49 protein-coding genes (2 of these 49 only partly in view) are annotated in these 57,671 nt (G+C 72.0%); 23 read left to right on the plus strand and 26 right to left on the minus strand.

What is annotated here, in order from left to right:
- The 7 genes from ACFV9W_RS10725 to ACFV9W_RS10755 all read right to left on the minus strand — a co-directional run.
- On the minus strand, positions 1 to 1,181 hold the 5' portion of the coding sequence (locus tag ACFV9W_RS10725) for a Gfo/Idh/MocA family protein (protein ID WP_385757793.1). It extends 43 nt beyond the left edge of the window; the window shows 1,181 of its 1,224 coding nt (coding positions 1-1,181); the start codon lies at positions 1,179 to 1,181; its stop codon lies beyond the left edge, outside the window.
- On the minus strand, positions 1,178 to 2,257 hold the full coding sequence (locus ACFV9W_RS10730) for a glycosidase (protein WP_385757796.1): 1,080 nt from the start codon (positions 2,255 to 2,257) through the stop codon (positions 1,178 to 1,180). Before ACFV9W_RS10730 ends, ACFV9W_RS10725 begins: the two co-directional genes overlap by 4 nt.
- Positions 2,258 to 2,265: 8 nt before the next feature.
- Positions 2,266 to 3,096: a carbohydrate ABC transporter permease gene (locus tag ACFV9W_RS10735; RefSeq protein ID WP_385757799.1), complete on the minus strand. Its 831-nt coding sequence runs from the start codon at positions 3,094 to 3,096 to the stop codon at positions 2,266 to 2,268.
- A 1-nt stretch (position 3,097) separates the two neighbouring features.
- Positions 3,098 to 3,982, minus strand: a complete 885-nt coding sequence (locus ACFV9W_RS10740) for a carbohydrate ABC transporter permease (protein WP_385757802.1) — start codon at positions 3,980 to 3,982, stop codon at positions 3,098 to 3,100.
- Complete coding sequence (locus ACFV9W_RS10745) at positions 3,979 to 5,271, minus strand: extracellular solute-binding protein (protein ID WP_385757805.1); 1,293 nt, start codon at positions 5,269 to 5,271, stop codon at positions 3,979 to 3,981. The genes ACFV9W_RS10740 and ACFV9W_RS10745 overlap by 4 nt, the downstream gene beginning before the upstream one ends.
- Before the next feature lie 93 nt (positions 5,272 to 5,364).
- Positions 5,365 to 6,387 carry a LacI family DNA-binding transcriptional regulator gene (locus ACFV9W_RS10750; RefSeq protein ID WP_385757808.1) on the minus strand — a complete coding sequence of 341 codons (1,023 nt, stop codon included), beginning with the start codon at positions 6,385 to 6,387 and terminating at the stop codon, positions 5,365 to 5,367.
- Positions 6,388 to 6,564: 177 nt separating this feature from the next.
- Positions 6,565 to 7,815 (minus strand): MFS transporter, encoded by a 1,251-nt coding sequence (locus ACFV9W_RS10755; RefSeq protein ID WP_385757811.1) that lies wholly within the window; start codon positions 7,813 to 7,815, stop codon positions 6,565 to 6,567.
- Between the two features lie 132 nt (positions 7,816 to 7,947).
- Here ACFV9W_RS10755 and ACFV9W_RS10760 point away from each other — a divergent pair, with 132 nt between their 5' ends.
- Positions 7,948 to 8,841 (plus strand): LysR family transcriptional regulator, encoded by an 894-nt coding sequence (locus ACFV9W_RS10760; protein ID WP_385757814.1) that lies wholly within the window; start codon positions 7,948 to 7,950, stop codon positions 8,839 to 8,841.
- 321 nt (positions 8,842 to 9,162) lie between these two features.
- Here ACFV9W_RS10760 and ACFV9W_RS10765 read toward each other — a convergent pair whose 3' ends face one another.
- From ACFV9W_RS10765 to ACFV9W_RS10805, 9 genes are all read right to left on the minus strand, one after another.
- Positions 9,163 to 10,815, minus strand: coding sequence for a thiamine pyrophosphate-binding protein (locus ACFV9W_RS10765; protein WP_385757817.1), 1,653 nt, complete (start codon positions 10,813 to 10,815; stop codon positions 9,163 to 9,165).
- A gap of 2 nt (positions 10,816 to 10,817) precedes the next feature.
- Positions 10,818 to 11,621: a cyclase family protein gene (locus tag ACFV9W_RS10770; RefSeq protein ID WP_385757820.1), complete on the minus strand. Its 804-nt coding sequence runs from the start codon at positions 11,619 to 11,621 to the stop codon at positions 10,818 to 10,820.
- 84 nt (positions 11,622 to 11,705) lie between these two features.
- Positions 11,706 to 12,251 carry a DinB family protein gene (locus tag ACFV9W_RS10775; protein ID WP_385757822.1) on the minus strand — a complete coding sequence of 182 codons (546 nt, stop codon included), beginning with the start codon at positions 12,249 to 12,251 and terminating at the stop codon, positions 11,706 to 11,708.
- 103 nt (positions 12,252 to 12,354) lie between these two features.
- Positions 12,355 to 13,917 (minus strand): PucR family transcriptional regulator, encoded by a 1,563-nt coding sequence (locus tag ACFV9W_RS10780; RefSeq protein WP_385757824.1) that lies wholly within the window; start codon positions 13,915 to 13,917, stop codon positions 12,355 to 12,357.
- Positions 13,914 to 14,981: a DUF917 domain-containing protein gene (locus tag ACFV9W_RS10785; protein WP_385757827.1), complete on the minus strand. Its 1,068-nt coding sequence runs from the start codon at positions 14,979 to 14,981 to the stop codon at positions 13,914 to 13,916. Before ACFV9W_RS10785 ends, ACFV9W_RS10780 begins: the two co-directional genes overlap by 4 nt.
- A 138-nt stretch (positions 14,982 to 15,119) precedes the next feature.
- Positions 15,120 to 16,220 (minus strand): DUF917 domain-containing protein, encoded by a 1,101-nt coding sequence (locus ACFV9W_RS10790; protein ID WP_385757830.1) that lies wholly within the window; start codon positions 16,218 to 16,220, stop codon positions 15,120 to 15,122.
- Positions 16,221 to 16,255: 35 nt separating this feature from the next.
- Entirely contained in the window at positions 16,256 to 17,809 is a 1,554-nt protein-coding gene (locus ACFV9W_RS10795) for a hydantoinase/oxoprolinase N-terminal domain-containing protein (RefSeq protein ID WP_385757833.1), read from the minus strand.
- Between the two features lie 12 nt (positions 17,810 to 17,821).
- On the minus strand, positions 17,822 to 19,234 hold the full coding sequence (locus ACFV9W_RS10800; RefSeq protein ID WP_385757836.1) for a purine-cytosine permease family protein: 1,413 nt from the start codon (positions 19,232 to 19,234) through the stop codon (positions 17,822 to 17,824).
- 182 nt (positions 19,235 to 19,416) lie between these two features.
- A complete protein-coding gene (locus ACFV9W_RS10805; protein ID WP_385757839.1) occupies positions 19,417 to 19,947 on the minus strand; it encodes a TIGR03086 family metal-binding protein in 531 nt (176 codons plus the stop codon).
- A 104-nt stretch (positions 19,948 to 20,051) separates the two neighbouring features.
- Here ACFV9W_RS10805 and ACFV9W_RS10810 point away from each other — a divergent pair, with 104 nt between their 5' ends.
- Positions 20,052 to 20,861, plus strand: coding sequence for an SAM-dependent methyltransferase (locus ACFV9W_RS10810; RefSeq protein ID WP_385757842.1), 810 nt, complete (start codon positions 20,052 to 20,054; stop codon positions 20,859 to 20,861).
- A 27-nt stretch (positions 20,862 to 20,888) separates the two neighbouring features.
- Here ACFV9W_RS10810 and ACFV9W_RS10815 read toward each other — a convergent pair whose 3' ends face one another.
- From ACFV9W_RS10815 to xsc, 6 genes are all read right to left on the minus strand, one after another.
- Positions 20,889 to 21,173 (minus strand): cupin domain-containing protein, encoded by a 285-nt coding sequence (locus ACFV9W_RS10815; protein ID WP_385757845.1) that lies wholly within the window; start codon positions 21,171 to 21,173, stop codon positions 20,889 to 20,891.
- Between the two features lie 71 nt (positions 21,174 to 21,244).
- Positions 21,245 to 21,673, minus strand: a complete 429-nt coding sequence (locus ACFV9W_RS10820; RefSeq protein WP_385757848.1) for a VOC family protein — start codon at positions 21,671 to 21,673, stop codon at positions 21,245 to 21,247.
- A 116-nt stretch (positions 21,674 to 21,789) separates the two neighbouring features.
- Positions 21,790 to 23,259, minus strand: a complete 1,470-nt coding sequence (locus ACFV9W_RS10825; protein WP_385757851.1) for a sodium:solute symporter — start codon at positions 23,257 to 23,259, stop codon at positions 21,790 to 21,792.
- The gene (locus tag ACFV9W_RS10830) at positions 23,256 to 23,516 is read right to left on the minus strand and encodes a DUF3311 domain-containing protein (protein WP_385757854.1); all 261 of its coding nucleotides are present in this window, start codon (positions 23,514 to 23,516) and stop codon (positions 23,256 to 23,258) included. The genes ACFV9W_RS10825 and ACFV9W_RS10830 overlap by 4 nt, the downstream gene beginning before the upstream one ends.
- Positions 23,513 to 25,192: an amidohydrolase gene (locus ACFV9W_RS10835; protein ID WP_385757857.1), complete on the minus strand. Its 1,680-nt coding sequence runs from the start codon at positions 25,190 to 25,192 to the stop codon at positions 23,513 to 23,515. The genes ACFV9W_RS10830 and ACFV9W_RS10835 overlap by 4 nt, the downstream gene beginning before the upstream one ends.
- Before the next feature lie 87 nt (positions 25,193 to 25,279).
- Complete coding sequence (xsc, locus tag ACFV9W_RS10840) at positions 25,280 to 27,106, minus strand: sulfoacetaldehyde acetyltransferase (protein WP_385757860.1); 1,827 nt, start codon at positions 27,104 to 27,106, stop codon at positions 25,280 to 25,282.
- 233 nt (positions 27,107 to 27,339) lie between these two features.
- On the opposite strand from xsc, the gene ACFV9W_RS10845 reads away from it, so the two are divergent.
- Positions 27,340 to 28,110, plus strand: coding sequence for an IclR family transcriptional regulator (locus ACFV9W_RS10845; RefSeq protein WP_385757863.1), 771 nt, complete (start codon positions 27,340 to 27,342; stop codon positions 28,108 to 28,110).
- A gap of 17 nt (positions 28,111 to 28,127) precedes the next feature.
- Here ACFV9W_RS10845 and ACFV9W_RS10850 read toward each other — a convergent pair whose 3' ends face one another.
- The gene (locus tag ACFV9W_RS10850; protein WP_385757866.1) at positions 28,128 to 29,600 is read right to left on the minus strand and encodes a PLP-dependent aminotransferase family protein; all 1,473 of its coding nucleotides are present in this window, start codon (positions 29,598 to 29,600) and stop codon (positions 28,128 to 28,130) included.
- A gap of 253 nt (positions 29,601 to 29,853) precedes the next feature.
- On the opposite strand from ACFV9W_RS10850, the gene ald reads away from it, so the two are divergent.
- From ald to ACFV9W_RS10875, 5 genes are all read left to right on the plus strand, one after another.
- Complete coding sequence (gene ald, locus ACFV9W_RS10855) at positions 29,854 to 30,969, plus strand: alanine dehydrogenase (RefSeq protein WP_385757869.1); 1,116 nt, start codon at positions 29,854 to 29,856, stop codon at positions 30,967 to 30,969.
- Entirely contained in the window at positions 30,966 to 32,378 is a 1,413-nt protein-coding gene (locus tag ACFV9W_RS10860) for an aspartate aminotransferase family protein (protein WP_385757872.1), read from the plus strand. Before ald ends, ACFV9W_RS10860 begins: the two co-directional genes overlap by 4 nt.
- A gap of 152 nt (positions 32,379 to 32,530) precedes the next feature.
- On the plus strand, positions 32,531 to 33,973 hold the full coding sequence (locus ACFV9W_RS10865; RefSeq protein WP_385757875.1) for an amino acid permease: 1,443 nt from the start codon (positions 32,531 to 32,533) through the stop codon (positions 33,971 to 33,973).
- 17 nt (positions 33,974 to 33,990) lie between these two features.
- Positions 33,991 to 34,299: a hypothetical protein gene (locus tag ACFV9W_RS10870; RefSeq protein WP_385757878.1), complete on the plus strand. Its 309-nt coding sequence runs from the start codon at positions 33,991 to 33,993 to the stop codon at positions 34,297 to 34,299.
- 160 nt (positions 34,300 to 34,459) lie between these two features.
- Positions 34,460 to 35,914: a CehA/McbA family metallohydrolase gene (locus tag ACFV9W_RS10875; protein ID WP_385757880.1), complete on the plus strand. Its 1,455-nt coding sequence runs from the start codon at positions 34,460 to 34,462 to the stop codon at positions 35,912 to 35,914.
- On the opposite strand, the gene ACFV9W_RS10880 is transcribed toward ACFV9W_RS10875, so the two are convergent.
- Positions 35,859 to 36,548 carry a FadR/GntR family transcriptional regulator gene (locus tag ACFV9W_RS10880; protein ID WP_385757883.1) on the minus strand — a complete coding sequence of 230 codons (690 nt, stop codon included), beginning with the start codon at positions 36,546 to 36,548 and terminating at the stop codon, positions 35,859 to 35,861. The genes ACFV9W_RS10875 and ACFV9W_RS10880 overlap by 56 nt on opposite strands.
- Before the next feature lie 176 nt (positions 36,549 to 36,724).
- Here ACFV9W_RS10880 and ACFV9W_RS10885 point away from each other — a divergent pair, with 176 nt between their 5' ends.
- The 12 genes from ACFV9W_RS10885 to ACFV9W_RS10940 all read left to right on the plus strand — a co-directional run bounded on the left by ACFV9W_RS10885 (position 36,725) and on the right by ACFV9W_RS10940 (position 53,258).
- On the plus strand, positions 36,725 to 37,891 hold the full coding sequence (locus tag ACFV9W_RS10885) for an aminotransferase class V-fold PLP-dependent enzyme (RefSeq protein ID WP_385757886.1): 1,167 nt from the start codon (positions 36,725 to 36,727) through the stop codon (positions 37,889 to 37,891).
- Between the two features lie 240 nt (positions 37,892 to 38,131).
- On the plus strand, positions 38,132 to 39,463 hold the full coding sequence (locus ACFV9W_RS10890; protein WP_385757888.1) for an ABC transporter substrate-binding protein: 1,332 nt from the start codon (positions 38,132 to 38,134) through the stop codon (positions 39,461 to 39,463).
- A complete protein-coding gene (locus tag ACFV9W_RS10895; RefSeq protein ID WP_385757891.1) occupies positions 39,460 to 40,440 on the plus strand; it encodes a carbohydrate ABC transporter permease in 981 nt (326 codons plus the stop codon). The genes ACFV9W_RS10890 and ACFV9W_RS10895 overlap by 4 nt, the downstream gene beginning before the upstream one ends.
- 29 nt (positions 40,441 to 40,469) lie before the next feature.
- The gene (locus ACFV9W_RS10900; RefSeq protein WP_385757894.1) at positions 40,470 to 41,282 is read left to right on the plus strand and encodes a carbohydrate ABC transporter permease; all 813 of its coding nucleotides are present in this window, start codon (positions 40,470 to 40,472) and stop codon (positions 41,280 to 41,282) included.
- Positions 41,283 to 41,318: 36 nt separating this feature from the next.
- Positions 41,319 to 44,489 (plus strand): alpha-mannosidase, encoded by a 3,171-nt coding sequence (locus ACFV9W_RS10905; protein WP_385757897.1) that lies wholly within the window; start codon positions 41,319 to 41,321, stop codon positions 44,487 to 44,489.
- Positions 44,490 to 44,528: 39 nt separating this feature from the next.
- Entirely contained in the window at positions 44,529 to 46,199 is a 1,671-nt protein-coding gene (locus ACFV9W_RS10910) for a class I mannose-6-phosphate isomerase (RefSeq protein ID WP_385757900.1), read from the plus strand.
- On the plus strand, positions 46,196 to 47,125 hold the full coding sequence (locus ACFV9W_RS10915; RefSeq protein ID WP_385757903.1) for an ROK family protein: 930 nt from the start codon (positions 46,196 to 46,198) through the stop codon (positions 47,123 to 47,125). Before ACFV9W_RS10910 ends, ACFV9W_RS10915 begins: the two co-directional genes overlap by 4 nt.
- A gap of 68 nt (positions 47,126 to 47,193) precedes the next feature.
- Positions 47,194 to 48,189 (plus strand): LacI family DNA-binding transcriptional regulator, encoded by a 996-nt coding sequence (locus ACFV9W_RS10920; protein WP_385757906.1) that lies wholly within the window; start codon positions 47,194 to 47,196, stop codon positions 48,187 to 48,189.
- 39 nt (positions 48,190 to 48,228) lie between these two features.
- Entirely contained in the window at positions 48,229 to 49,404 is a 1,176-nt protein-coding gene (locus ACFV9W_RS10925) for a damage-control phosphatase ARMT1 family protein (RefSeq protein ID WP_385757909.1), read from the plus strand.
- Between the two features lie 226 nt (positions 49,405 to 49,630).
- Complete coding sequence (locus tag ACFV9W_RS10930; RefSeq protein WP_385757912.1) at positions 49,631 to 50,815, plus strand: ROK family protein; 1,185 nt, start codon at positions 49,631 to 49,633, stop codon at positions 50,813 to 50,815.
- Between the two features lie 62 nt (positions 50,816 to 50,877).
- Positions 50,878 to 52,353: a sulfatase-like hydrolase/transferase gene (locus ACFV9W_RS10935; RefSeq protein ID WP_385758150.1), complete on the plus strand. Its 1,476-nt coding sequence runs from the start codon at positions 50,878 to 50,880 to the stop codon at positions 52,351 to 52,353.
- A complete protein-coding gene (locus ACFV9W_RS10940) occupies positions 52,350 to 53,258 on the plus strand; it encodes a formylglycine-generating enzyme family protein (protein WP_385757915.1) in 909 nt (302 codons plus the stop codon). The genes ACFV9W_RS10935 and ACFV9W_RS10940 overlap by 4 nt, the downstream gene beginning before the upstream one ends.
- Here ACFV9W_RS10940 and ACFV9W_RS10945 read toward each other — a convergent pair.
- Both ACFV9W_RS10945 and ACFV9W_RS10950 read right to left on the minus strand, forming a co-directional pair.
- Positions 53,246 to 53,941 (minus strand): B3/4 domain-containing protein, encoded by a 696-nt coding sequence (locus tag ACFV9W_RS10945; protein ID WP_385757918.1) that lies wholly within the window; start codon positions 53,939 to 53,941, stop codon positions 53,246 to 53,248. The genes ACFV9W_RS10940 and ACFV9W_RS10945 overlap by 13 nt on opposite strands.
- A gap of 43 nt (positions 53,942 to 53,984) precedes the next feature.
- Positions 53,985 to 54,821: an EamA family transporter gene (locus ACFV9W_RS10950; protein ID WP_385757921.1), complete on the minus strand. Its 837-nt coding sequence runs from the start codon at positions 54,819 to 54,821 to the stop codon at positions 53,985 to 53,987.
- Positions 54,822 to 54,953: 132 nt separating this feature from the next.
- Between ACFV9W_RS10950 and ACFV9W_RS10955 the strand changes: the two genes are divergently transcribed.
- From ACFV9W_RS10955 to ACFV9W_RS10965, 3 genes are all read left to right on the plus strand, one after another.
- Positions 54,954 to 55,526 (plus strand): helix-turn-helix domain-containing protein, encoded by a 573-nt coding sequence (locus ACFV9W_RS10955; RefSeq protein WP_385757924.1) that lies wholly within the window; start codon positions 54,954 to 54,956, stop codon positions 55,524 to 55,526.
- A gap of 135 nt (positions 55,527 to 55,661) precedes the next feature.
- Positions 55,662 to 57,050, plus strand: a complete 1,389-nt coding sequence (gene dctA / locus ACFV9W_RS10960; RefSeq protein ID WP_385757927.1) for a C4-dicarboxylate transporter DctA — start codon at positions 55,662 to 55,664, stop codon at positions 57,048 to 57,050.
- A gap of 84 nt (positions 57,051 to 57,134) precedes the next feature.
- Positions 57,135 to 57,671, plus strand: the 5' portion of a protein-coding gene (locus ACFV9W_RS10965) for a LysR family transcriptional regulator (protein WP_385757930.1). 369 nt of this gene lie beyond the right edge of the window; only the first 537 of its 906 coding nucleotides appear in the window; its start codon is at positions 57,135 to 57,137; its stop codon lies beyond the right edge, outside the window.

Raw genomic sequence — 57,671 nt, forward strand, 5'->3', positions numbered from 1 at the left:
ACCGGCTGTTCACGGCCCGTCGCGGCGGCGACCGTGGCCGCCTCTGCGACGGCCACCGCGCCGAAACCGCTGAGGGCGTCCGCGGCCGGCGGGCTGCCCTCACGCACCGCCCGTACGAGGTCGGCCAGTGCGGCGCGCACGCTCTGCGCGTACACGTACGGCTTGCGGGCCTCGCCGCCGAGGTCGATGACGGCGTGCACGTGGTGCGGGGCGGTGCGCTCCTCGCCGCGCCCGCGGGCGGGTGCGGAAGGTGCCGCGGCGCGTTCGACGTGGACCGTGAGCCGCTCCTCGCCGTGCGGCACGAAACCGTCGACGGAGAGCAACGGGCCGAGCTGGAGCGGCAGTTGCTCCCAGTGGTGGGCGACCGCCTCGTCGGTCCACGCCGAGATCTCCGCGTACGTGGGGATCCAGCCGGTGATCCGTGTCTCCTCGAACCCGTGGTCCAGGCGCATGAGTTGACGCTCCGCGCGGTGTGCGTGGGTGAAGGAGTGCAGGTGCGAGGCGAGGACGCCGCCGGGGTGCACGACGTCCGCGCTCACCATGTCGACCGGCCGGCCGGGCCGCGCCACCGCCGTGGCCCGCACGCTCACCGGGTCCGAGCCGAGCAGTTCCCGCGCCGCGTCGAAGAAGTGCACGCCGTGCTCGACGAAGATGCCACCGGAGTGCGCCGGGTCCCAGAACCAGTGGTCGGGGCCGAGGTCCTCGTCGGCGGCGTCGTTCTCGAACAGGAACCGGCGCACCGGCGAGAGCAGACCCCGGTCCGTCAGCCGCCGCACCGCCCGCAGCAGCGGGTTGTAGCGCAGCACGTGGTCCACGACCAGGACGCGGTCGGCGCGGCGCGCCTCGTCGGCCACGGACGCCGCGTCCTCGGTCGTGGTGGCGAGGGGCTTCTCGCAGAAGACATGGCGCCCCGCACGCAGCGCCCTGGTGGCCATCGCGGCGTGGGTGGCGGGCGGCGTCGCGATCAGCACGGCCGCCACGTCGTCCCGCTCCAGGAGCTCGTCCAGCGAGCCCAGCGCCGGGACGCCGTGCCGCCCGGCGAGCGCGGCAGCACGCTCGCGGGAAGGATCGGCGACCGCCGCCAGGCGCAGGCCCGGCAGCCCGGCGACCGCGTCCAGGACGAACCCGGCGAAGCCGCCGCAGCCCACGAGGCCGATACCGAGCGGGGCGCCCCCGGTCATGCGGTGCGCTCCAGGAGGGCCACGCCGATGTGCGCGTCGGCCATGCCGTAGAAGACGTACAGTTCGCCGTCGATCTCCTCGATCGCCGTCGGGAAGACGACGTTCGGAACCGTGCCGGAGATCTCCTCCTCGGTCTCCGGCGCCATCAGCGGGGAGTCCGAGCGGGCGAGGATCCTCGAGGGGTCGGCCGGGTCGAGGATCATCGCACCCGCCGCGTAGGACACCTTCTGGTTCTGCGCCCACGGGTCCTCGATGGAGCCGGAGACGCCGTGGTGGATGAGCAGCCAGCCCTCGGGCACCCGGATCGGGGCCGGGCCGCCGCCGATCTTCAGGGACTCCCACGCGTACTCGGACAGCGCGACCAGCGTGTGCTGGCGCGGGCGGACGAGGGCGCGGATGTCGGCCTCGACCTCCTTCACCGGCACGTAGCTGATCCAGATGCCGGGCCGCTCGTCGGTGACACCGGCCGGCAGGTGCACGCCCTCGCCCTCGCGGAACCAGCCGAGGTCCCACATCGGGCGGTGCAGCATCGCGTACGACAGTTCGCCGTCGGGGGCCGGGACCGGCTCCGGGAAGTGGACGACGTCCTTGTTCGGGAAGAGGTTGAGGTCGGTGTCCAGATCGGCCTGGTACGCGAACTGGATCGGGCCGAGGCGCGTCCAGTCGGTGAGGTTCTCGGAGACGGCGAGCGCGGGCTTCGGGCCGAGCGGGCCGTAGGCGACGTAGGACATGACGTGCTTGCCGAGCGAGGGGACCCAGGTGATGCGGGGGTCCTCGACGCCCGCGTTGTTCTTGCCGCGCTCCCAGCCCTCGTCGGGGGCCAGGACGACGCCCCTGCGCTCGACGCCGCTGGGGACGCCCGCCTCGTCGAAGGTGACCTCGGCGAGGCCGACGCGGGAGACGTTGCCCTCCGCGACGAGACGTGGCAGGAGGTGCAGCGTGCCGTCGGGGGTGCGGCCCGCGGCCGGGTTCAGGACGCCCTCGACCTCGTTCGCCTCTCCGGCCAGCGGGGACATGACGACGCCCTTGCGGACCATGCGGTACGGGATGGTGGCGGTGTCGTTGGTGGTGCTCATGTGTCGGTTCAGCCCTTGGTAGCGGAGTCGATGTCGGTGGAGGTGAAGTGGCGCTGGAACACGAGGAACAGGACCACCGCGGGGACGGCCAGGACGCAGGCCCCGGCCAGCAGGGCGCCGGCCGGGTTGGCGACCGTGCCCTGAAGGTTGGACAGGAAGCTCGCCAGCGAGACGGCGAGGGGCTGCATGTCGGCGTTCTTGGTGACAAGGAACGGCCACAGGAACTCGTTCCACGGACCGATGAACGTCAGGAGCAGCGCGGTCAGGATGGCCGGCTTGGCCATCGGAAGCGCGATCCGCCACAGGATCCGCAGCTCGCTCGCGCCGTCGATGCGCGCCGCCTCGAAGAGGGACTGCGGCATCTGCGAGAAGAACTGCCGGAACAGGAAGACGGCCGTGGAGTTGATCGCGAACGGCAGGATCATGCCGAGGTAGTTGTCGCCGAGCCCGTAGTCGCGGACCACGAGCACGTACAGCGGCAGGGTAAGGAGCTGGAACGGGATCATCTGCACCAGGAGCAGTGCCCCGAACACCGCGCCCTTGCCGCGGAACCTCAGCACCGCGAGCGCGTACCCGGCGAGCACACCGAAGACCAGTGTGCAGACCAGGACGCCGATCGTCATGATCCCGGAGTTCAGCAGCGAGCGGCCCAGCGAGATCGTGCTGTTGATGGCCGTGTAGTTGGCGCCGGTCAGGCCGGAGGGTACGGCCGCCGACAGATCGCCCGCCGTGACCTTCCGCAGGGAGCCGACGACCATGTAGTAGAAGGGGAAGAGGAAGACGACCGCGCCGAGCGACAGCAGCACGTAGCGCAGGGCCTTGCCACCGGTGAGCCTCATGTCAGTTGCCCCTCTCGGTGAGCTTGCGGGCGGCGAGCGAGACGACCATGACGAAGGCGATGAGGACGACGCCGAGCGCCGCCGCGACATCGGGATGCCCCTGCTCGATGCCCTTCTGGTACATCAGCAGCACCGGCGACGTGGACGCGTGGTCCGGGCCGCCGCCCCCGGTCAGCAGGTAGGGCTCGCTGAACATGTTGGCGCCGGTGATGATCGCGTAGATGACGACAAGCGTCGTCGCGGGACGCACGCCCGGCACGGTCACCGAGAAGAACTGCCGCACCTTGCCCGCGCCGTCCATGGCGGACGCCTCGTACAGCTCCTTGCCGACGTTCTGCAGCGCGGCGAGGTACAGCATCACGAAGAAGCCGAGCTGCTTCCAGGTCACGAAGACGGCGATCATCGGCATCGCGAGATGCGAGTTGACCAGCCATGACGGGTCCGGGGCGTGTGAGCCGAGCAGATGGTTGACGAAGCCGTCCGCACCGAAGAGGAACTGCCACACGGCGACGAGCGCGACGCTCGCCGTCACGTACGGGAGGTAGAACGCGGCGCGGAAGAACGCCCGCCCCCGTATCTTCGCGTTCAGCGCGGCGGCCAGGACCAGCGAGAGGCCCACGGTCAGCGGCACGTTGATGACCAGGAAGATCAGGATGTTCAGGAACGCCCGCCCGACCACCGGGTCGGTGAACACGTCCTTGTAGTTGGACAGGCCCACCCACGGCGCGTCCACATCGGTGCCGGGAGCCGTGAAGTAGAAGCGGTGGAACGACATCCACACCGTGTAGACCAGCGGGATCGCGAAGACCACGAGCAGGAACAGCACGTACGGCGACACGAACAGCGCTCCGACGCGTGCCCGCAGGTGGGCCTTGGGGGCGCTCATGACCGGTCTCCGTACTCGTTGAGCAGGTCGGTGATCTCGGAGGAGGCCTTGCGCAGGCCCGTGTCCGTGGACTCGCGGCCGAAGACGACCGACTTCGTCCACTGGTCGCGGAAGGCCTGCCAGATGTCGACCGAACCCGGCACGTTCGGCACCTCGACGACGCGCTCCGCCTGGTCCGCGAAGGCCTTGTACGTGGGGTGCTTCGCGAAGTAGTCCGCGTAGCGGGTGGTCAGGTCCTCGCGCATCGGCATCTGGCCGGTCGTCTCCAGGAACGTGCCGTCCTGCGCGCTCGACGTCGCGAATTTCAGCAGGTCCCAGGCCGTGCCCCGGTTCTCGCACGCGCTGAACATCGCCACCGACTTCTCGTCGCTGAACGAGTGCTTGCCCGTGCCGCCCTCGGCGGTCGGCACCGGCGCGACACCGATGTCCACGCTGTTCTTGTACGCGGAGATCGCCCACGGCCCGACGGTGGCCATCGCGGCCTTCCCGTCGTTGAGGGCGTCGCCGGGATACGCCTCCTGCGGCGCCAGCTTCTGCGCGTAGAGTTTCCGCCAGAACGCGGCGACCTGGCGGCCCGCCGACGAGTCGAAGCGCGGCTTGCCGTCCTCGATCAGCTGCTTGCCGCCGCTCTGCGCGGCGAACGCGGGATAGAAGTCGTACCAGGGCTGGAAGAAGTCACTGGAAGGCGACGGCCAGATCGCCGCCTTCGCGGCGCCGCTGCGCACCAGCGTCCGGGAGGTCTTCAGGAACTCCTCGTACGTGGCGAGCTTCGGGTGCTCCGGGTCGAGGCCGGCCTTCTTGAACAGCTTCTTGTTGTAGAGGATCATCACCGGGTTGCTCTTCCAGGGCAGTTGGTAGAACTTCCCGTCCGGTGACGTGTACTGCTCGGCGAGACCGCCGCTGCGCCCTGTCACGTAGGCCCGGCCGCCGGGGAAGTCGTCGAGGGGCACGAGCCCGTTCTGCTTCTGGAAGGTCGGCACCGCCGCGGGCGAGGTGTTGAAGGCCAGACAGGCACTCGTGCCCGCGATGATCGAGGCGCTGATCGCCTCCTCGGACGTCTTGCCCGCGGGGATCTGCTGGGCGGTGACGTGCTGATCGGGATGGCGCTCGTTCCACGCGGCCACCATCTGCCTGCCCCACCGCACCTCTTGGGCGTTGTTGGACAGCCAGACCTTGATGGGGCCGCGCGCGTCGGCGGCGACGGTCGCGTCGGGGGCGGCCCTGCCGCAGGCCGTCGCCGTCCCCGCGGCTACGAGCACGAGCAGCGCGGACGCCGTTCTCCTCAGCATGATGATCTCCGAACTGTTCACGCGCGGCCTCGTCGCCGTGCGCAATCGCCGGTCCGCGCGGGCGCGGCCGAAGTCTGGTGGAGCCCCGGTGGCTCAGTCGCGCGGCGCGGGACCGATGGAGGCGCGGGGGACGAACTCGGCGGGCGGCAGCGCCACGTGCGCCGCGTCCTCGTCCCCGGCGAGCACCGAATCCAGGGCGCGGGCCGCGGCCTCGCCCCAGCCTCGGGCGTCCGCGCGGGCCGAGGAGAGCGGCGGATAGCTGTAGCGGGTCAGCGGCGCGTCGTCGTAACCGACCACCGAGAGGCGCCCGGGGACCGGGACGCCCAGCTCCTGGGCGACCGAGAGCCCGGCCATCGCGGCCAGGTCGTTGCCGTAGACGATCGCGGTCGGCGGGGTGTCCAGCGCGAGCAGCTCGCGGGTGGCCCGGGCCCCGCCCTCGGCACTGAACCCGCCGGGCAGCACCGGTCCCTCGGGGAGGCCGAGCTCGCGCAGCGCCTGCTCCCAGGCGAGGCGGCGCCGGTGCGCGTGCCGGAACTCGCGGGGGCCCTCGACGTGCGCGATGCGCCGGTGGCCGAGCTCGGCGAGGCGGTGGACGGCGGCGGAGTAGGCGGGCTCGTCGTCGAGGCTCACCGTGGGCAGGCCGCCGCCCCACTCGGGCTGGCCCACCACCACGGCGGGCAGGCCGAGCCGGCGCATCAGCGGGGGCCGCGGGTCCTCGTGTCGCAGGTCGGTCAGGAGCACCCCGTCCACCTGGCGTTCGGCCGCGAGCCGTTCGTAGACCGAGCGCTCCTGCTCGGGCGTGGTCACGTGCACCATGAGGCCGTCGCCGCGCTGTCCGATGACGGCCTCGACGCCCGCGATGAACGCCGGGAAGAAGAGGTCCGCCCCGATCTGCTCCGGTTCGCGGGTCAGGACGAGGCCGAACGCCCCGGCCTTGCCGAGCGAGAGGGCGCGGGCCTGGCGGCTCGGCGTCCACCCGAGATCGGCGGCCGCCGCGAGCACCCGGGCCTTGGTGTCCTCCGCGATGCCGGGGCGGTCGTTGAGGGCGAAGGAGACGGTGGCGCGGGAGACCCCGGCGTGGCGTGCGACGTCCGCGATGGTGGGCTTGCGGGCCATGGCGTGCGGCGCTCCTCGGTGGTGGCCTCCAGGTGGATGTTCAAACCGGTTTGAACGGCCGAACGGCGTTGACTAAACCGGTTTGAACGTGAAGGCGTCAAGAGGTTGGCCGATGTGATCTGCGTCGCTGCGCCGCCGGGCGCCGGGGCTGTTCCGCGATCGCGCCGGCGGCCTCGCTCAACTCCCGCTGTGCGAGCGGCGGTTGAGGACGGCGACCGCCGTCAGGAGGGCGAGGAGCGCCCCGGCGAACCAGGTCATCGCCGAAGTCGCAGTGAGCGAGAGCGTGGCGAGGCCGAGGGCGACGGCGGGGCCGCTCAGGCCGAGATAGGCGACGAGGAACAGGCCCGCGAGCGCCTCGCCGCGCCGGGCGGGCGCCGCCATCGCGACCACGGCCCCGACCGCCGCCTTGAACAGCAGCCCCGCCCCGACGCCCGCGACCGCGCCGCCCACCAGGAACGCCGCCAGGTCGGCGGTGTGCATCCCGGCCACCAGCGTGAGGAATCCCGCGCCCTGCGCGAGCAGCCCCAGCGTCGACTTGGTCCGCGCCGCGAGGCGGTTGGTGAGGATCTGGGCGAGGGCCGCGCCCCCGAACACCAGGAACGAGATCGCGCCGGCCAGCAGATGCGACGGGTGGTGCAGGGCGTGTGCGACGAACCCGGCGGCGATCGACGAGAACAGGCCGAACACCGCGAAGGACGCGAACGCGGCGGCGGCCGCGGCCACATACCCGGCCCGGTCGCCGTGGTCGGCACTCACCCGCTGCGGCCGGTAGCGCGGCCTGACCGGCAGCTCGCGCACGGTCTCCGGGGTACGGGACACGGCCACCGCCACGGCCACGAGGAGCACGGCGAACATGAGATACGGCAGCCGCAGCGGAGCCGTCACGTACTGCGCGAGAAACCCGGACACCAGCGGGCCGAGGCCGAGTCCGCCGATGTTGGCCGCCGTCGCCACCGTCTCGAAGCGCTGCGGGGAGGCCGCGGGACGGTGCGCGGCGTGCAGCTCGGCGAGGTGCGCGGTGGCCGTCGCGCTGAGCATGCCGATACCGAGTCCGCTCACGAACCGGGCGACGAGCAGTACCGGCAGCTCCGGGCTCGACAGGAACAGCAGGGCGGCGAGGAGTTCGAGGCCGAGCGCAGGCAGCAGGATCTTCTTGCGCCCCACCCAGTCCGACACATGCCCGGCGAGCAGCAGGCTGACCACCACGCCCACCGCGTACACGGCGAAGACGACGGTGACCATGAACGTCGAGAAGCCGTCCCGCTCCTGGTACAGCGGGTACAGCGGGGTCGGCACCGTCGAGAACGCCATCGACGTGAGGAAGGCGAGCGCCACGGTCCAGAAGCCGATGCCGTGACGGCGTGCACCCACGGTGGGCCGGGCGGTGGGGGAGGGGGACGGGGTGCGGACGCGTGTCGGCGTGGCCATGCGGCAGAAGTCCGTTCGGCTGGAGGGGGAGGGCGGGCATGTCCCACTCTCCGCCCGTGCAGTCATCACGTCCAACGAATCGTCGAGCTCGCAACGATCGCGATCAGAGATGATTGATGGGAGGGTCGACGAGTGGAACTACGGCATCTCGAGTACTTCGTGGCGGTCGCCGAGGAGCAGAACTTCACCCGCGCCGCGGCCCGCCTGCACATCGTCCAGTCCGCGGTCTCCGCCGCGGTCAAATCGCTGGAGCGCGAACTGGACGCACGCCTCCTCGACCGCAATTCCAAACGGGTGCTGTTGACGGACGAGGGGCGGGCGCTGCTGCCCCGCGCCCGGATCGTCCTCGACGCGGCGCGCGATGCCGCCGACGCCGTCGCCGAGGTGCGCGGCGCGCTGCGCGGCACCCTGCGGCTCGGCACGCTCACGTCGATCCGGCTGATCGACCTGCCGGGCCTGCTGGGCGAGTTCCACCGCAGGCACCCCGGCGTCCAGGTGCAGATCACGGTCGCGCCGACCGGCTCCCAGGGGCATCTCGCGGCGCTCGCCGAACGCCGCCTCGACCTGGCCCTCGTGTCCCTGCCCGGGGCAAGCCCCGCCGAGGTCGAGCTGACGCCGCTCGCCGGTTCGACCCTCGACCTCGTGGTGCCGGCCGGGCATCCGCTTGCCGGGCGCGACAGCGTGGCGATCCGCGAACTGGCCGGGCTGCGGTTCATCGACTGCCCGGTGGGGTACGGCAACCGGTCCGTCGCCGACCGCGCCTTCGCCACGGCGGGCGTCCCGAGGCACGTCACCATCGAGATCACCGACCTCGCTACCAGCGCCGATTACGTCCGGGCGGGCCTCGGTGTGGCCCTGGTGCCGCGCTTCCTCGCCGACACCGCGCACGGCCTGACCGTGCTTCCCGTGACGGACGCGGACCTGGGCTGGACGCTGTACCTCGCGACCCCGGCCGACCGCCCGCCGAGCGCCGCGGCCCGCGCGCTCACGGACCTGCTGCGGGTTTCGGCCGCCGCGTCCGGATGACGGGCCGAAGACGGTCTTGAGACGCCTCTGGCATGTGCCATACGTTTGAATGCGCCGAGGGGGGTTACCCTCTTCAACGCCCCTGGCCCCCGGGCAACTTGGCTGTAGGCGCCACAGTCGCATCGCCGACAACGCGACTGTGGTACTCCGTCCGAAGAGTGCCGACTGGGGCTTCCTCCCGCGGTCCCACGGCGTCGTCGGACGGAACGGGCGAGGAAGTGCGCGAAGGGGAGCCGTGCTTTCTCGTGGGTGACCCCCGCCGATGTTCGCACGCGATTCCCGGCGGGGGTCACCGCTGTCCTTCCGGAGCGGCCGGGAGCGTCAGTGGCCGAAAGCCTCCTGCAGCCACCAAGCGCCCTCGTCGCGCGTCGTCTTGGCGTCGATCACCAGCGGCCGGTCCGGGGCGGCGAGCCACGCGGCGAGCGGGGTCAGATCGTCCGGCCCGGTCACCGTCAGGGCCGCGCAGCCGTAGCCGCGGGCGAGCGCCGCGATGTCCGTGTCGGGGAACGTGACCGTGGACAGGTCCGCCGCCTCTCCGGGGTGGCCGAAGTGGTGGACCTCCGCCCCGTACATGGCGTCGTTGTAGACCACCACGAGGAGCGGCAGGCCGAGGCGCACGGCCGTCTCCAACTCCGAGACGCCCATGAGGAATCCGCCGTCGCCGCAGGCCGCCACCGGGAGCCGGCCGGGCCGGGCGAGCGCCGCCCCGATCGCCGTGGACAGGCCGAGGCCGATCGACTGGAACGCCTGCGTGAAGCACAGCCCGTACTGGTCGGGCACGTCGAGGTACATGCTCGGGTAGCCCATGAAATTGCCCGAGTCGACGGCGACCGTGCGCTCGGCCGGGAGCATGCCGTTGAGTGCGAGCGTGAGCGTACGGGGATCGATGCGGCCGTCACCCGTGCCGTCCTCGAACGGGACCTGCGACCAACTCCCCTCCACGGCGAGGCGCTTGGCGACGTCCGGCGTGCGGTAGCCGGTTGCCGCCGGTTCGTCCGCCAGGAGCACGGCGACCTCGGTCGCGGCCTCCGTGACACCCGCCCACAGGCCCAGGTCGATGTCGCGGGTGCGGCCGAGAGCGTCGCGGTCGACGTCCACCTGGACCACCTTGGCGGTGTCAGAGATGAGGCGCCCGTGCCGCATGGTCCACATGTTCAGGGCGCAGCCCCAGCCCACGATCAGATCGGCGCCCGAGATGAGTTCGGCGGCCAGCGGCGTGGAGAAACCGCCCGCCACGTCCAGGCACCACTCCTCGCCCGGCCGCCCGTTGAACAGCCCGCGTGCCACCGCCGACGTCGCGAGCAGCGCGCCCGACCGCGAGGCGAGCGCCGCGAGCGCCTCACCGGCCTCGCCGGAACGGGCACCGCGACCGGCCACGAACACCGGGCGTTCGGCGCGGCGCAGCAGCTCGGCGAAGTCCTCCGCGTCGGCGGCGGCCGGGCGCGGCAGACCGGGCGCCGGGCGGCGCCGGGGCGCCACCGCGTCCTCGGGCAGCGCCTCGTCCTGTACGTCGATGGGGACGTTGAGGACCACCGTGCGGCGCTCCTCGGCGCACAGCCGGAACGCGCGGGTGACGTCGTCGAGGGCCGTGCGCGCGGAGCGGACCCGTGCCGACACCGCCCCGATGCCCTCCGCGACGGCCGGCTGATCGACGTGGAAGTTCGAGGTCCGCTCCGTCGCCTCCGCCGTCACGACCAGCAGCGGAGTGCGGCTCTTCGCGGCCTCGGCGACACCGGTCAGCGAGTTGGTGTAGCCGCAGCCCTGATGCACGGTGAGGACGGTGACCTCGCCGCTGGTGCGGGCATGGGCGTCCGCCATGACCGCGGCGCCGCCCTCGTGCCGCGCGGCGACGAAACGCGCGCCCGCGGCCACCAGGGCGCCCGTGACATGAAAATTGCCGCTGCCCACCACGCCGAACGCGGTGCGCACACCGAGCCGGTGGAGCTCGCGGCCGATGGCTTCCCGTACGAGCATGCTCACTTGCCTTCCGACGCGGGCACGAGCGCCAGGACGCGCGAAGGGCTGCCGGAGCCGCCGACGATGCGCAGCGGAGCGACCACGAGCACCGCGCCGACCGGCGGGAGTTCCCCGACGTTGCGGAGCTGCGTCACGCCGTACTTACCGTTGCCGAGCATGAAGTGGTGTACGGGGAAAGGCGGTTCGAAGCGGAACGCCTGCCCCGCGTCCGTGCCGACGGTCTCCACGCCGATCCCCACGATGCCGGCCTCCTCGGCCAGGTAGCGGGCGCACTCCGCGGTGAGACCGGGCGTGTGCGGGCCGTTGTCGTCGGCGTTGAGAAAGGCCGACTGGTCGTCGGAGCGGGTGTCCCAGCCGGTCCGGAACACCAGCCAGCCGCCCTCGGGCAGCGCGCCGTGCTCCCGCTCCCACGCCTTGAGCTCGTCCAGGCCCAGCAGGTAGTCGGGGTCCTTGGCACACTCGGCCGACCTGTCCACCACCGCGGCGGGCCCCACGAGCCGCGCCGCCGGCACACTGCCCACGTCCTCCAGGTCACGGCCGGACGACCAGTGCACCGGCGCGTCGAAGTGGGTGCCCACGTGCTCGCCGGTGTGGATGTGGTTCTGGAAGGAGATCTCGCCCGGGTCGTCCCAGTCGTTGAGCTTCTCCAGCTCGAAGCGGGGTATCGGGTGCATCGGCTCGGGCAGCGGAAGGATCGGCGTCCCGGACGACAGCGGGGCGGTGAGATCGACGACGCGGAGCGAACCGTCGGCGAGCGAGGTGATCAGGTCGGTGGCGGCGGAGGTGTGCGGACGTGATGTCATGGCGGACATCATCAATCCTCCGGGTGCCGGAGCGATACCTCCCCCCCCACACACGGAAGCTCGGCTGAACCTGAACCCGGGGGCTCAGCCCATGCTCTTCGAGCCGTCGAGGGACTCTCGGATGATGTCGGCGTGGCCCGCGTGCTGCGCGGTCTCCGCGACGATGTGCATCAGTACGCGACGCACGGACCACTGCGCGCCCGGCTCGTTCCAGGGAGCCTTGGGCAGCGGCCACCTGCGGTCCAGATCGGGCAGGGTCGTCACCAGCTCGTCGGTCCTGGCGGCGGCCTTCTCGTACGCGGCCAGCACACCGGCCAGCGTCTCGTCGGGCAGCAACCGGAAGGTGTCCGCACGGGCGGCGAAGTCCGCCTCGGTCATCGCCGTGAAGTCCGGCATGGCGGAGGGGCCTTCGAGCATGAAGCCCACCCAGCCCTGCTCGACCTCGGTGACGTGCTTGATCAGACCGCCCAGACACAGCTCGCTCGCCGTCGTCCGCTGCCGGGCCTGGTCGTCCGTCAGGTCCCGCGTGGTGAAGGTCAGGAAGTGCCGCTGCTTGGCCAGCGCCTCCAGAAGGTCGGCGCGCTCGCCGGTGCCGGTGGGGGCGCTGCTGGTCGACTCGTTGCTGGTCATGGTGTCCGCCTCTCCCGCGGGAATGCCCGCTCGCTGTTCGGTGCCGTCACAGTAATCACCAAGTAGGTCAGGTCACGTCCTACTTCGTCCCGCATGGCTCACCTCATCCGTCGACGGCCGTCCTGCACGCCAGATGCAGCGCCAGACGCTCGTCCGGGTCCGCGAGATCCACGCTCAGGAGCTGCTGTACGCGGGCGATGCGCGCCGCGACCGTGTTGCGGTGCACACCGAGCACCGCGGCGGTCTCGGCCGTGGAGGACTCCGCGTCGAGATACGCCGTGAGGGTGCGCACCAGGTCGCCGGGCTCGCCGGACAGCGGTTCGAGCAGGGAGCGGGCAGCGGGCTGGAAGGTGTCCGTGCGGGTCCAGGCGAGGAGCAGCTGGGCGAGGCCGAGGCGGTCGACGTGGAAGAAGCGTCCGCTGGTCTCCCGGCCCTGCGCCAGGCGCGCCGCGTCGGCCGCCTCGCCCAGGCTGCGGGCGATGCCGGCCGGGCCCGGATGGGCGCGCCCCACCCCCACGTACGCGTGCACCACCTCCGGCAGGCGGCGCTGCACGCGGCGCACCGCGGCGGCGTGCCGCTCGATGTCGCTGGTCGACGGCTCCTGGTCGGCGCTGGTCCAGGCGGACCAGCCGTCGCCCTGCTCGACGACCTGCGCGCCGAGCCGCTCCGCCGCGAACGCGTCGGTGACCTCGGCGCGCAGACCCGCCACGTCCACGTCGGGCCCCGTCCCGATGCGGATGCCGGTGTGCCAGCCGTCGAGCCGCCAGCCGAACTCGACCGCATGCCGGCGCACCGCGTCCGGGATCTCACCGCCCGCCGGGCGCAGCAACTCGCCCAGCAGAGAGGTGCGGTGACGGGCGCTGCGCTCCAGATCGAGACGGCGCAGCGCGAGACGTTCCCGTACGGCGCCGGACGCCACCTCCAGGGCTGCCGCCACCGCGTCGGCCTCGGGGGCCAGCCGGGCGGGCAGGCGCACGGCGAGGCGGGGACCGGCGCGTTCCGTGTCGACGGGATGGGTCAGGAGTCGGGCGCCGCCGGGGAGGTCGATCGGGCGGGGGAGCGGCGGACCGGTCAACTGCCGTGCCACGGTGTCCTGTTCGGCGGTCTCCACGGTGACCGGGGCGCCCGCAAGGTGGCGGGCGTCCGCGGTGAGCAGGGCGACCGGGCGGTGCAGCAGCGTGCCCAGGTCGGTGAGCAGCGCGTCCACGGACTCGTCCGCCCTGGCGCACACCTGCGCGGTGCGCAGCGCCGACTCGGCGCGCAGCAGCCCCGGTTCGGCGGTCATCCGCTCCAGCGCGAGGTACGCGGCGAGCGGGTCGGGGGAGCCGAGGACGGGCAGCCGCAGCCGCTCGGCGAGCAGCGCCGACGACATGCGCGGCGCTGCCACCCCCGGCACGAGCAGCGCCGCGACACCCGCGCCGTGCGCACGGCGCAGCAGCGCGTCCAGCCGCCAGTCACCCCGGTCCGCACCGGACAGGAGCACGAGAAGCCCGTCGACGGTCTCCTCGGGCAGCGGATGCGCCAAGTCCTGTGCCACTACGGGGTGTTGGACGATACGGGTGTCCTCGGGGCCCGCGAGGAGGACGACGTCGCGCCATGTGGGGTGAGCGAGCATCGCGGAGAGGGGGACACCGGCGGAGGAGCCACTTCGCGTGGGACCGGTCATGTCGTCGCCGCCTCGAATCCGACGACCCCCGAGTCCAGGCCGAACGCGCGGGGCGACACATACGGTTCCGTGTCGGGCCGCCGCCAGAACGCCGGGCCCGGCAGCGTCGCCGCGACGACCTCCTGCCCGGGACGGACCCGGTCGATGGCGAGGGGCAGCGCCGTGCGCCGGTCCAGGAGGCAGATCACGTCGGGGACGGTCGCCGCGACCTCGCCGTCGCGCAGGGCCAGCAGGATCTCGTTCTCGGTCTCCAGGCGGACGACCGTGCCGGACGTGGCGTCGGTGACCGTGACACTGCCGCGGCCGAAGCCGGGCCCCTCGCTGCGCGCGACCTCCCGGATCCGGCCCGCCGCGAGCACCTTGCAGCCGAGCGCGGCCTCCACGGCGCCCCGGTCCGGGCGGTGCGGGAGCGCCGCGTGCGCGCGGCCCAGAGCAAGGGCGCGGGTGAGGGAGCCGTCCACGCAGGCGTCGCGCACCTCGCCCAGCCGCACCGGGGCGAGCGCGAGCGCGGCCCAGCCGCCCGCCGCCGCGAGGAAGCCGCGGACCGTGCGTTCCAGGCCGCGGGCGTCCGTACGGTCCACCACCAGGATCTGACCGCCCGGTTCGGCCAGCGCGCACGGGGTGACCGGGAGGCCGCGCACCGCCCAGCTCAGCTGGTCCAGCCGGGGCAGCGCGCGGCCCATCAGGTCGACGTCGACCACGGGGAGGCCGAGGTCGAGGGCCGCCAGGAGCACCGTGAGGGCGTTGGGGCCGCCGGCCTCCACGGCCATCAGGGCGTCCGGGGCGGGGCTGCCGGTCCAGCGGGTGACCGCGGTGATCGCCTCGCGGAACTCCTGGCCGTTCGGCAGCTTCTCGCTCAGTACGTTCACCGCGCCCACGACACCGACCGGGACGGTCACGGGGTCGTGGGGGCCGGGTTCGTGCCAGGTCACCGTGCCGGTGCCGCCCAGGGCGCGCCGCAGCATCGACGCGAATGCCGCGGCGTCGCCGCCTCCGCCGCAGCCGAGGACGTTCACGCCCGTTACCAGGGGGTCGACGTCGGCGGAGGTGATCGTTTGTGGCACGCGGTGATTGTCTCAGCGGGTGCCCGGTCCTGCGCCTCGGGGCTCCGCCCCGGACCCCGCTGGCTCTGGTCCCGAGGCGGGTCTCCATATGGTGACCCTGCCCCGAGGCCGTAGGTCTGCTCAATCGGCGCAGGGGCTCTAGACGGGCAGCTTCTCCTCCACCGGCTGAAAGGCGAACGGGAGGCCGAAGCAGGAGGGCCCGAAGACCTCCAGTGCCTCCGGCGTCCGCATGATCTCCGGCGCCGCGATGCCGATCACCGTCACCCGCTGGCCGTAGCGAAGCGCCTCCGTGGTGATGGGTTCGCCCGTGTCCGCCTCCAGGACGCACACCAGGTCCGGGACCACACAGATCGGCTCGCCGTCGCGCAGCGCCGCCAAGTGCTCGTTCTGGAAACGGAGTTCGAGCCCCGATGCGCCCTCGAACGCCGCGAACGTGGCGCGGCCCCGCGCGAAACCACCCTCCGTGCGCCGCTCCACATCGGTCACCTTGCCGCGGAACAGCACCCGCAGGTGACCGTAGATCGTGCCCTCCACCGCCTCGCCGAGCGCCTCCACCGGGTCGCGGTGCGCCTCGCGTGCCTCACGGACCGCCCGGCCGAGCGACAGGGCCAGGGTCAGGGTGCGGGGCACCGCCGTGCGCTTGAGCTGTTCCCCGGTCATGGAGTACTCGGCGATCGCGGCGCCGCCGCCGAGCCCGACCGTGATCCGGCGCGCCAGGTCCTCCAGGCGCTTGGTGTCCTTGCCGGTGTCGAACACGCAGGTCTCGCCGTGCTCGCCGGCCATCGCGAGCGGCGAGGCCGGGATCCCGTACACGTGGAAGGTCTCCATCTGGAGTTCGGGGAAGGCGCGCCCCATGCCGTCCGCGTCGACGACCGGCAGTCCCGTGCGGGCCGCGACGATCAGCGGGATCAGCGAGTTGCTGCCACCGCACTCGATGGGCATCGTCGCGTCCGCCGTCCGTCCGGTGAACGCCTCCAGGGCGCGCAGCGCGGCCACCGGTTCGTCGGCGCCCGGCAGCTTCTCGACCATCACGGTCGGCGCGCCCATGTTCGCGACCGGGACGACGAACGCGTCGTCGGCCACCTCGTCCGGGTCGAGGACGGTCACGGGACCGTGCTCGCGCATCGCCTCGCGCACCAGCAGGCGGCCGATGGTCGGATCGCCGCCGCCTCCGGTGCCGAGGATCGCGGCGCCGCGCGCCAGGTCGTCCAGCTGCTCGGGGCCCAGGGTCCAGCTCATGTGCTCGTGCTCTCCTTACGTGGGTGGGGCGGGGCTCAGCCGACCTGTTGCAGGTCGCCCACGGCCTTGCAGCGGATGCGGGTGGCGTTGCCGGGCAGATAGGGGACGGGGACCTCGTCGAACTCGACGATCCGCACCCCGGAGGGGTTGGCGCCGGCCGCGACGGCCCGGTCGACCGCCTCCTGCCGCGCCTCGTCGAGCACGGCCTCGCGGCGCCCCGCATCGATCGCGTAGACCCGGTCGACCTCGCCGCCGACCTGCGCGATGGCCGCGCCAATCGCGTTCGCGACCGCGAAGTGGTCGGGGCGGTGCACCGCCCCGGAGCCCGGGAGGGTGTCGGGGAGCAGGACGGAACCGCCGCCCACCGCGACCACCGGCAGCGGCTCGGGCGACGTCCGCATCGACTCGACCGCGCGCGCCACGTCGGCGGCGATGGTGTCGAGCGCCTCCTTGACCACGCGCGCGTCCAGGTGGGCGACGGCCGAGCGGTCGCCGATGTCGGTGAGCCCCGCCGCGACCGCGACATCGGTGGCGGTCAGCGTGGAGCCGCCGAACACCAGGGCCTCGTCCGTGAGCCGGTAGCCGACCGAGCGCGGGCCGACCGTGACCCGGCCGCCGTCCGTGACGACCAGCGAGCCGCCGCCGATGCCGATGCTGTGCACGTCCGGCATGCGGAAGTTGGTGCGCACCCCCGCCACGTCCACGGCCGTCCCCGCCTCGCGCGGGAAGCCCTGCGTGAGCACGCCGACATCGCTCGTCGTGCCGCCGACGTCGACGACCGCGCAGGTGTCGAGGCCGGACAGCACCGCGGCGCCGCGCATCGAGTTCGTCGGGCCGGAGGCGAACGTGGCGACCGGGTAGCGGCGCGCGTACTCCAGGTCCATCAGCGTGCCGTCGTTCTGGCTGAGATACAGCGGCGCGGTGATGCCGAATCCGGCGACCGCCCCGGCGAGGCCGTCGACGATCCCGGCGGCCAGCTCGCGCAGCGCCGCGTTCACGGCCGTCGCGTTCTCCCGCTCCAGGAGGCCGATGCGGCCGATCTCGTGGGACAGCGACAGTGCCACAGACGGGCCCAGCTCGGCGCTCAGGATCTCCGCCGCGCGCACCTCGAACTCGTCGCTGACCGGCGAGAACACCGAGGAGATCGCCACCGACCTGACGCCGTGCGCGGCCATGTCGGCGGCGTGCCGGCGCAGCTCGTCCTCGTCCAGGTCGGCGATCTTCCGCCCGTCGAACTCGTGCCCGCCGTGCGCCAGGTAAGGGCGTCCGGCCACCGCCCGCGTCAGCCGCTCCGGCCAGTCCACGAACGGGGGCAGCGCGGACGTCGCGGGCAGGCCGAGGCGGAGCGCCGCCGTCGGGGCGAGTCCCCGCGCCTCGACGAGCGCGTTGAGGAAGTGGGTGGTGCCGATCATCACGGCGCCGACCGCCGCCGGGTCGAAGGCGTGCTGCGCGTGCAGCGCCTTGAGCGCGGCCACGATGCCCGACGTGACGTCCTGGCTGGTCGCGGACTTGGTGGTGGCGAGCACCAGCGGTCCTTCGAGCAGGACGGCGTCGGTGTTGGTGCCGCCGACATCGATTCCGATACGCACGGAACTGGCTCCTTAGCGGGAGGCGCCGCTGGAGGCGGCGGAGACGTGAGGGGTCTGGGAGGCGGGGGAGTCCTCGGTGGCTGCGCCCCGGTCCCCATCGGACACCGGCGCACCGGCTCCCATGTCGCGGGACACACCGACGCCGCGGACCAGGCCGAGCCGGCCGAGTACGACGTAGGCGACGAACGCGAAGACGACCGAGTTGATACTGGGCAGGCCCCAGTCGACGAACTCGCCGACGCAGAAGGCGAGCACCCACACCACGATCGTCGCCGGGACCCAGGTCGGCGCGGTCGCGGGCAGCGTGCCCGCGGCCCGCGAGGCCTCCAGGTCGCCGCGCCACCGCTTGACCACGAAGTACTCGGCGATCATCACGCCGGCGATGGGCGGGAAGGCGACGCCGAGCAGCGTCAGGAAGTCGGCGAACCGGTCGAGGATGCCGGCGGCCGCGAGCAGGCTGCCGACGACACCGAGCAGGACGGTGACGGTGGCGCGGTTCACCTTGCGGCCGAAGACCGACTCGATGAAGTTCACGACGCCGAGACCCGAGCTGTACAGGTTCCAGTCGTTGATCTTCAGCGCGCCCATGATCACGACGAGCGTGCCGACCCAGCCCACCGAGGACACGGCGATGGCGGTCACGTCGGCGGAGCGGGTGGCGTGCGCGAGGAGCACACCGGCGAGCCCGACCACGTACTCACCGAGCGAGATGCCCACCACGGTCTGCTTGACGACGTCGGCGGTGGTGCGGTTGAAGCGGGTCATGTCGGGCGTGATGATGGCGCCCGCGATGGCGCCGCCGGCCACCAGCGTCGTGCCCTGCACCAGGGACAGGCTCGGTCCCGGCGGTGCGGAGGCGACCAGGTGCCCGATGTCGTAGCGCGCCAGCTCGTGCACCGTGGACCAGCCGACGAGCAGCAGGAACGCGGGCACGGTGACGTACGCCGCCCAGTTCATGGAGCCGAAGCCCCACAGCACGACGGCCGTCACACCGAGCCCGAACAGGACCGACCACACCGGCGCGGGGAACACCCCGACGAGCCCGGCCAGCGCGTCGGCCGAGATCGCCGACTGGATGCCGAACCAGCCGATGAGGCTGAGCGCGATGGCGAGCCCGATCAGCGAGGACCCGACGCGCCCGAACCCGGTCCAGCGTGCGAGCACGGACGTCGGAAGCCCCTCGCGTACGCCGATGATCCCCACGAAGATCGACAGCACCTCGACGATCACGGAGCCGAGGGTGAGTGCCCAGAACGCCGTCCAGAAGTCCATCCCGAAGCCCAGCGTCGCCCCGAGCACGAACTGGCTGAGCCCGGAGATCTGCCCGAAACGCTGCAGGGCTACGGACCACCAGCTGTAACGGGCGGTGGTGGGCACTCTGGTCAGGGCGTGATCGTCCACCCCGACGGCGCGTGCGGCGGCCATCGAACCTCCAAGCGACTGCGGTTGCCCGCACGCTACGGCGGTCGCCGGAGGGGCGGGGTGGGCGCAGTGCCCGGTGGGGCGAAGGTGGCTGTGCAGAGTGCACGGTGAGGATTCGGGGTGTGCCAGGGGCGCATGCCTCGTGGTTCAGGCCGGCGTCTCAGGGTGGTGGCTCGTGTGGGGGTTCAGGGGCGGCGTCCCGTGCAGCCCACGATGCGGTCCATCAGCGGCGCGTCGTCAGGTGTCTCGACCGGTGGCCCCCACAGCTCCGGGAGGGGTGCCGCCGTCAGGAAGCTGGAGACATGGTCGTGGCAGGCGCGCAGCGTCTCCTCGGGCAGGTCGAAGGGCAGGCCGGTGGCCCGGGCGAGGTCCCAGCCGTGCACCACCATCTCGGTGAGCGCGATCTTTCCCCATGTGTCGTTCGGCAGTGTGAACCCCGGCCCGTCCGACTCGCCCTGCCAGGCCTCCGGGTCGTCCCACGCGTCGCCGAGCGCCCGCACGCTCTTCACCGTGCTCTCCCGCCGGTCGCCGGGCTCGGCGGGCAGGGGCGCTTCCTTGCGGGCGAAGCCGGTGAAGGCCCGCGCCGCGTCGTCGACATGGGCGATGAGCTCGCGCACGGAGTACTCGGAGCAGGGGGTGGGCGCTGACAGATCTTCGTCGGTCACGGCGGTCAGTACCTCGGTCATCCGGCCGCAGGCCGGCTTCAGGTCGATCACGGGAATTCCTCCTCGGACGGCACACGGTGGTGATACCGGTGCAGACCGGATCCAGGGCCCGAACTCATCGGCGCACCCGGACTGTTGTGTGTGAGGCTGTGGTCATGGACGACACACACGGCGAACTCCGCGACAGGCTGCAGACCGACCGCCCGCACTCCGCCCGGGTGTGGAACTACCTGCTGGGCGGCAAGGACAACTACCCGGTGGACAGCGAGGTCGGCGAGGCCATCCTCGCCACGTTCCCCGAGTTCGCCACCGTCGCCCGGCTGCAGCGGCAGTTCCTCGTGCGCGCCGTGCGGTACCTGGCGGGCGAGGCGGGCATCCGGCAGTTCCTCGACATCGGCACGGGCCTGCCCACCGCCGACAACACGCACGAGGTCGCCCAGCGCATCGCCCCGGACAGCCGGATCGTGTACGTCGACAACGACCCGCTGGTGCTGACGCACGCGCGGGCCCTGCTCACCAGCACGCCCGAGGGGGCCTGCGCGTATCTGGACGCCGATGTGCGGGACCCGGAGCGGATCCTGGTCCAGGCGCGCGAGACCCTGGACTTCGACCGGCCGATCGGGCTGACCCTGCTCAGCATCATGGGGCAGCTGTCCGACGAGGACCGCCCCGAAGCTGTGGTGTCCGCGCTGCTCGACGCGCTCCCGTCCGGCAGCTACGTCGCGCTGACCGACGGCACGGACACCAACGACGCGCTGAACAGCGCCGTCGCCGGCTACAACGAGCAGTCGGTGCACACTTATCACCTGCGGTCACCGGAGCGGATCGCCGCGTTCTTCGAGGGCCTCGACCTCGTGGAGCCGGGAGTCGTGCACACATCGGCCTGGCGCCCGGACCCGGACGCCCCGCGGCCCGAGGCATCCGCGGTCGAGGCGGCGATGTGCGGGGTGGGGCGCAAGGCGTGAGAGCGCCCCAGAGGTGGGGCGCGGCTACTACTTGCGCTCCACCTCCACGAAGGCCAGCGGGGCCTGCCCCGCGTTGACGACCTCGTGCTCGCTGCCCGCCGACCGCGCGTAGGAGCGGCCCGAGACCAGCTCGTTGCGCGTGACCGTGCCGTCCGGGGTGATGACATCGGTCTCGCCGTCCGTCACCGGGACCACGACGTAGTCATACTCGTGCACGTGGCGGCCGGTGCTCTGCCCCGGCTCGAAGTCCCAGCGGGTGACCCGCGTGCGCTCGTCCTCGTGCTGCACGGTGGCGCGGGCGGTGGTGGTCATGTCTCACGGCTCTTTCGTCGGGCGGAACGGCGGCGACGGGGATCGTCGCCGCAGGTGGCAGGCTAACCGCCTCAGACCGCGAAGAGCTGCTCCAGGTCCGCGAAGGCCTTGAACTCCAGGGCGTTGCCCGCCGGGTCGAGGAAGAACATCGTCCACTGCTCGCCCGGTTCGCCCTGGAACCGCACATAGGGCTCGATCACGAAGTCCGTACCGGCGGCGGTCAGCCGCTCCGCGAGCCGCTGGAACTCCGGCACCGGCAGCACCAGACCGAAGTGCGGCACCGGTACCTCGTGCCCGTCGACCGGGTTGGTGCCCGCCCGCCGTTCGCGCGGTGTCCCGTCACCGACCTGATGGGTGACCACCTGGTGACCCCCGAAGTTCCAGTCGATCCACCGGGTGTCCGAGCGGCCCTCGGCGAAGCCGAGCACCTTGCCGTAGAAGTCGCGGGCGGCCGCGAGATCGTCGACCGGGATGGCGAGATGGAAGGGGGCCAGTGACATCGGGAACTCCTTGTGCGGTCGGTGGGCCGAGGCCGAGGAATCCCTGTCCCGGTGGGCGCGCCGGTATGCATCGCGCGGCGAGGGCGGCGGGCGCCGCACCGGGTGGTCCGCAGCTGTCAGCGCAGGGCCGCGGTCTCCTCGTCCGGGGTGTCCGGGGAGTCCGGAGTGCTCGGCCGGGGCGCGGGAGGTGACACCAGTGGCGGCTCCGTCGCGCACGGGCGGGACCGGGCCAGGGCGCTGAGACCGAAGGCGAGCGCCGCGTTCAACACCACGGTGAGCAGGCCCGCGTTGACCCCGCCGAGGCCGGGCTCCACCACGTACAGCACCAGGGACGCGGCGACACCCGCGATCATGCCGGTCGCCACCGCCCACGCCCGCACCCGGCGGAAGAACAGCAGGGCGAACCAGCCGGGGATCAGCTGGCCCAGCAGGTAGTACGTCAGGTTGAGCACGGTCAGCATCAGCGACGACGCGGTCAGTGTGAGCACGGCGGCCGCCACCAGGAACACCGCGACGGCCAGGGTCGTCCAGCGGCGCTGGGCCTCCGGGCGCAGGTTCGGCGCGAGGTTGCGGGAGACGATGCCGCCGATCGACAGGGCCGTCACCGCGAGCACCAGCACACCCGACAGGCCCGCGCCACCCGCGACCACACCCACAAGCCAGTCGGGCAGCACGTCACGGACGACGTCCATGAACACCGTGTTGGGGTCGGCGACGTGCTTGCCGGCCGTGTACGCGAAGTAGGCCGTGGCGACCAGGAACGGGTACATCAGCATGTACGACGGCATCCACACCGTCGACGACTTGATGGCCCGCTCGGAGCGCGCGGTGAAGATGTACCCGGCGGAGAAGCCCAGATAGAAGGTGACCGCCTGGAAGACGATGGTGGTCAGCGCGAACACCATCGGGCTGCCCGCCATGGTGACCTGCGCGCGCGGCACCGCCGCCGGGTCGGTGACCGCCTCGATGCCACCGCCCGCGACGAGCGCGGCGACACCCGCCGCCACGACGCCGAGCACCATGAGCACGTCCTTGAGGATGGACACGAACGCCGGGGACCGCACCCCGGACACGGCGACGTACAGGAACGCCATCACGCCCGCGAGGATCACCGCCTGCACCGGTGTGATCGGCAGCCCGAGCGCCGTGAGCACCACCTGCATGCCGATGAACTGGTACTGGCCCCACGGCACGAGCGCCACCAACAGGGCGAACGCCGTGATGAGTTCGAGGCCGCGGCTGCGGAAGTGCCGGCCGAAGACGTCGGGGATGGTCATCGCGTCGTAGCGGACACCGGCCCGCCAGATCAGCGGCGCCACGTAGTAGCCGAGCGGATAGGCCAGCAGGATGTAGCCGAGGAACCAGACACCGTAGCTCGCGCCCTTGGCGTAGATACCGGCCGGGAAGCCGATCATCGTGCCGATGCTGTAGACCTCGCCGACCGCGAGGAAGTACAGCAGCCACGGCGGGAACGAACGGCCGCCGACCAGGTACTCGCTGATGGACACCTTGCGAATGCCGCGCCGGGCGCTGAACGCCACGAGGACCGACAGCACCATGATGACGAAGAAGATGGTGGCGATCATCGGGACCCCTCTTCCGAGGCGTTCGGTGTGTCCTCGGGGTAGTGCTTCCGGTCCATCCGCCACGCCAGATGCAGGCACACGGTGGTCAGCGGGAAGCAGGCGAACACCCACAGGAACAGCAGCGGGATGCCCGCCACGTACACGTCGGTGTTCGCGAGCAGCGGCATGACGACGAGGAGGGCGAACGAGGGGACGCCGAGGCCCAGCCACAGGCTGCGGGGGAGGCGGCGGGTGGGTGAGGCCGGTGGTGAACTCATCGTGTGCCTCCGGGAGTTCGCTCCCAGACGACGTCGCCGCCGATGACCGTCGCCTCGACCGTCAGATCGCGCAGGCTGCGCTCGCCACCCGCCGTCGGATCCTCCGACAGGACCGTGACATCGGCCAGCTTGCCCGGCTCCAGGGTGCCCTTGCGGTCCTCCTCGAAGGCCAGCTTCGCGGCCTCGCTGGTGTAGGCGCGCAGCGCGGTCTCCGCGTCGACCCGCTGCTCGGGGCCGAGCTGGTGGCCGTCGCGTGTGATGCGGTCGACCGCACACCACATGCCCTCCAGCGGCGGCACCGGCACCACGGGCGTGTCCGAGTGCAGGCCGAAGGTGACACCGTGGCGGCGGGCCGAGGCCAACGGGTCGATGCGGGCCGCCCGTTCGGGGCCGAGGAAGCGGTCGCGGTGCCGGTCGCCCCAGTAGTGGACGTGCTTCACGAAGAACGAGGCGTGCACACCTGCCCGCGCCATGTCCGCCAACTGCCGCTCGCCCGCCATCTGGCAGTGCTCGATGCGGTGGCGCCGGTCCGCGGCCTCCGGGTCGAGCCCGAGCTTCTGGTACGCGTCGAGGATGGCCTGGATCGCGCCGTCGCCGTTGCCGTGCACGGCGACCTGCCAGCCCGCCTCGTGCAGTGTCGCAATCCGCCGGGACAGGTCGTCCGGCGGGAAGATCAGCAGCCCGTGCTTGTCGGGGGCGCACGCGTAGCCGTCCGAGACACACCCCGTCAGGCCCTGGATCGAGCCGTCCGCCCACATCTTGACGCCGGCCACCCGGAACTGGTCGTCCCCGAGCCCCGCGACAGCCGACTCCACCGGGCTGAGGCGGCCCTCCGCCAGCTCCGGGAACAGGTCCTGCACGAGATACGCCTGAACGCGGTTGCGGAACCGGCCGGTGAGCCGGGCCCTGCGGTAGGCATCCAGTTCACCGGGGCCGCCCATCAGGCCGAGCCCGGTGTCGTGCACGGTGGTGACACCGGCCTCCAGGTACGCGTCTCCGGCCCGGCCGAGAGCTTCGGCGAGGTCGTCGACGCCCGGGTGCGGCATCCCCGCGTACGCGGCGAACGCGGCGGTCTCCGCGAGGACACCGGTCGGCTCGCCCTTCGCGTCGCGCACGATGGCGCCGCCGACCGGGTCGGGGGTGTCCCGGTCGATGCCCAGGCGCCCGAGGGCCGCCGAGTTGAGCACGCAGAAGTGCCCCGAGATGTGCTGCAGACACACCGGGTGGTCCGGCGACACCGGGTCCAGGTCGGTGCGGGTGGGATGCCGGTCGTCGGCGAGGAGTGTGTCGTCGTAGCGGTAGCCGCGGATCCACTCGCCCCGCTCGGTGTGCCCGGCGGCCTGCTCGACGCGGGCCACGATGTCGGCGATCCGGTCGTTCGGCGGACTGCCCGCGTCGACCTCGGCGGCGAGGGTCAGGCCGAAGAACGTGGGGTGGTTGTGGGTCTCGATGAACCCCGGCACCGCGCACCGGCCGCGCAGATCCCGCAGCGTGGTGGCGGGCCCCGCGAGGGTCAGGATGTCGGCGTCCGATCCGACGGCGAGCACCTTGCCGTCGCGGGCGGCGAGGGCCGTGCCGGCGTGCCCGGCGCGGTCCAGGGTGCGCACGGTGCCGCCGTACAGGATCGTGTCGGCGGCGTGCAGGGGATCGGCGGGGCGGGGGAACGGGCTCGGCACGGGGATCACCACCAGGGGAGAGGGACGGGGGACGGGGCGCCCGCACCGACCGCGGGCGCCCCGGACGTGCTCGTACAACGACACGGGTCAGACGTAGTCCTGGTATTTGTCCAGGTGCCGGACCGGCTTCGACAGGGCGTCACGGCGGAACGGGTCGCCCAGCTCACGGGTGGTCATGACCTCGATGACGGTGGTGCGTCCCTCGTCCATCTGCGCCGCGACCGCCTTGCTCAGCGCGGGGCCGACGTCCTCGAGGCGGTCGACGATCACGCCGTCCGCGCCCATGGCCCGGGCGATCCCGGCGAAGGACTCGCTCTCCAGCTCGCCCGCGACGAACCGGCGGTCGTAGAAGTCGACCTGGTTCTTCTTCTCGGCGCCCCACTGCCGGTTGTGGAAGACGACGGCGGTGACCGGGATGTCGTGCCGCACCGCCGTCATGATCTCGCCCATGCTCATGCCCCACGCGCCGTCGCCCGCGTAGGCGACCGCAGGACGCTCGGGCGCGGCCAGCTTGGCGCCGATGATCGTCGGCAGCGCGTAACCGCAGTTGCCGAAGGACATCGGGGCGAAGAACGAGCGCGGCTCCTCGAAGCGGAGGTAGCTGTGGGCGATCGAGTTGATGTTCCCGATGTCGGTCGACACCATCACCCGCTCGGGCAGCGCCTTCTCCAGCTCGCGCAGCACCTGGCGCGGGTGCAGCCAGTCGCCGTCCTCGCCGTCCTGCTCGGCGATCATGTCGAGGCTGTACGGGTCCGTCTCGTGGATCCAGCCGTCCAGCTCCTTCTCCCAGGCATCCTTCTCCGCCCGGATGGTCGCCGAACGCCGGGCGCGGGTCTGCTCGCAGACGAGCTCACGCCCTTCGAGCCGCCGCACGAGCGACTGCGCGGCGGCGCCCGCGTCCCCGCAGATCCCGACCTCGATCTTCTTGACGAGGCCCAGCATGCGGTGGTCCGCGTCGATCTGGATGATCTTTGCGTTCTTCGGCCAGTACTCCATCCCGTACTGCGGCAGCGTGCCGAACGGGCCGAGCCGGGTCCCGAGCGCGACCACCACATCGGCCTGCGCGAGCAGCTTCATGCCCGCCTTGGACCCTTGGTAGCCGAGCGGCCCGCACCACAGCGGGTGGCTCGCGGGGAACGAGTCGTTGTGCTGGTACGAGTTGACGACCGGCGCGCCGAGGCGTTCGGCCAGCGCCTTCGCCTGCTCGACCGCGTCGCCCATGACCACGCCGCCACCGGAGATGATGACCGGGAACTCGGCCTCGGCCAGCAGTCGCGCCGCCTCCTCCAGGCTGCGCTCACCGCCCGGCCCGCGGTCGAGGCGGGACGGGCGCGGGATCTCGGCCTCGATGTCCCCGTAGAAGTGGTCGCGCGGGATGTTGAGCTGCGTCGGGCCCATTTCGCTCATCGCGCGGTCGAAGGCGCGGCCCGTCAGCTCGGCCATCCGGCGCGGATTGTTCACGTGCGCCTGGTACTTGGTGAACTCCTCGAACATCGGGAGCTGGTTCGTCTCCTGGAAGCCGCCGAGGCCCATGCCCATCGTGCCCGCCTCGGGCGTGACGATGACGACGGGGGAGTGCGCCCAGTAGGCCGCCGCGACGGCCGTGACGCAGTTCGAGATCCCGGGCCCGTTCTGGCCGATCACGACGCCGTGCCGGCCGCTGGCCCGTGCGTAGCCGTCCGCCATGTGGCCGGCGCCCTGTTCGTGCACGACCGGGATCAGCTGGATGCCGGCCGGCGCGAAGATGTCCATCGCGTCCATGAAGGCCGAGCCCATGATGCCGAAGATGTCCTTGACGCCGTGCGAGACGAGGGTCTCCACGAAGGACTCGGAAGGGGTCATCCGCTGCACACCGGCGGCCACCTGACGGCCGTCCTCGGTCGTGAACTGCGGTTGGGGCGCACTGCTGGTCATGGAGTTTCCACCCTTCGACGTGCTGTCGGTGCCTGTGCGGGGTGGCGCATGTTCGCTGGGGGAGAGCGGGTTCCGGGATCCGGTACGCGGTGTTCCCGAAAGCGGGACACGTCGAGGACCGTAGAGCGGGCGTCTCGGCAGCGTCAACCGTGCGTACCGAAATCCGGGACGTGCTGCTACGTTCAGGGGCTCAGCAACTGGCAGCCGCCGCCGGAGAGTTGAGGATGGTGCACATGGAGGACGGAACCCCGGCCCTGCGCCTGTTCGCCCTGCTGGAACACATCGCCCGCACCGATCGGCTGGTCACCCTGACCGAGCTGGTCGCCGAGACCGGCCTGCCGAAGCCGACCGTGCACCGGATGCTGCAACAGCTGGAGGGCGCGGGCCTGCTCGACCGGCAGGGCGACGGCCGCCGCTACGGCGCGGGCGGCCGGCTGCGCGCGTTCGCCGAGGACCTGCTCAGCCACGGCACCCACCACGCGGCGCGGCACGCGGTGCTGCGCCATCTCGTCGACGAGATCGGCGAGACCTGCAATCTGACCGCGCCTGCCGGCCCTGAGGTCGTCTATCTCGACCGCGTCGAGACCCCGGAACCGCTGCGGTTCGCCCTGCGGCCCGGCTCCCGGGTCCCCGTGCACTGCAGCGCCAGCGGAAAGCTGATCCTGGCGTTTCTGCCCGCCGCCCAGCGCCGCAAGATCCTCACCGCGGCGCCGCTGAAGGCGTTCACCGCGCGCACCCGCACCGACCCCGACGCCCTGGAGGCCGAGCTGGAGCAGGTGCGCAGGGACGGATTCGCCCTGGACGACGAGGAGTTCCTGCCCGGCCTGGTGTGCGCCGCCGTGCCCGTGCCCCGTCGCCCGGGCGACGACCCGTCCGCGTCACGGGTCCGCCAGTGCGTGGCACTTCAGGCGCCCGCGGTACGGGTCGACGTGGAGCGGGCCGTGAAGCTGGTGCCGGTGCTGCGGCGGGCGGCCGAGCGGATCGCGCGCATCGAGGCGGAATGAGACGGGCGGGCCGGGCCCTACTCGGGTGGCAGCAACTCCCGGACCACATCGCCCAGGATCGCGATCCCCGGCTCGATGACATCGGCCCGCGGCGCCGCGAAACCGACCCGGAAGTGCCGCAGCGCATCGCCGTCCGGGCCCTGAAGGAAGAAGATGTCACCGCGCTCGATCAGCACACCCCGCTCGCGCGCACGCCCCACCAGCTCCCGGCAGTCGAGCCCCCGCGGCCCCGACATCCACAGGCTCACCCCGCCCGGCGCCGGTGAACTCGGCCACGGCAGCGAGGCGTTCACCGCGTCCCGCATGAGCCGCCACTTCCTCCCGAGGCGCGCCCGGCTGCGCCGCACCGCCCACTGGTAGTCACCCGACTCGATCAGCAGACCGAGCGCCCGCTGGAGATGCCCGGAAGGATGGCGCACCGAGTAGCGGCGCAACTCCCGCAGATGCGCGACGAGTTCGGCGGAGCCGACGAGATAGCCCAGCCTGAGGCCCGGCGCGAGGAACTTGGAGAACGTGCCCAGGTACACCACCTGCCCCGTGGTGTCCTGCGACTTGAGCGCGGGCGTCGGACTGCCCGCGTAGCGGAACTCGCTGTCGTAGTCGTCCTCCACGACGACCGTGCCCGCCTCCCTTGCCGCCGCGAGCAGCGCACGCCGTCGCGCTGGACCCAACGTCACATTCGTCGGGTGATGGTGACTGGGCGTCACATGCAGCAGGTCGACCCCGCGCAGGGTGTCCGGTGGACGCAGACCGTCCGCGTCCACCGGAAGTGGGTGAAGGCGCGCCCCGGCCCGCAGGAAGATGTGCCGCGCGTCCAGATACCCCGGGTCCTCCACGGCGGCCACCGAACCGGACCCGAGGAGCGCCCGCCCCAGCAGATCGAGCCCCTGCTGCGAGCCGATGGTGATCAGCACCTCGTCCGCCTCCGCCGCCACACCGCGCGCGGGCAGCAGATGCGAACGGACCATCTCCACCAGCAACGGATCGTCGTCCGCCACACAGTCCTGCAACGACCAGGCGGCGTGCGGCCGGTCCAGCGCCCGGTTCAGTGCCCGCACCCAGGCCCGCGCCGGGAAGGCCCGCGTGTCGACCTGACCCGCGGGAAACGGAAACGGGTAGCGAGCCCAGTCGTGATGCTTCTCGATGTGCGGAAGCCGGTCCCCCTCACGCCCGCGCAACCGCCCCGACCAGTCGAAGGCACCCTCCTGCGGCGGTTCGGGATCCAACTCGGCGCGCAGCGGCATCCGCGGATTGACGAAAAGGCCCGACCGGGCCCGGCTCTCCACGAACCCCTCGGCCACCAGCTCCTCGTACGCGGCGGTGACGGTGTTCCGGGACACCCCCAGCTCCTGGGCGAGCAGCCGCGAGGACGGCAGCCGGCCGCCCGCGTCCAGGCGCCCCGACGCGATGCCGTGCTCGATGGCCTGCCGCACCTGCCGGTACAGCGGCTCCCCGCGGCCCCGCTCGATCTCGATCAACGTACGTGGCATGTACCGCCTCCGTCTCGCCGTCGGCCTGGCACCCTCAGCGTGCACACAACTGGACCTGTTGCGGTCGCCGCCTCGTTCGGCACGGTAGCCGTGGTGGCCCCGGCGCACGAGAGTGCCCGTCCGGCGCCACCCACTCAGCAGGCTCTGCCCAGATGTCGCAGCCTCCACCCCAACTCGTGTCGAGCGCGCAAGTCCACGCCTGTCGCACCGCGTCCGTGCCGCCGTCGGCGCCGGACCAGAGGGGAGTCGAACCGTGAGGATCGGTATTCCGCGGGAAGTCAAGAACAACGAGTTCCGCGTCGCCCTGACCCCCGCAGGGGTCCACGAACTGACCGCACACGGCCACACCGTCACCGTCGAGGCGGACGCGGGGGCCGGTTCCGCGCTGCCCGACGCCGACTACGCCGAGGCCGGCGCCCGGGTCCTGCCGCGCGCCGACGACGTGTGGGCAGGCGCCGACCTGGTCCTCAAGGTCAAGGAGCCGGTGGCCGAGGAGTACCACCGGCTCCGCCGGGACCAGGTCCTCTTCACCTACCTCCACCTCGCCGCGTCCCGCGCCTGCACCCAGGCACTGCTCGACGCGGGCACCACGGGCGTCGCCTACGAGACCGTGCAGGCGGCGGACGGCTCGCTGCCGCTGCTGTTCCCGATGTCCGAGGTCGCGGGCCGGCTCGCGCCGCAGGTCGGGTCGTACCACCTGATGCGGGGCGGCGGCGGGCGCGGCGTCCTGACCGGCGGTGTCTCCGGCACCCGACCGGCCCGCGTCGTCGTCATCGGCGCCGGGGTCGCGGGCATGAACGCGGTCGCCGTCGCCACCGGGATGTGGGCGGACGTCGTGCTGCTCGACACCGACCTGAACAAGCTGCGCGCCGCCGACCGGATGTACCAGGGCCGCATCACGACGCTCGCCTCGAATCGGCTGGCCCTCGAACAGGCCGTGCTCGCAGCCGACCTGGTGATCGGCGCGGTCCTGGTCCCCGGCGCCAAGGCGCCCCGCCTCGTGAGCAACGACCTCGTCGCCCGCATGAAGCCCGGCGCCGTCCTCGTCGACATCTCCGTCGACCAGGGCGGCTGCTTCGAGGACACCCGGCCCACCACCCACGCCGACCCCGTGTACCGGGTCCACGACACCCTCTTCTACTGCGTCGCCAACATGCCCGGCGCCGTCCCGCACACCTCGACCCACGCCCTCACCAACGCGACGCTGCCGTACGTCCAGGCCGTCGCCGACCACGGCCTGCGCGCCGCCGCGGCGGCCGACCCCGCACTGAAGCGGGGCATCAACACGCTCGGCGGGCGGCTCACCTACCGCCCGGTCGCCGAGGCCCACGACATGAAGCACGTCGACGTCGACCAAGCCCTGCTGTGAACACCAAGGCGTACACGAACGTGACCGCGAAGGAGCGCACCGTGCCCCAGGACCCCACCCTGCGTGCCAAGGCCCAGCGTCACCTCGGCCCGCACTTCACCCGCAAGGACAGCTGGTACGACACCCCGCCGCCGGTCTACGTCCGAGGCGAGGGCTGCCACCTCTACGACGACGAGGGCAGGCGCCACCTCGACGGCCTCTCCGGGCTGTTCTGCGTGAACATCGGCCACGGCCGCGGCGACGTGGTCGCCGCAGGTGCCAAGCAGATGGAGACCCTCGCGTACTCCACCAACTGGGGCGCGGCCCACCCGCCCGCCATCGAGGCGGCGAGCCTCATCGCCGAACTCGCTCCCGGCGACCTGGACGTGACGTACTTCGTCAACTCCGGTTCTGAGGCGGTCGAGACGGCGATCAAGTTCGCCCGCCAGTACCACCGTTCGCAGGGACAGCCGCAACGCACGAAGATCATCAGCCGTTCGATGGCGTACCACGGTGTCACCCTCGGCGCCCTGTCCGTGACCGGCCTCCCGAAGATCCGCGACCCCTTCGGCCCCCTCCTCCCGGGGATCCGGCACGTCCCCAACACCCTTGGGTTCACGGGGGATTGCGGCCCGGCGGCGGAACTCGACTGCGTCCGCGCGATCGAGCAGGCCATCGCCGAGGAGGGCCCGGAGACGATCGCCGCCGTCTTCGCGGAACCCGTGCAGAACGGACGCGGCGCCCTCGTCCCGCCCGAGGGCTACTGGCGCGAACTGCGCCGCATCTGCGACGAGCACGGCATCCTGCTCGTCGCCGACGAGGTCATCTGCTCCTTCGGCCGCCTCGGCCACTGGTTCGGCAGCGCCGCCGAGGGCGTCGTCCCCGACCTGATCACCTTCGCCAAGGGAGCCACCTCGGGCTACGCCCCGCTCGGCGGCGCCATCGTCCGCGAACCCCTGGTCCGGGGCCTGTACGACTCGCCGCTCGGCGGCACGTTCACGCACGGCGCGACGTGGGGCGGACACCCGGTGTCCACGGCCGTCGCCGTCGCCAACATCGGCGCCATGCGCGCCGAGAACATCCCCGGCAACGTACGGGACCTCGGCCCCACCCTCCGCTCCGGGCTCGACGAGATCGCGGCACGCCACCCGGTCGTCGCCGACGTCCGCGGCACCGGCTTCTTCTACGCGGTCGAGTTCACCGCCGACCGCGACAGCGGCCGGGAACTCACCGAGGAACAGTCGACGCGCATCCTGCGCGAGGTTCTGCCGGACGCGATGCGCCGCACCGGGGTCATCCTGCGGCCTGACGACCGCGGCGCCACGATGCTGATGGTCGCTCCGCCGCTGGTCGCGGACCGGACCGTGCTCGGCGAACTCCTCGAAGGGGTCGACGAGATGGTGGCTTCGGTCGCCCGCGCCGTGGCCTGACACGCCGCTCGTTTCGACCGTGTGAACGGTTCGTTGAACACACTCGGCCGGGCCTTCGGGTGTGCCAAGACTGTCCGTCGGCGCCGCATGATCACCACGTAGCGGCGCCGCCGGGCGGGCCCACGCCAGACGTACGGAGGAAAGAGGCGGACGTGACGGACACCAGCGACAGAACCCTGCGGGGCGACGACGGCACGACCGAGCCCTCCGGCGGCCCCGGCCTGCGCAGCGCCCTCAAACAGCGCCACATGACACTGATCGCGATCGGCGGTGTCATCGGCGCCGGACTCTTCGTCGGCAGCCGTGTCGTCATCCAGGACACCGGACCCGCCGCCGTGATCTCCTTCGCGCTCGCCGGCGGCCTGGTCATCCTCGTGATGCGGATGCTCGGCGAGATGGCGGTGGCCCGCCCCGCCGTCGGCTCCTTCCACGCCTACGCACGGCTGGCCCTCGGCCCGATGGGCAGCTTCACCATCGGCTGGCTGTACTGGTACTTCTGGGTCAACGTCGTGGCCCTCGAAGCGGTCGCGGGCGCCGAACTCGTCCGCGCCTGGCTCCCCGGCCTCCCGCTCTGGACGATCAGCCTCGCCCTGATGCTGATCCTGACGGCGGTCAACATGCTGTCGGTGAAGACCTTCGGCGAGTTCGAGTACTGGTTCTCGTCGATCAAGGTGGCCGCGATCACGGTGTTCCTGGTCGTGGGCCTCGTCTTCGTCGTCGGCCTGTGGCCCGGCGCGCACGACGCGGGCGGCGTCGACAACCTGACCGCGCACGGCGGCTTCCTGCCGATGGGCGTGGGACCGGTCCTCACGTCCATCATCCCGGCGGTCGGCTTCTTCACCGGCGCCGAGATCGCCGCGCTCGCCGCGGCCGAATCCGCCGAGCCCGGCCGCAACGTCGCACGGGCCACCCGCTCCGTCGTCCTGCGCGTCCTGCTCTTCTACGTCGGATCGATCTTCCTGGTCGTCGCGATCGTCCCGTGGAGCTCGGACAAGCTGAACGGCGGCCCGTACATCGCCGCCCTCCAGGAGATCGGCATCCCCGGCGCGGACACCATGATGCGCATCCTGATCCTGATCGCGGTCCTCTCCTCGCTCAACGCGGGCCTGTACTCGGCGTCCCGCATCGTCTTCGCCCTCACCCGCGAGGGCGAGGCGCCCCGCGGCCTCACGAAACTCAGCCGCAGCGGAGTCCCACGCCGAGCCATCCTCCTGGCCACGGTCCTCGGCTACGTGGCCGTGGTCTTCGCCTACGTCTCCCCGGACACGGTCTTCTCCTTCATCGTGCACTCGTACGGGGCGGTGGCTCTCTTCGTCTACCTCCTGGTGGCCCTGTCTCAACTCCGCCTCCGCAAGCGCCTGGAACGCGAGGACCCCGACTCCCTCACCCTCAAGATGTGGGGCTACCCGTACCTGAGCTGGTTCACGATCGGCGCGATGGTCGCCGTCATCGCCGCGATGGCGATCCTCCCGGCCACCCGCGCGGACTTCGCCGCCAGCCTGCTCACGGTCGTGGTCGTCCTGGCCTCCTACGCCCTCCTGCGCAGACACCGCCGCGCACAGGCGAAAGCGGGGCTTGACCTCAAGTCCGATTGAGCTTCTAGGTTCGCCCCATGAAGACACTTGTGCTGGGAAGGACGCCCGCCAGGGTGACCGACGTACTGTCCACGCTGCACACGGACGGCTTCGAAGCGGAGGGAGTGAGCACGGACGACGAGGCACGGGGACTCCTGGAGACACGGGAGTTCGCGGTGCTGATCATCGGTGGCGGGGTGGGGCCCGAGGCCCGGGCGGCGCTCAAGGAGTTCGCCGCGGAGCACGGTGTGGTCCGGGTGATCGACGGCGCGCTGACGGCACCGTTCGACGCCTATGCGCGGCGGGAGTTCGAGCCGCTGATCCGGGAGGCCGCCGCCACGTCGTGACGCCCCCTCGGGCCCCTGGGCGATCCGGCCCACCCGCTGGCGCGCCACGGCGAAGCGTGCTCGACTGTGCGGAAGCTCTTGCAAGTTGGTGAGCGGGTCCGCGCAGCCCGGGGGAGCCGCCGGGGCGATGCGGGCCCGTGGTGTGCTTCGAGGAGGCCCGGTGAGCAGCCGACGAGTTCTGCGGGAGAGCCGCACCATCGACCCCGCGTCCGTCACGGAGCAGTACCTGGACCGGGTCCTCGCCCTCCCGGAAGGCCTCGGCACACTCCGCGTCGAGCTGGACTTCGACAAGGTCACCGACTGCTTCCAGCTCTACGCGGCCGCCCTCGACCCCGCCGGATTCCTGCGCGGCCACGTGCAGTGCCCCGGCGACCCAGGGCCCCGCCGGCTGTCCTTCGAGGTGGGGGAGGGGCACGCCGACCTCGGGTGCCACGCGGGGCCGCTGCCCGCCGGGGAGTGGACGATCCGCATCGACCTCGACCGGTTCACGCAGGGCGGGAGCTACGAGCTGCGGGTGTACGTGGACGATGCGGATGCCGCCGTCACACCACCCGTCACGCGTACCCGAAGTGAGCGAGCGGCACCGGCGCCGCAGGCACCTCCCACCTGGCTCCGCGGCGAGCTGCACTCGCACTCGCTGCACAGCGACGGCTCAGCCGGCCTGCCCGCCCTCCTGGATGCCGCCCGCGCCGCGGGGCTCGACTTCCTCGCCGTCAGCGACCACTTCACATCGAGCCACTGGGCGGAACTGGCGCGCCTGGAAGCGGAAGGGGCCGCCGACGGCCTCGTCCTCCTCCGCTCCATCGAGCTGACCTCGCACTTCGGCCACGCGAACCTGCACGGCCTGTCCCGCTGGCCCGGCACCTACGTCGACGCCGACGGCTGGGACTTCGCCGATGCCGCCCGCGAGGTGCACGCCCAGGACGGGCTCGTGGGGGTCAACCACCCCTTCAGCGGCCGCCAGGCCTGGCGCAGGGACGACCACACCTGGGACGACATCGACCTCCTGGAGATCGACAACTTCGGGCAGGGCGCCAACAACGACGCGGCCGTCGGCCTGTGGGACCGGCTGCTCGCCTCCGGGCACCGCATCACCGGCGTCGCCGGCACCGACTGCCACCACCCGCGGAAGCCCGAGCACCGGCTCGGCCAGGTCACCACCGTCGTACGGGCCGAGCACAGCCGCGAGGGCATCCTCGGCGCGCTGCGGACGGGCGAGGCGTACGTGTCGCGCGGGGCCGGGCTGCGGCTCTCCGCCCGGACCGACGCCGGGGAGTGCGCGATGGGCGGGACCGTGCCCCTGGGCGGCCCGGTCCACCTCGACGTACGGATCGACACACCTCGGCCCTCCGTGCTGTTCGTCCTGAGGGACGGCCTGCTGTGGCACATGGAGCCGGTCGACGCCGAGGGTGCCACGCACGTGCGGGTCACGGACCCGCGCCCGATCCCCGGGACCTACTACCGAGCCGAGCTGCACGCGGCCAGCGACGACCCGTACTTCTGGGCCTCGTGCAACCGCTCGCACGCCTCCTCCCTCGCCGTCTCGAACCCGGTTCGGGTCAGCCCGGATCAGGGTCGGGGCGCAACTGCCGCAGCCACCTCTCCGTCCGGGTGAGGTGCGCGCCCGCCGCCGCTGCCGCCGCGGTGGGGTCGTGGGCGGCCAGCGCGTCGATGAGGGCCTCGTGCCCCTCGTCGCTCGCGGCGCGGACCGCGGAGCCCTGCGCGGAGCCGTACACGTTGTAGTGGCGGCCCCGGGAGCGCAGCACACCGGCGAGCGCGGCCAGCGTCTCATTGCCGGAGGCCTCGCAGATCGTGGTGTGGAACGCGTGGTCCAGGTCGTGGAGTTCCTGCTCGTCCTCGGTCGCGCTCAGCCGTGCCTGAAGCTCCCGCAGCCGCGCGATCACCCGCCCGTCGGCGCGGGCCGCCGCGAGCGCCGCGGCCTGGCACTCCACGGCGCGGCGCGTGTCGAAGAGTTCCAGGATGCCGTCGAGGGGCAGTACGTCGACCATCGCGGCGAACCCGGCGAGCATGTGCGCCGGGCGCAGCGCGGAGACGAACGTGCCCGCGCCGTGCCGGGGTTCGAGCATCCCGAGGGCCGCGAGCGAGCGCACCGCTTCGCGCAGCGAGCCGCGTGACACCCCGAGCCGGGCGCACAGGTCGGGCTCGGGCGGCAGCCGCGCGCCCGGAGCCAGCTCACCGCTCGCGATCATCGCCCGCAGCCCGGCCGCCGCCGTGTCGGTGGCCGTCATCGCCCCGCCCCCTTCGCCCTCGCCTCGTCCGAGGAGTCATCCGATGAATCCGGCAGCGGGTAGCGAGGAGAAGACTCACGAATCACAACTGCCCCTGTTCGGCGAGCAATTTACCGCCTACCGTCCTGCGAGTACGACTCGACCGGACACAGTCATCGGATGACTCGCGGAGTGACATGTCTTCTCAGCCCCTCGACGCCTGGGCGCTCGACCCCGACGTACGCCACCTCAACCACGGCTCCTTCGGCGCCGTGCCCCGTGTCACCCTCGACGAACTGCGGGCGCTGCGCACGGAGATGGAGAGCAACCCGTGCCGGTGGTTCCGCGGGCTCCCGGAGCGCGTGGCGCGGGCCCGGGCGGACATCGCCCGGTACCTCCGCGTCGCCCCGGACGGCCTCGCGCTCGTGCCCAACGCCAGCGCCGGAGTCAGTACGGTCCTGGGTTCGCTCGAACTGGAGCCGGGCAGCGAGGTGTTGCTGACGGACCACTCCTACGGCGCCGTCACCATGGGCGTGACACGGGCCGCCGAGCGTGCGGGCGCGCACGTACGCACCCTGCACATCCCGCTCGACGCGACACCCGCCGAGATCGCCGCGCTCTTCGCCGAAGCCCTCGGCGCCACCGGCAGGCCGACCTCCCTCGTGGTCGTCGACCAGATCACCTCCGCCACCGCCCGCCTCTTCCCGGTCGCCGACATCGCCGCGCACGCCCACGCGGCGGGCGCCCTCGTCCTCGTCGACGGGGCGCACGCGCCGGGCATGCTCGCCGACCCCCTCGCCGACGCGGGCGAGGCCGACTTCTGGGTGGGCAACCTGCACAAGTGGCCGTGCGCGCCCCGCGGCACGGCCGCCCTCGTGGCCCGCGGCGAACGGGCACAGCGGCTGCACCCGCTCACCGACTCCTGGGGCGCTCCCTACCCGTTCCCCGAGCGCTTCGACCAGCAGGGCACGGTCGACCTCGCCCCCTGGCTCGCGGCGCCGCGCTCCCTGGAGTTCATCGAGGAGGAGTTCGGCTGGGACGCCGCGCGCCGCCACATGTCCGAACTGGCAGGGGAAGCGCAGGTGTTGCTCGCCGAGGCACTGGGCGTGGACACCGCCCCGGTGGGCGGCAGCCCGGCCCCCGCCATGCGCCTCGTGCCGCTGCCCGAAGGCGTCGCGGCCGACCAGGACGCCGCACATGCCCTGGGCCGCCACCTCGCGGACACACTCGGCTGCGAGACGGCCGTCACGACCTGGAACGGCCGCGGCTTCCTCCGCCTGTCCGCACACCTCTACAACGACCGCAAGGGCTACGCGTACCTGGCCGACCAACTGCCGACGGCGCTGGCGGCGACCACCGCGTAACCCATGTGTCCCCCGGCCCGTGGCACCCACCGAACCGCGGTGAGTGCCACGGGCGTCGGCGTGCGTGGCGGGCCGCGGCCCCCGTCACGTCATGTCTTCATGTGGGAACCAGCACGTCACACCCCCGCCCAAAGATTCGTCCTGCCACGCCCATTGACGCCCCTGGCGTCCGAGCGCCATGCTCCCGGCATCGCGTGTTATCGATAACACGATCTTGAGCCCGCCTGAGGGAGCCGCCCCATGACAGGCCGTCAACCGTCCATCGGTCCCGCTCTTCCAGCCGCGCGACCCGCCCGGCGCACCGTCCTGCGGGCGGCCGGCGCCGGTGTCGCCGCCGCCGCGTCGGCACCGCTGCTCACGGCGTGCGGCACCGCCGCCGGACAGCCTCCCGGCAAGGTGGCCCTGCACGGCGACAACCAGACGTGGGCGCCGCCGATCAAGGCGGCGGGCGAGGCGATGCGCAAGGTCGACGGCATCGGGATCGTGCCCGAGGTGATCCCCTCCTTGGAGTCCTTCGAGCAGGTCGTCAAGTCCTCGCTGCGCACCAACAAGACCCCGGACATGCTCAAGTACTGGTCCGGCTACCGGCTCCAGGACCTCGCCCGCACCGGCGGCATCGAGGACCTGTCCGACCACTGGGCGGGCGCCGTCCGCAAGGGCTGGGCCGACCCGGCGCTGCGCACCGCGCTCAGCTACCGCGGCCGCGTCTACGGACTGCCGATGAACCTCGCGTACTACGTGTTCTTCTACAACCCGGAGGTCTTCCGGGACAACGGCCTGAAGAAGCCGGCGACCTGGGACGAGTTCCTGCACACCGCCGACCGCCTCAAGCGCGCGGGCATCACCCCGCTGCACGCGACGACGGCCGGCCGGTGGCCCGCGTTCATCTGGTTCCAGGAGATCCTCACCCGGCAGAACCCGCGGTTCTACGAGGAACTCCTGAACGGCCGCGCCCGCTACACCGACGAACCCGCCCAGCAGGCCATGCGCACCATCGGCTCCTTCGCCGACAAGCACTGGTTCACGTCCCTGGACATGGACCACTCGACGGCCGCCGCGCGTGTCGTGCACGGCAAGGTCGGCATGGTGGCCTGCGGCTCCTGGCTCGGTGGCACCTTCGCGGGCGTCGGCGGCCAGCCCGGCAAGAACGTCGACGCGTTCGTGCTGCCGATGCAGAACACCCGCGTCCGCCCCGCCGTGGTCTTCGAGACCAGCGCCCTGGTGTGCACGGTCCGCGGACCCGACCGCGCGGAGGCACTGCGCGCCGCCGGCGCCTGGACCCACCCGCGCGTCATGAAGGCCTTCTCGCACGCCTTGCAGGACGGCTGCCCGAACCCGGCGGTCCCGCCCGCGAACGTGACGATCGACGGTGTCACCCGCACCGTGCGCGAGACGAAGGCCCGCAAGCTCAACCGCTTCTGGGAACTGGGCCCGCCCGAACTCGTCGAGTCCACGGTCGACGACCTCGCCGCCGCCCTCATCAACCCGTCCTCATACCGGTCGGTGCTCCGCACGATGCAGGGCCGCGCCGACGAGGCATGGCCGGTGTGGCGGGAGGCGGAGGCGGCATGACCGGGACCGTGCGCACCACCGCACCCGTCGAAGCCACCAAGGTGACACCGCCCCGCCGCCGGATCCCCACCCGCACCCCCCACCAGGCAGGCGGTGGCCGCAAGGGCACGGGCCGGCTCGGCGGGCCGCTCTCCGGGGTCCCGTGGGCGCTGCCCGCCCTGCTGTTCGTGGGTGTGCTCCTCGTCTACCCCTTCCTGCGCAGCATCTACGGCAGCTTCTTCGAGGACAACGGCTTCACCAGCCACTTCACAGGCCTCGACAACTTCACCCGGCTCGCCGACGACCCCATCTTCGGCCGCTCGCTGCTCAACACCGTGATGTGGGTGGCGGGCACCCTGCTGCTCCCGGTCCTCGCGGGACTCGCCATCGCGGTGGCCACGCACCGGATGCGCTTCGGCCTGATCGCACAGACCGTCATCGTGCTGCCGTACGCGGTGTCGGGCGCCGCGACCGCCGTGCTGTGGAAGTTCATCCTCACCTCGGAGGGCTCCCTCAACCAGGTCCTCGACGCCATCGGCCTCGGCTCGCTCGGCAAGGCCTGGCTCCTCGAGTGGCCGCAGAACACCCTCTCCATGATCGTGGCCAGCACCTGGCAGGCCACCGGACTCAACGTCGTCCTCTTCGCCATCGGCCTGCGCGCCATCCCGCGCGAGACCGTCGAGGCCGCCGAGCTCGACGGGGCGCGCGGCTGGCGGATGTTCCGGCACATCACCCTGCCCCAACTGCGGTCCGTGACCGTGGTGGTGGTCGGCATGGCCATCGTCAACAGCCTCAAGGCCTTCGACATGATCTGGGTCCTCACCCAGGGCGGCCCGGCCCGCTCCTCCGAGACCCTCGCGCTGACCATGTACCGCGAGGCGTTGCGGCTCTTCCACATCGGCTACGGCTCCGCGATCGCCCTCGTCCTGTCCGTCATCGTCGTCGCGTCCTCGTGGCTGTACCTGCGCCGCCAGATGCCCGAGACGTCCCCGCGCTGACCCGAGCCGTCCGACAAGGAGTGACACCCGTGGGAAAGACCTTCCGTAATCTCTTCGTCGCCGGCTGCGTGGTGCTCTGGCTGGTCCCGCTGTACCTGCTGGTCGTGAACGCACTGACACCCGTCGCCTCCTACAGCGGCAACGCGGACTGGACGCCGAACGGCTTCGCACTGTGGGACAACCTCGTGACCGCCTGGAACGAGGCCGGCATCGGCCAGAGCTTCGCCGGCTCCCTGATGTACGCGGTGGTGTGCGGCGCCGCCGCCGTCCTCGTCGCCGCGATGGCCGCGTTCGCCGTGGTCGTGCTGCCCATCCCGAGGCCCGCGTTCTGGTTCTGGCTCATCTACTCCGGGACCCTCTTCCCGCTGCAGATGTTCCTCGCCCCGCTGTTCGGCATGTACGCCGACGGCAACCTCTACGACACCCGGCTCGGCCTCATGCTCGTCTACGTGGCGTGGTCGATCCCCTTCGCCTTCTTCCTGATCCGCAACCAGATGACCACGATGCCGCCCGAGGTCACCGAGGCCGCGATGATCGACGGCGCCTCGTTCCGGCGGATCTTCTGGCGCATCCACGTACCGCTGATGGGCTCCAGCCTGGCGGCCGCGTTCATCTTCCAGTTCACCGCCGTCTGGAACGACCTGCTGTTCGGCATCACCCTCAGCCGCACCCCCGACGTCCAGCCGGTGATGGCCGCCCTCACCAGCCTCAACAACGCCTACGCCTCCTCAGGGCCGCCCGTCATCCTGGCCGGCGCGCTCATCGTCTCCCTGCCCACCCTCGTCGTCTTCCTCACCTTCCGCGGCCTGTTCCTGCGCGGTGTCACCGCCGCCACCCGCTGAACCCCCGCACCCGCACCCAGAGTTGGAGAAGTCCGCATGACCACACGGGCCCTCGTCCGCACCACCGACTGGGACAACGACCGCATCCGGGAGAGCCTGCGAGGCTCCGTCGTGAGCGCCGAAGGAAGCCTGTCCGGCAGCCCCTTGAGGCTCACCGTCGAGCCACTGATGCGCCGCGCGGAGAACGGCGGACTGCTGCAGTCGCTGCGCGTGGAGGCGGTGAACGGCGGCGCGATCCCGGCCGAACTCGCCGTGCGCACCGAGTCGGGCACAGCGCTGCCCGCCGAACGCATCGCGGGGCCGAACGGCTCCGTACGCCTGCTGCTGCCCGCCGTCGACACCGTGCAACGTGTCACCGTGGTGTCGGCGGACGAAGGCGGCATCGACGTCACCCTCACCCCGCAGCGCGAGTGGACCATCCACCTCGTCCACCACTCGCACCTCGACATCGGCTACACCGACCCGCAGGGCAAGGTCCTCGCCGAACACCTCTCGTTCCTCGACTCCTGCCTGGAACTCACGCGGGCCACCGACGACTGGGAACCCGAGTCCCGGTTCCGTTGGTGTGTCGAGTCGCTGCTCTCCTTCCAGCAGTGGGCCGACGCCCGCCCCGCCGAGCAGGTCGAGGAGTTCGTACGCCGCGTGCGCGAGGGCCGCATCGAGCTGACCGCCCTGCCGTTCAACCTGCACAGCGAGACCTGCTCCACCGACGAGCTGCACGAACTGCTGCGCCTCGCCCACCAGGTCCGCGACGAGCACGGCGTCGACTTCACCTCCGCCATGCAGACCGATGTGCCCGGACACGTCGTCGGCATGGTCGACGCACTGAGCGCCGCGGGCGTCAAGTACCTGTCCGTGGCGCACAACTGGGCCGGCCGCTCCGTGCCCCACCTCGTCGGCGGGGAGAAGCTGCCTCGCCTCTTCCGCTGGCAGGCCCCCAGCGGCAACAGCGTGCTCGTCTGGATGACCGACACCCCGCACGGCCTGGCCTACATGGAGGGCCCGCTGCTCGGCTTCGACACCGACTACTCCTCCGTCGACGACCTGCTGCCCGCCTACCTGACCTCCCTCGCCTCCCACCCCTACCCGTACCGCGGTGGTGTCTTCGGCTGGGCCATGGACGAGCGGGAGATCAAGCGCGAGCCCTACCCGTGGGACATCCTGCACCTGCGCGTCCAGGGCAAGTTCGGCGACAACGCGCCGCCGCGCCGCATCATCGCCGACACCGTGCGCCGCTGGAACGAGACCTGGGCCTACCCACAGCTGCGGCTGTCCCGCAACGAGGACTTCTTCACCGACGCGGAGGCCCGGCTCGGCGACGAGATCCGGACCTTCGAGGGCGACTGGACGGACTGGTGGGTCGACGGCGTCGGCTCCGGCGCCCACCCGCTGTCGATGGCACGCACCGCCCAGTCCGTCGTCGCCGACGCTCAGACACTCGGCACCTTCGCCGGTGTCCTCGGTGCCACCGGCGCGGCCGACGACACACGTGACTCGTCCGGTGTGTACGAGGCGGTGTCCCTCTTCGACGAACACACCTGGGGCGCCGGCGACCCCTGGACGCACGGCCACGACCACGGCCACTCCGGCGAGCAGCAGTGGCACTGGAAGTACGGGCAGGCCGTCCGCGCCCGCGACGACGGCCAGTCGCTCCTCAACCGCGCGAACGCCCGCCTCGGCCAGCGCCTCGCCCGGCCCGCGAACACCCCGGCCGCCTACCACGTGGTGAACACCTGCTCCTGGCCGCGCACCGAGGTCGCAGAGATCTTCCTGCCCGAGTCCAGCGTCCCCCTCGAACAGGCCGTGACCGTCCACGACGCCCGCACCGGCGCCCAGTTGACGCACGAGGAGCGACCGCAGGCCAACGAGGAGCACCGCGACGCGGGCCGCTTCCTGCTCGTCCGTGTCGACGACGTGCCCGCCGCCGGGTCCGTACGCGTCGACATCCGCGCCGCCGACACCTCGGGGGACACCGGGCAGGAGACGACCTCCGTCAAGGCGGCCACCGGATGGAACCCCACCGGTGGCAGCGAGCGCGAGAACCCGGCCGACACCGCCGCCGCGGCCCACGCCCACCCGGACCCGCTGCTCCTGGACAACGCACACCTCGCCGTCCGCGTCGACCTGGCCCGCGCCTGCATCGCCTCCGTCGTCGAGAAGTCGACCGGCCGCGAACTCGTCCGCGCCGACGCCATCACCGGCTTCAACGCCTACATCCACGACAGCTACACCACGTCCGGAGGCTTCAACCACAACTCCAGCCGCACCACGGCCTCCGACCGCCTCGAACACCTCGGCAACCGCTCCGTCGCCCCGCCCGCCGCACTCATCGCCCGCCGCACCACGGCCACCGCCGAGACCCTCACCTACGAGACCCGCCCGCCGGGCGCCAACCGGGTGCGCACCACGCTCACCCTGCCGCACGGCATCGGCCGCCTCGACATCGAGAACCAGGTCGACAAGGACGCCACCCTCGGCAAGGAGAGCGCCTACTTCGCGTTCCCCTTCGCCTTCGAGACACCCACCGTGCGGATGGAGGCCTCGGGCGGCGCCACCGGCACCGACCTCCCCGTGGTCCCCGGCTCCGCCCTGCACATGCGGGCCGTGCGCCGCTGGATCACACTCCAGGAGGACGGTCTCGCCGTCGGCTGGGCCACGCAGGACGCGCCGCTCGTCCAGTTCGGCAACATCGCCCTGCCGTACGCGCCGTTCCCGAAGACGATGGACCACGACGAACCCGCCACCGTCTACTCGTGGATCCACAACAACCTGTGGGACACCAACTTCCCCAGCGAGCAGGCCTTCGAGTTCACCTTCCGGTACTCGCTGTCCTGCGCCACCGGCACCGACATCGCGGGACTCGGCCCGCGCACCGCAGCCGGCACGTCCCGACCATTGCACGCGGTGCGGGCCCGGGGCGCCGTGTCGGCCGACGCGCCCGACCGGTTGGCGTTCGCCACCGTGGGCGACCCGCGCGTACGACTCGTCGGCGCCACCACCCCGGACACCGAAGGGGCCGTGCTGCTGCGCCTGCAGTCGTTCGCCGAGGAACCCGTCGCCTGCCCGGTGCGCGCCCTGTTCCCCGTCGCCTCGGCACGGGTGGCCGACTATCACGGGCGGGCGGGGGAGGAACTGGCGACGACGGACGGTGAGGTGACCGTCGACGTCCCCGCGCTCGGCACCGTCGCCGTGCTGTTCCGGCGCTGACGACGGCGAACCCGCGCACCTGAGCGTAAAGGAGACTCTGTGTACCGGCACGACCCGCGTTACGCCCCCGCCCCCGACGCCGTCCTCGCCGCCGGCTGGGAACGGGTGGCGGCTCAACTCCCGTCAGCACCCGCCGTATTGGCGATCGACGGATCGCCGTCCGCCGACTGGGACGCGCTCGCCGCACACCTGTCGGGCGTGACCCTCGTCGACGTACGGAACCACTACGCGCCACCCGCACGGATCCGCGCCCGCGTCGGCCACCCCGAGGGCGCGGACGACCCCTACTTCCGCAGGCTCGCCGACAACCCGCTCGACGACCTCTTCGAGGCACTGCCCACACCCCAAGCCCCCACCGGGGGACTCCTCGTCGTGTACGGGCCGGGCGCGGCCCTCGTCGAGCACGACGTGCTCTGGTACGCCGACGTGCCCAAACGCTACGCGGAGGCGGCCACGGTCGCGGGCACCCCCGGCACGAACCTCGGCCTCCCGCACGAGAAGCCCGACCCGCGGCGGCTGTTCTACACCGACTGGCCCATGCTCGACCGGCACCGCGACACCCTCGCCCCCCGCGTCGACGGCTGGCTCGACCTCCAGGACCCCGGCCACCCGACGTGGCTCGACGGCCCCGGCCTGCGCGCGACCTGCGCGGCACTCGCCCGACGGCCCGTACGTACCCGGCCGTTCTTCAACTCGACGCCCTGGGGCGGGCATTGGGCTCAGAACGAACTCGGCTTCAACCCGAAGGCCCGCAACACGGCGCTCGGCTACGAACTCATCGCACCCGAGGCGGGCATCCTCGTCGGGACAGGGCCGCAGGCGCAGGTCGAGGTGCCGTTCCAGTTGATGTGCGCACTGGAGCCGGACCGTGTGCTCGGCACGGAGGTGCACGCCCGCTTCGGCACCTCGTTCCCGATCCGCTTCGACTACCTCGACACCGTCGGAGGCGGCAACCTCTCGCTGCACTGCCACCCCCAAGAGACGTACATGCGCGAGAAGTTCGGCTGGCACTACACCCAGCACGAGACCTACTACATGACCATCGGGAGCCCTGACACCAAGGTGTTCCTCGGCCTGCGCGAGGACGCCGACGTCGACGCCTTCCGCAAGCAGGTCGAGGCGGCGGCCGCGCACGGCACACCCATGGACATCGAGGACCACGTCCACGCCTTCCCCGCCGAACAGGGCCAGTTGTTCCTCATCCCCGCAGGCACCCCGCACGCCAGCGGCGCCGACAACCTCGTCCTGGAGATCAGCGCCACCCCGTACCTGTACAGCCTGCGCTTCTACGACTGGCTCAGGCCCGACGCCGAAGGCAACCCGCGCCCCCTCCCGTACGAGCACGGCTTCGCCAACCTCGACACCACCCGGCGCGGCGAGGCCGTCACCCGCGACCTCGTACAGCGGCCCCGCCCCCTGCGCGAGGGCGACGGCTGGCGCGAGGAGATCATCGGTGCGCTCGACGAGATGTTCTACGAGGTCAGGAGGTACACGCTCGATGCGGGCGCCGAGGCCGATGACGACACGGCGGGGCGTTTCCACGTACTGAACGTGGTGCAGGGCGACGGCGTCACCCTGCACACCGAGGCCGGTGACACCCACCAGTTGTCCCACGCGGAGACACTCACCGTGCCCGCCGCCGTGGGCCGGTACCGGCTGCGCGCGGCCGACGGAGGTCCGGTGCGGGTCGTGAAGGCGCTCGTCCGGTGATCCCGGTCATCGAGGCCGGCGGCACCCATGTCACCGCCGGCCTCGTCGACCCGGCGGACGGCCACGTCGCGCGGCGCACCCACCGGCCGCTCGACCCGGGCGCCCGTGCCGACGACATCCTGGGCGCGGTGTGCCGCTGCGCCGACGCGCTCGACACACCCGCGGGTGCCACCTGGGGCATGGCACTGCCCGGCCCGTTCGACTACGCGCGCGGAATGGGACTCTTCGCCGGTGTCGGCAAGTTCGAGGCGCTGTACGGGGTGGATGTGCGGGCCGCGCTGCTCGACGGAATAGCACGGCGACCGGGCGAAATGGTCTTCCTCAACGACGCGCACGCGTTCCTGCTGGGGGAGTGCGGGTCGGGGGCCGCCCTCGGGCACACCCGCGTCGTGGGCATCACCCTCGGCACCGGCATCGGCTCCGCCTTCCTCGCGGACGGCCGCATCCTCGACCACGGACCCGGGGTGCCGCCCGAGGGGCGCATCGACCTGACCACCGTCGACGGCCGACCGCTGGAGGAGTCCGTGTCCCGCCGCGCCCTCGTCGCCCGGTACGGCGAACAGGGCGTCGACGTGCGCGACATCGCCGAACGGGCCCGCGCCGGGGAGCGGCCCGCCCGCCGGGTACTGGACGAGGCGTTCGGGACACTCGGCGCCGTCCTCGGCCCGCGCCTCGCCGCGTTCGAGGCGACCGCCCTCGTCGTCGGCGGCTCCATGACCGGCTCCTGGGACCTGGTCGCACCGGCCCTGCACACGGGACTCGCCAAGGGCGGCTGGACACCCGACGCGGCCGACGTGAGCGGGCGGCCTCCCACCCGGCATACTCGTGCGATGCGCCCCGCCGCCCTCGCCGGTGACGCGGCGCTGCTGGGCGCGGCGCGCGCGGTCGCGGCCCGGCACGCGAACCGAACAGGGCCGGGGTGGTAGCGGCCACCCAGACGGGCAAGGGGGACACATTGGGCACGTCCGGCGCCGCCAAGGATCCGCGTCCCACGGTGCGGGACGTCGCACAGCGGGCGCGGGTCAGCGCCATGACGGTCTCGCGTGTGCTGCGCGACGACCCCAAGGTGCTGCCCGCCACCGCGGAGCGGGTGCGCACGGCGGCGGCCGAACTCGGCTACCGGCGCAACGAGATGGCGCGCAGCCTGCGCCTGGGCAGCGGCACCGGACTCGTCGGACTCGTCGTCACCAACCTCGCCAACCCCTTCTACTCGCGGCTCGCCCTCGGCGTCGACGCCGTCGTCGCCGGGCACGGCCTCAAGACCGTCATCGGGAACACGGGACACGACGTCGACAGCGAACGCGACCTCGTCGAGGACCTCGTGGCCCGCCGCGTCGACGGCATCATCGTGGTACCCGCCGCCGACGACCAGCGCCACCTCGCCGCCGCCGCGGCCGGTGGCGTGCCCGTCGTCGTCGCGAGCCGCCCACCGAACGGCTTCGACGCCGACTGCGTCCTCGTCGACGACCACGGCGGAGCCCGCGCCGTCACCCGCGAACTCCTCGGCGCCGGGCACCGCCGCATCGGCTTCCTCGGCTCCCCGCCCGCCGTCTACACGGGCGGGGAACGTCTGCGCGGCTTCACCGACGCGCTCGCCGAGGAGGGCATCGGCCGCGCGCCGCACTACGTACGCCTCGGGCAGCAGCAGACGGCAGAGGCGACACACGCCGCCGCCGAACTGCTGGCCCTTCCCGAGCCGCCGACCGCGCTGTTCTGCTCCAACAACCGCAACACCATCGGCGCCTTCCGCGCCATCAGGGCCGCCGGAACCCCGACCGCGCTCGCGGGATTCGACGACTTCGAACTCGCCGACGTCCTCGGCCTGCCGCTGACCATCGCCGCCTACGACAGCGACGAACTCGGCAAGGAGGCGGGCCGCCTGCTCGTCTCTCGGCTCGGCGAGCGGGCGGCGGCAGGCGGCAAGCAGGGCGGCACACCCGCCGCGGCGCGGCGTGCCGTGGTTCCGACGACCCTGGTCCGCTACGGCTAAGGTCGAAGGCCCGTCCCACCTCGCAGGAGTCCGCCACCGATGACCGACACCCCGCCCGCCCCCGTCATCCACGGCAACGAGCCCGGCTCCTTCGCCCGGAGCGTCCTCGCCGAGCGGCACCCCGCGCTCATCGAGAAGGTGCGGGCCGCGTTCCCGTACGGGCCGGAGCAGCATCGTGCCCTGGACGCGCTCCTGCGGAACACGGCGGACGGTGTGATCGAGCCGCTGGGCGAGGGGGCGCACGACCGTGAGCGCTGGGAGGCGTGGGGGAGCGAATGGTTCGGGGTGTCGTGGTTCGACGCGCCGTTCCTGTGGGCGGAGAGCTATTTCTATCGCCAACTCCTCGACGCCGTGGGCTACTTCATGCCAGGTCCCTGGCAGGGCGTCGACCCGTTCCAGCCGTTCAAGCGGGCCGAACTCGACAGCCCCGAGACCGACGCCGAGCTGGGCGCGGTCGACTGGCTCGCCTCCGTGTCCCTGGCCGAGCAGGAGCGCGGGCTGCTGCTCGGCTCCCTCTGGGGCAACCGCGCCGACCTCGGCTTCCGCGTCACCGCCGACGGCGCCGAACCCGGCGCCGACACCCAGCTCGTCGCCGACGACTCCGAGGCGTTCTGGGCCGCACTGCCACGGGGCGGCGGCGCCTCGATCAGCCTCGTCGCGGACAACGCGGGGCGTGAACTCCTCGCCGACTTGCTGCTCGTCGACCACCTGCTCGCACACGGGCGCGTGGCCCGCGTGGCCGTGCAGCTCAAGCCGTACCCGTACTACGTCTCGGACGCCATGACGGCCGATGTCGTCGACTGCGTACGGCGGCTGCACCGGGCCGGCGGCGCGGCGGCCGAGGCCGGCGGGCGGATCTGGGCCGCGCTGGGAGACGGCCGGATCGCCCTGCGCGCACACCCCTTCTCCTGCTCGCCGCTGCCCTACGCCGACATGCCCGACGACCTGCGCGCCGAGTTCGCCGAGACAACGCTCACCGTGCTCAAGGGCGACCTCAACTACCGGCGCCTCGTGGGGGACCGCATGTGGGACCCCACCACGCCGTTCGCCGGACGGACCACGTACTGGCCGACCCCCGTGGTCGCGCTGCGCACCCTCAAGTGCGACGTGATCACGGGCCTTGAGCCGGCCACCCGGGACGCGCTGGACGCCGCCGAACCGCACCAGAAGTGGCGGACCAGCGGCGCCCACGCGCTCGTACAGGCGCGCATGTGACATGACGGGTCAGGCCGCCGCGAAGCGTGCGGTGCGATCGGACGTCCGCGCCCGGTGCGTCGGACACCGAGGTCCGGGTGACGGCAGGCATGACGAGCTCCCTTGCTGGTCGGCTCCGCCTCATTAGCGTCAACACTCCGACGAAAATCAAGGGGTAACGACCAGCGGTTTTGATTTCTGTCGCGAGTCTTGACGTAAATGCGCGGGGCGGGGGAGTATCCGACCCATGGCAGCGGTCAAGAACCCCACCGTGCTGCGCCAGTTGCGGTACGGGAACGTGGAGCGGGTCCTCCAGGTGCTGCGCAGGCAGGGCCCCAGCAGCAGGGCCGATGTGGCCACCGCCACGGGGCTCTCGCGCACCACGCTCTCCGGCATCGTCGGGCAGTTGCTCGCCGACGGCGTCGTCACCGAGGAGCCCGCGGGCCCGCCCTCGGGACGCGGCCGACCGGTGCACCGGCTCACGCTCAACCCTCGCTCCGCCCAGGCGGTCGGCATCGAGGTGGGCCGCGAGCGCATCACCGTAGCGATCGCCAACGCGGCGCACGAGGTGACCGCCTTCGCCGGCACCCACCACGCACAGCGCTCCGGAGCCCGCGAGCAGGCGGCCGCCGCCCTCGACCTGCTGCGCGAGCTCGCCGCCCGCGAGGACATCGACCTCGCGGGACTCGGCGGCGTCGGCATCGGCACACCAGGCCCGGGAGACACCACGGACCGCCGGCAGACCGTCGCCGACACCGTCTCCGAAGCGCTCGACGTGCCGGTTCTCGCCGACAACAACACCCGGCTCGCCGCGCTCGGCGAGGCGATCTGGGGCGCGTCCCGAGGCGCGGGCGACGCCCTGCACCTCACACTCTCGTACGGCATCGGCGGCGGACTCGTCGCCGGGGGACTGCTGTTCCGCGGTGCGCAGGGCGCCGCGGGCGAGCTCGGACACATCAGCGTCGACGCCGAAGGGCCGCGCTGCTGGTGCGGCGGACACGGCTGCCTGGAGCAGGTCGCCGCCGTGCCCGCGCTGCTGCGGGCCGCCGGGCGGCGCAGCTGGGAGCGGTTCACGGAGGCGTTCGCGGCGGGCGCCGACACCGAGCGCGCGGCCGTCGAACGCGCCGCGCTCGCCGTCGGACGAGCCCTCGCCGCCGCGTCCAGCACCGCCAACCCGCGCCGCATCGTGCTCGGCGGCGAGGTCGCGGACCTCGGCCCCGGCTTCCTCCGCCCCGTCGGGGACGCCTTCCGCCGCTACACCGCGACCCGCGTCCACCGCGGCGTGGAACTCGTGCAGGGCGTGCTCGGCGAGCGTTCCGGCGCGCTCGGCGCCCTCGCCCTCGTCTTCCACGAGTCACCGCTGCTCGCGGGGTACCCGACGGCGGAGGCGGCGGCACCCGAGGAGGCCGACGCCGCCACCCACGCCTCGTAGCACCCGCCCTGAACCGACACACCCCCTCGTACGATCCGAAAGGCACCGCCGTGCGCCACAACATGCTCTTCCTGATGACCGACCAGCACCGGGTCGACACCCTCGGTGCCTACGGCAACCCGCACGTGCGCACCCCGAACCTCGACCGGATCGCCGCCGAGGGCACCCGCTTCGACAGCTGCTACACACCCACCGCCATCTGCACCCCGGCCCGCGCCAGCCTCCTGACCGGCGCGGCCCCCTTCCGGCACAAGCTGCTCGCCAACTACGAGCGCAACGTGGGGTACTTGGAGGACCTCTCCGACGGCCAGTTCACCTTCGCCGAGCAACTGAAGGGCGACGGCTACAACCTCGGCCTCATGGGCAAGTGGCACGGAGGTGTGCAGCGCACCGCCGCCGACTACGGGTTCGAGGGCCCGAATCTCGAGGGCTGGCACAACCCGGTCGACCACCCGGACTACCTTGAGTACCTCAAGGAGCGGGGCCTGCCCGAGTACGCCATCAGCGACCGGATGCGTGGCACCACCCCCAACGGCAGCCCCGGCAACCTCCTCGCGGCCCGCCTCCACCAGCCCGTCGAGGCCACCTTCGAGTACTACCTCGCCACCCGCACCATCGAGATGCTCCGCCGGTTCGCGGACGACGAGCGCGGCGGCGAGGGCAACCCGTTCTTCCTCGCCACCCACTTCTTCGGCCCGCACCTGCCGTACATCCTGCCGAACGAGTACTTCGACATGTACGACCCGGCCCTCGTCGAACTCCCCGCCTCCATGGCCGAGACATTCGCGAACAAGCCGCCGGTGCAGAGCAACTACAGTCAGCTGTGGGCCTTCGACACCATGCCCCTCGAGGACAGCCGCAAGCTGATAGCCGCCTACTGGGGTTATGTCACCCTCATCGACGAGCAGATCGGCCGCATCATGCGGGCCGTGCGCGACCTCGGCCTCGACGAGCGCACCGCCGTCTGCTTCACCGCCGACCACGGCGAGTTCACCGGAGCCCACCGCCTGCACGACAAGGGTCCCGCCATGTACGAGGACATCTACCGGATCCCCGGACTGCTCCGTGTCCCCGGCGGCGAGGCGGGCCAGGTCCGCGACGAGTTCGTGTCACTGACCGACTACACGGCGACCATCCTGGAACTGGCCGGAGCCGACGCGACTTTGGCCGTCGACAGCCGCAGCCTGCTGCCGATCGCCCGCGGCGAGCACCCCGAGTGGGACGAGCACCACCTCGCCGAGTACCACGGCCATCACTTCCCGTACCCTCAGCGCATGCTGCGCACCCGCCGCTACAAGCTCGTCGTGAACCCCGAGTCCCACAACGAGCTGTACGACCTGGAGGCCGACCCGGACGAGTTGCAGAACCGGTACGAGCACCCCGAACTGCGACTGGTGCGCACGCAGTTGATGCACCGCCTGTACCACCTGCTGCGCGACCGCGGCGACAACTTCTACCACTGGATGACACCGATGTACGACGTGCCGACCGACTACGACACGACGCTGTCCGCGTTCGAGTCGGAGGGCGTGGCGTGAAGAGCTGCTGCTCGCCCTCGCGCGAGGGCGGCCCCGAGGTCACGGGCGCGGGGCCGGTCGCCCTCACCCTTGCGCCCCGCGACGAACCGGCCTACGACACCCGCGTCGACCTGCCCGGCGGCACCTTCCGCATGGGCTGCGAGGACGCGGACGCGAACCCCGGGGACGCGGAGGGGCCGGTGCGTTCCGTCCGCGTGAAGGCCTTCGCCATCGACGCGTACGCCGTCACCACCGCCCGCTTCGCCGCGTTCGTCGAGGCCACCGGACACCGCACCGAAGCCGAACGCTTCGGCTGGAGCTATGTGTTCGCCAGGTTCGTCCCCGGCCACCTGCGCAAGATCTCGCCGCGCCCCGACGCCACCCCGTGGTGGTGCGGCGTCGAAGGCGCGACCTGGCGCACCCCGGAAGGCCCCGGCAGCGACCTCGAAGGCCGCTGGGACCACCCCGTCACCCACGTCGGCTGGGCCGACGCCGCCGCCTTCGCCGCGTGGGCGGGCGGCCGGCTGCCCACCGAGGCCGAGTGGGAGTACGCCGCGCGCGGCGGCCTCGACCAGGCCCGCTACGCCTGGGGCGACGAACTGACCCCCGGCGGCGAGCACATGTGCAACATCTGGCAGGGCACCTTCCCCACCAAGAACACCGCCGAGGACGGCTATCCGGGCACGGCCCCCGTCCACGCCTTCCAGCCCAACGGCTACGGCCTCCACAACGTCGCGGGCAACGTCTGGGAGTGGAACGCCGACCTGTGGGAGCCGGGCGGCGATGCGAACACCCGCGTCATGCGCGGTGGCTCGTACCTCTGCCACCACTCGTACTGCAACCGCTACCGCGTGGCCGCCCGCACCTCCAACACGGCAGACAGCACGTCGGGCAACACCGGGTTCCGGGTGGCCTACGCGGTCTGACCCACGTAGTCGACGGTGACCTGCTCGGCGTGCGGGGCGAGCAGGTCGCGCAGCTCCTCGGCCGCCGCCTTCAGCAGGTGCCCGTCGCGGTCCGCGCGCACGGTCTCCATCAGGAACGCGACCCGCGTCGAGTCCTCGGTGACACATGTGCGGTGCGCGTCGCGATGGTTCCAGTGCCGGGTCAGCACGCCGGCCGCGTCGGCGTAGATGACCTCGCCGGGCTTGGGGTGCTCGACGTTGTCGGGCTCGCCGAGCGGGGTGAACTCCTCGGTGCCGTCCGCGTACCGGATCTCCACCACGTCGCCGGTGACATGGTCGAGGTCGAAGGCACCGGCGGGCAGCCCGTGGCGCACGGAGACGGCGTTGTACGAGTCGACCGCCGGATTGATACGCGGCAGCGCGCCCTTCTTCGCCATGCGGCGGCCGAGCGCGTCGACGCTGGGGCGGATGCGGCGCGGATTGGTGCCGAAGGAGCGGTACGCGGTGTGCCACGCCTCGATGCGCGGGTCGGACTCGTCCGCCGGCTGCCAGGAGCCGTCGGCGAGATCCCGCTCCAGGTCGTCGACGGCGGTCACGGTCTGAGGCCAGGGCTCACGGCCACGCAGGCCGGTGGCCGTGACGACGGCGATCCGAGTGTCGGGGAAGGCGTCGGCGACGGCGGGGGTGAGACGGAAGGCGGGCAATGAAGGCTCCGTATCTGCGGGTGAGGAGGGACAGGTGAGGGGGTCAGGTGAGGGCGAGAAGGCTGACGGCGACGGCGGCCGTACCCAGGCCCACCAGCTGTCCCCGGTGGATCCGTTCCGCCAGTACGCCGCGCGCGAGCAGCACCGTACCGGCCGGGTAGAGGGCCGTGATCACGGCGACGACAGCGAGGTCGCCGCTGCGTGCCGCCAGCAGGAACAGCAGGTTGGCGATCGAGTCGAGCACACCGGCTGCCGCCGAGATGCCGTACGCGGGCTTCTCCGCCCCGAGCCGCCGGAACAGGACACCTGCCGCGCCCAGCGTGACGAGCGACGACACCGCCCTGCCGACGATCAGGGGTGCCACGCCGCTGTCCGACGGCGCCTGGTGCAGGCACACCAGCTGGAGCGCGATGGCGGCGCCCGCCCCGAAGGCGAGCAGCAGCGCCGTGCGCGAGGGGCGCGACGCGCCGGCGCCGCTCCCGGCGCTGACCAGGACCACGGCGATCAGCGCGAGCGGCAGCCCGACGAGCCCCGCCGTGGCGAGGTGCTCGCCCTGCATCAGCCCCACGGAGACCGGCAGCGCGGCGGACACCAACGCCGTCACGGGAGACAGCACGTTCATCGGCCCGATGGCGAGGGTCTTGTACAGCAGCGCGAACGCGGCGGCCGAGGCGACACCCGAGGCCACGCCCCAGCCGACGGCGGCCGAACTGAACGAGGCGCCGAGGAACGGCCACAGCAGCAGCTCGACCGCGAGGCTGGCGGGCGCCGCGACCATCACGGTGCGCAGCACATGGGCCTTGCGGGCGCCGAGGCCACCGAGGAAGTCGGCGCATCCGTAGGCGAGAGAGCTGCCCAGGGCCAGCAGCAGAGCGATCACGAGACTTTCCTTGCCCTCTTCATACGTCACTGGAACGACCAAACCGTACAATGAACCGACCGTGATGTGTCAACCGAACGACCGCGCGGTACATTCCACTGGCCAGTCGGTGGCGAAGCGGAAGGTGGTCGTGTGACCGAGACAGAGGCAGCCCTGCGCACGCTCGCGCACAACGTCAGGACGGCCCGCTCGCGCGCCGGCCTCTCCCTGGATGAGCTCGGGCGCCGCGCCAAGGTCAGCAAGGGCGCCCTGGTCGGCCTGGAGAAGGCGCAGGGCAATCCGAACTTCGCCACCCTCGTCCGGCTCGCCGATACCCTCGGTGTCTCGGTGTCCGCCCTGCTGGAGGGCCCGGCCGAAGGGCGCGTGCGGGTCGTGTCCTCGGACGAGGTCATGCCGCTGTGGGCGGGGGAGCGGGGCGGCGAGGCCCGGCTCATGCTGACGACCACGGGCGCCTCCCCGGTCGAGGTGTGGCGCTGGCGCCTCGAACCCGGCGAGGAGTATCCCAGTCACCCCCACCAGGCCGGTGTCATCGAGACGGTGAGTGTCACCAGCGGGCGCATGACCCTTGTCGTCGACGGCACCGACCACCCCGTGACGGCCGGACAGACCGCCACCTTCGACGGGGACGCCGCACACACCTACCGCGGTGCGGGCGAGGAAACCTGCCACCTGGTCATGACGGTGCAGCTGCCACCGGGGTCATAGGCACCACCTATCCGGGGCATCGATTTTTGGTCGTGGACCTCCGCGCACGCAAACCGCTTCACTGACGCGGTAGTTGGGGCGGCGCCGGACGGGCCCGGTGCCGCAGTTCCCAGCCGTGCCCGGATGGAGGTTGCAATGACGCATGCCCCGGACGCCGCCGCAGGCGCCACCACCACGGTGAAGGCCAGGCCGTGGTACCGGCAGCTGTACGTACAGGTGCTGGCGGCGATCGTCGTCGGCATCGTGCTCGGCTGGCGGTGGCCCGACCTGGGCACGGCGATGGAACCGGTCGGCACGACCTTCGTCACCGCGATGAAGATGCTGATCGGGCCGATCGTCTTCCTGACCATCATCGGCGGCATCGCGGGCGTGGCCGACCTCAAGAAGGTGGGTCGCACGGGCGTCAAGGCGCTCGTCTACTTCCAGGTCGGCACCATCGTGGCGCTCGGCTTCGGCCTCGTCGCCATCAATCTGTTCCCGCTCGGAGAGGGCGTGCACGCGGACGTCGGCGCCCTGCACACCTCGGGTGACGCGAGCCAGTACGTCCAAAAGGGCGAGGAGCAGCACTGGTGGGAGTTCCTCACCAACCTGGTCCCGGACAGCTTCTTCGGCGCGTTCGTCGAAGGTGACATCCTCCAGGTCATCTTCCTCGCCGTGATCTTCGGGATCGCCCTGAAGGTGGTCGGCCCGGCCGGCGAGCCCATCATCGCCTCCGTGAACCGTCTCACCGAGGTGGTGTTCAAGGTCCTGTCGTTCGTGATGAAGGCGGCCCCGGTGGGCGCCTTCGGCGCGATGGCCTTCGCGATCGGCAAGTTCGGCCTGTCCACGCTGACCAGCCTCGGCTCGCTGATCCTGCTGTTCTACGTCACGTCCATCGTGTTCGTCGTCGTGGTCCTCGGCGCCGTCCTGTCCCTGTACGTGAAGCTGAACCTGTTCCAACTGCTGCGCCACTTCAAGGAGGAGCTGCTGCTCGTCCTCGGCACCTCGACGGCCGAGCCCGCGCTGCCGGGCCTGATGCGCAAACTCCAGTTCATGGGCGTCGACCGGTCGACGGTCGGCCTCGTGGTGCCGACCGGCTACAGCTTCAACCTCGACGGCGCCGCGGTCTACCTGTCCCTCGCCACCCTCTACATCGCCCAGGCCACCGACACCACGCTCTCCCTCGGCCAGCAACTCGGCCTGCTGGCCGTCATGCTGCTGACCTCCAAGGGGGCGGCCGGAGTGGCCGGCGGCGGGTTCATCGCACTGACCGCGACCCTGTCGACGGTGGGACATGTGCCCGTCGCGGGCATCATGCTGATCTTCGGCATCGACAAATTCATGTCCGAGTGCCGGGCCCTGGTCAACTTCTGCGGCAACGCCGTCGCCACCCTCGTCGTCGCCCGCTGGGAGAACGCCCTCGATGTGGAGCGGGCCCGCCGCGTCCTGGCGGGGGAGCAGGTCGAGGAACTGCCCGCCGCCCCGGCCGAGGCGGCGAAGGTGCCCGTGCGGAAGCCGGTGCCCGCGCCCGCCCCGCCGGCCTGAGGTCCGGCCGCGCGCACTCCCCGCGAGGGCAACCTGTCGACGTGTCGATAGGTTGCCCTTATGGCAGCAGGCGGAGGTAGCAGGATGGACGCGCGGCAACTGCAGTACTTTCTCGCCATCGTGGAGCACGGCGGCTTCAGCAAAGCGGCCGCCGCGCTCCACGTGGCGCAACCGTCGTTGTCCCAGGCGATGGCCAACCTGGAGGCGGACCTCGGCGTCTCGCTCTTCCACCGGATGGGCCGCGGCGTCGTCCTCAGTGAGGCGGGCGCCGAACTCCTGGAGCCGAGCCGCCGCGTCCTGCGCGACCTGGCCGCCGTACGCGAACGGGCCGCTGCCCTCACCGGTCTCGGCAGCGGCACCGTCGAAGTGGCCACCATGCCCTCACCCGGCATCGAACCCATGGCCACGCTGATCCACCGCTTCTCCCAGCTGCACCCCGACGTGACCATCAGCACCCGCGCCGCCTTCACCCCCGAGGAGACCGTCGAGCTGGTCCGCAGCGGCGCCTGCGAACTGGGGCTGCTCGGCGCCGACAAGCCGGTGACCGCGCCCGGCATCGACATGCTGCCCGTGGAGGAGCAGCCGTTCGTCGTCGTGGGCGCGGCCGACGGGCCCTTCGCC

This window comes from Streptomyces sp. NPDC059897, assembly GCF_042730865.1.
Classification (GTDB): domain Bacteria; phylum Actinomycetota; class Actinomycetes; order Streptomycetales; family Streptomycetaceae; genus Streptomyces.

Bases quoted from the DNA above. Each gene is read 5' to 3' on its own strand.
- ACFV9W_RS10780 (WP_385757824.1), bottom strand. From the start codon at position 13,917: ATGACCGGTCCCACGCGAAGTGGCTCCTCCGCCGGTGTCCCCCTCTCC.
- ACFV9W_RS10825 (WP_385757851.1), bottom strand. From the start codon at position 23,259: ATGATCGCCACCATCTTCTTCGTCATCATGGTGCTGTCGGTCCTCGTG.
- xsc (WP_385757860.1), bottom strand. From the start codon at position 27,106: ATGACCAGCAGTGCGCCCCAACCGCAGTTCACGACCGAGGACGGCCGT.
- ACFV9W_RS10790 (WP_385757830.1), bottom strand. From the start codon at position 16,220: ATGAGCTGGACCCTGGGCCCCGAGCAGCTGGACGACCTGGCGCGCGGC.
- ACFV9W_RS10740 (WP_385757802.1), bottom strand. From the start codon at position 3,982: ATGAGCGCCCCCAAGGCCCACCTGCGGGCACGCGTCGGAGCGCTGTTC.
- ACFV9W_RS10885 (WP_385757886.1), top strand. From the start codon at position 36,725: ATGTCTTCTCAGCCCCTCGACGCCTGGGCGCTCGACCCCGACGTACGC.
- ACFV9W_RS10735 (WP_385757799.1), bottom strand. From the start codon at position 3,096: ATGAGGCTCACCGGTGGCAAGGCCCTGCGCTACGTGCTGCTGTCGCTC.
- ACFV9W_RS10850 (WP_385757866.1), bottom strand. From the start codon at position 29,600: ATGCCACGTACGTTGATCGAGATCGAGCGGGGCCGCGGGGAGCCGCTG.
- ACFV9W_RS10935 (WP_385758150.1), top strand. From the start codon at position 50,878: ATGCTCTTCCTGATGACCGACCAGCACCGGGTCGACACCCTCGGTGCC.
- ACFV9W_RS10800 (WP_385757836.1), bottom strand. From the start codon at position 19,234: ATGGCCGCCGCACGCGCCGTCGGGGTGGACGATCACGCCCTGACCAGA.
- ACFV9W_RS10905 (WP_385757897.1), top strand. From the start codon at position 41,319: ATGACCACACGGGCCCTCGTCCGCACCACCGACTGGGACAACGACCGC.
- ACFV9W_RS10750 (WP_385757808.1), bottom strand. From the start codon at position 6,387: ATGGCCCGCAAGCCCACCATCGCGGACGTCGCACGCCACGCCGGGGTC.
- ACFV9W_RS10820 (WP_385757848.1), bottom strand. From the start codon at position 21,673: ATGTCACTGGCCCCCTTCCATCTCGCCATCCCGGTCGACGATCTCGCG.
- ACFV9W_RS10770 (WP_385757820.1), bottom strand. From the start codon at position 11,621: ATGACATCACGTCCGCACACCTCCGCCGCCACCGACCTGATCACCTCG.
- ACFV9W_RS10895 (WP_385757891.1), top strand. From the start codon at position 39,460: ATGACCGGGACCGTGCGCACCACCGCACCCGTCGAAGCCACCAAGGTG.
- ACFV9W_RS10745 (WP_385757805.1), bottom strand. From the start codon at position 5,271: ATGCTGAGGAGAACGGCGTCCGCGCTGCTCGTGCTCGTAGCCGCGGGG.
- ACFV9W_RS10815 (WP_385757845.1), bottom strand. From the start codon at position 21,173: ATGACCACCACCGCCCGCGCCACCGTGCAGCACGAGGACGAGCGCACG.
- ACFV9W_RS10890 (WP_385757888.1), top strand. From the start codon at position 38,132: ATGACAGGCCGTCAACCGTCCATCGGTCCCGCTCTTCCAGCCGCGCGA.
- ACFV9W_RS10775 (WP_385757822.1), bottom strand. From the start codon at position 12,251: ATGACCAGCAACGAGTCGACCAGCAGCGCCCCCACCGGCACCGGCGAG.
- ACFV9W_RS10810 (WP_385757842.1), top strand. From the start codon at position 20,052: ATGGACGACACACACGGCGAACTCCGCGACAGGCTGCAGACCGACCGC.
- ACFV9W_RS10845 (WP_385757863.1), top strand. From the start codon at position 27,340: ATGGAGGACGGAACCCCGGCCCTGCGCCTGTTCGCCCTGCTGGAACAC.
- ACFV9W_RS10765 (WP_385757817.1), bottom strand. From the start codon at position 10,815: ATGCTCGTACGGGAAGCCATCGGCCGCGAGCTCCACCGGCTCGGTGTG.
- ACFV9W_RS10925 (WP_385757909.1), top strand. From the start codon at position 48,229: ATGACCGACACCCCGCCCGCCCCCGTCATCCACGGCAACGAGCCCGGC.
- dctA (WP_385757927.1), top strand. From the start codon at position 55,662: ATGACGCATGCCCCGGACGCCGCCGCAGGCGCCACCACCACGGTGAAG.
- ACFV9W_RS10730 (WP_385757796.1), bottom strand. From the start codon at position 2,257: ATGAGCACCACCAACGACACCGCCACCATCCCGTACCGCATGGTCCGC.
- ACFV9W_RS10830 (WP_385757854.1), bottom strand. From the start codon at position 23,516: ATGAGTTCACCACCGGCCTCACCCACCCGCCGCCTCCCCCGCAGCCTG.
- ACFV9W_RS10755 (WP_385757811.1), bottom strand. From the start codon at position 7,815: ATGGCCACGCCGACACGCGTCCGCACCCCGTCCCCCTCCCCCACCGCC.
- ACFV9W_RS10870 (WP_385757878.1), top strand. From the start codon at position 33,991: ATGAAGACACTTGTGCTGGGAAGGACGCCCGCCAGGGTGACCGACGTA.
- ACFV9W_RS10880 (WP_385757883.1), bottom strand. From the start codon at position 36,548: ATGACGGCCACCGACACGGCGGCGGCCGGGCTGCGGGCGATGATCGCG.
- ACFV9W_RS10930 (WP_385757912.1), top strand. From the start codon at position 49,631: ATGGCAGCGGTCAAGAACCCCACCGTGCTGCGCCAGTTGCGGTACGGG.